Origin of the sequence: Isoptericola sp. NPDC019693 (assembly GCF_044389085.1) — a bacterium.
GTDB lineage: Bacteria > Actinomycetota > Actinomycetes > Actinomycetales > Cellulomonadaceae > Isoptericola.
Genome location: NZ_JBIRXP010000002.1, coordinates 392,219 through 448,575, shown reverse-complemented (window position 1 = coordinate 448,575; position 56,357 = coordinate 392,219). Strand labels below are relative to the sequence as shown.

The 56,357-nt window shown below is 71.9% G+C and carries 51 protein-coding genes and 2 riboswitches (2 of these 53 running past the window's edge); of the genes, 20 read left to right on the top strand and 31 right to left on the bottom strand.

Annotation, left to right across the window (positions count from 1 at the left end; translation table 11 throughout):
* From ACH436_RS07475 to ACH436_RS07455, 5 genes are all read right to left on the bottom strand, one after another.
* Positions 1-1,057, bottom strand: partial view of an extracellular solute-binding protein gene (locus ACH436_RS07475; protein WP_430559564.1) — the 5' portion only. The gene continues 458 nt to the left of window position 1, outside the view; 1,057 of the gene's 1,515 nt are visible here — the first part of the coding sequence; the start codon lies at positions 1,055-1,057; its stop codon lies off the left edge, out of view.
* Between the two features lie 14 nt (positions 1,058-1,071).
* Positions 1,072-1,746, bottom strand: a complete 675-nt coding sequence (locus tag ACH436_RS07470; protein WP_430559563.1) for a YesL family protein — start codon at positions 1,744-1,746, stop codon at positions 1,072-1,074.
* On the bottom strand, positions 1,746-2,732 hold the full coding sequence (locus ACH436_RS07465) for an ABC transporter permease (RefSeq protein WP_430559562.1): 987 nt from the start codon (positions 2,730-2,732) through the stop codon (positions 1,746-1,748). The genes ACH436_RS07470 and ACH436_RS07465 overlap by 1 nt, the downstream gene beginning before the upstream one ends.
* A gap of 371 nt (positions 2,733-3,103) precedes the next feature.
* Positions 3,104-3,628, bottom strand: coding sequence for a dihydrofolate reductase (locus tag ACH436_RS07460; RefSeq protein WP_430559561.1), 525 nt, complete (start codon positions 3,626-3,628; stop codon positions 3,104-3,106).
* 16 nt (positions 3,629-3,644) lie between these two features.
* Positions 3,645-4,448 carry a thymidylate synthase gene (locus ACH436_RS07455; RefSeq protein WP_430559560.1) on the bottom strand — a complete coding sequence of 268 codons (804 nt, stop codon included), beginning with the start codon at positions 4,446-4,448 and terminating at the stop codon, positions 3,645-3,647.
* Positions 4,449-4,698: 250 nt separating this feature from the next.
* Between ACH436_RS07455 and ACH436_RS07450 the strand changes: the two genes are divergently transcribed.
* Complete coding sequence (locus tag ACH436_RS07450; protein ID WP_430559559.1) at positions 4,699-6,090, top strand: NAD(P)/FAD-dependent oxidoreductase; 1,392 nt, start codon at positions 4,699-4,701, stop codon at positions 6,088-6,090.
* Here ACH436_RS07450 and ACH436_RS07445 read toward each other — a convergent pair.
* Complete coding sequence (locus tag ACH436_RS07445; RefSeq protein WP_430559558.1) at positions 6,072-6,989, bottom strand: RNA polymerase sigma-70 factor; 918 nt, start codon at positions 6,987-6,989, stop codon at positions 6,072-6,074. The two genes, ACH436_RS07450 and ACH436_RS07445, sit on opposite strands and share 19 nt — an antisense overlap.
* A 60-nt stretch (positions 6,990-7,049) precedes the next feature.
* A complete protein-coding gene (locus ACH436_RS07440) occupies positions 7,050-7,796 on the bottom strand; it encodes an SDR family oxidoreductase (protein ID WP_430559557.1) in 747 nt (248 codons plus the stop codon).
* Positions 7,797-8,000: 204 nt separating this feature from the next.
* Here ACH436_RS07440 and ACH436_RS07435 point away from each other — a divergent pair, with 204 nt between their 5' ends.
* From ACH436_RS07435 to ACH436_RS07415, 5 genes are all read left to right on the top strand, one after another.
* The gene (locus ACH436_RS07435) at positions 8,001-8,516 is read left to right on the top strand and encodes an OsmC family protein (RefSeq protein WP_430559556.1); all 516 of its coding nucleotides are present in this window, start codon (positions 8,001-8,003) and stop codon (positions 8,514-8,516) included.
* Positions 8,513-9,436: a hypothetical protein gene (locus ACH436_RS07430; RefSeq protein WP_430559555.1), complete on the top strand. Its 924-nt coding sequence runs from the start codon at positions 8,513-8,515 to the stop codon at positions 9,434-9,436. The genes ACH436_RS07435 and ACH436_RS07430 overlap by 4 nt, the downstream gene beginning before the upstream one ends.
* Positions 9,433-9,948, top strand: coding sequence for an SRPBCC family protein (locus ACH436_RS07425; RefSeq protein ID WP_430559554.1), 516 nt, complete (start codon positions 9,433-9,435; stop codon positions 9,946-9,948). The genes ACH436_RS07430 and ACH436_RS07425 overlap by 4 nt, the downstream gene beginning before the upstream one ends.
* Before the next feature lie 64 nt (positions 9,949-10,012).
* Positions 10,013-11,308 (top strand): aminotransferase class I/II-fold pyridoxal phosphate-dependent enzyme, encoded by a 1,296-nt coding sequence (locus tag ACH436_RS07420; RefSeq protein ID WP_430559553.1) that lies wholly within the window; start codon positions 10,013-10,015, stop codon positions 11,306-11,308.
* Between the two features lie 279 nt (positions 11,309-11,587).
* Positions 11,588-12,835, top strand: a complete 1,248-nt coding sequence (locus tag ACH436_RS07415; RefSeq protein WP_430559552.1) for a hypothetical protein — start codon at positions 11,588-11,590, stop codon at positions 12,833-12,835.
* A gap of 115 nt (positions 12,836-12,950) precedes the next feature.
* Here ACH436_RS07415 and ehuA read toward each other — a convergent pair whose 3' ends face one another.
* Genes ehuA through ACH436_RS07395 form a run of 4 tightly spaced genes read right to left on the bottom strand, consistent with a single transcriptional unit; the run spans position 12,951 to position 16,029 of the window.
* The gene (gene ehuA, locus ACH436_RS07410) at positions 12,951-13,739 is read right to left on the bottom strand and encodes an ectoine/hydroxyectoine ABC transporter ATP-binding protein EhuA (protein ID WP_430559551.1); all 789 of its coding nucleotides are present in this window, start codon (positions 13,737-13,739) and stop codon (positions 12,951-12,953) included.
* A gap of 28 nt (positions 13,740-13,767) precedes the next feature.
* Positions 13,768-14,415 (bottom strand): ectoine/hydroxyectoine ABC transporter permease subunit EhuD, encoded by a 648-nt coding sequence (ehuD, locus tag ACH436_RS07405; protein ID WP_430559550.1) that lies wholly within the window; start codon positions 14,413-14,415, stop codon positions 13,768-13,770.
* Positions 14,412-15,158, bottom strand: coding sequence for an ectoine/hydroxyectoine ABC transporter permease subunit EhuC (gene ehuC, locus ACH436_RS07400; RefSeq protein WP_430559549.1), 747 nt, complete (start codon positions 15,156-15,158; stop codon positions 14,412-14,414). The genes ehuD and ehuC overlap by 4 nt, the downstream gene beginning before the upstream one ends.
* 4 nt (positions 15,159-15,162) lie before the next feature.
* Positions 15,163-16,029: a transporter substrate-binding domain-containing protein gene (locus ACH436_RS07395; RefSeq protein WP_430559548.1), complete on the bottom strand. Its 867-nt coding sequence runs from the start codon at positions 16,027-16,029 to the stop codon at positions 15,163-15,165.
* A 386-nt stretch (positions 16,030-16,415) separates the two neighbouring features.
* On the opposite strand from ACH436_RS07395, the gene ACH436_RS07390 reads away from it, so the two are divergent.
* Positions 16,416-17,186: a GntR family transcriptional regulator gene (locus ACH436_RS07390; RefSeq protein ID WP_430559547.1), complete on the top strand. Its 771-nt coding sequence runs from the start codon at positions 16,416-16,418 to the stop codon at positions 17,184-17,186.
* Here ACH436_RS07390 and ACH436_RS07385 read toward each other — a convergent pair.
* Positions 17,161-18,570 (bottom strand): serine hydrolase domain-containing protein, encoded by a 1,410-nt coding sequence (locus ACH436_RS07385; RefSeq protein WP_430559546.1) that lies wholly within the window; start codon positions 18,568-18,570, stop codon positions 17,161-17,163. The genes ACH436_RS07390 and ACH436_RS07385 overlap by 26 nt on opposite strands.
* A gap of 110 nt (positions 18,571-18,680) precedes the next feature.
* Between ACH436_RS07385 and ACH436_RS07380 the strand changes: the two genes are divergently transcribed.
* Both ACH436_RS07380 and ACH436_RS07375 read left to right on the top strand, forming a co-directional pair.
* Complete coding sequence (locus ACH436_RS07380) at positions 18,681-19,712, top strand: ATP-binding cassette domain-containing protein (RefSeq protein WP_430559545.1); 1,032 nt, start codon at positions 18,681-18,683, stop codon at positions 19,710-19,712.
* Positions 19,709-20,557: an ABC transporter permease gene (locus ACH436_RS07375; RefSeq protein WP_430559544.1), complete on the top strand. Its 849-nt coding sequence runs from the start codon at positions 19,709-19,711 to the stop codon at positions 20,555-20,557. The genes ACH436_RS07380 and ACH436_RS07375 overlap by 4 nt, the downstream gene beginning before the upstream one ends.
* A 79-nt stretch (positions 20,558-20,636) precedes the next feature.
* Here ACH436_RS07375 and ACH436_RS07370 read toward each other — a convergent pair whose 3' ends face one another.
* The 5 genes from ACH436_RS07370 to ACH436_RS07350 form a co-directional block, all read right to left on the bottom strand.
* On the bottom strand, positions 20,637-21,389 hold the full coding sequence (locus ACH436_RS07370; protein WP_430559543.1) for a hypothetical protein: 753 nt from the start codon (positions 21,387-21,389) through the stop codon (positions 20,637-20,639).
* 307 nt (positions 21,390-21,696) lie between these two features.
* Positions 21,697-22,656, bottom strand: coding sequence for a universal stress protein (locus ACH436_RS07365; protein WP_430559542.1), 960 nt, complete (start codon positions 22,654-22,656; stop codon positions 21,697-21,699).
* 175 nt (positions 22,657-22,831) lie between these two features.
* On the bottom strand, positions 22,832-23,647 hold the full coding sequence (locus ACH436_RS07360; RefSeq protein ID WP_430559541.1) for a C40 family peptidase: 816 nt from the start codon (positions 23,645-23,647) through the stop codon (positions 22,832-22,834).
* Positions 23,648-23,649: 2 nt separating this feature from the next.
* Positions 23,650-23,836, bottom strand: a riboswitch (cyclic di-AMP (ydaO/yuaA leader).
* Between the two features lie 191 nt (positions 23,837-24,027).
* A complete protein-coding gene (locus ACH436_RS07355; protein WP_430559540.1) occupies positions 24,028-24,822 on the bottom strand; it encodes a C40 family peptidase in 795 nt (264 codons plus the stop codon).
* Between the two features lie 3 nt (positions 24,823-24,825).
* Positions 24,826-25,003: riboswitch (cyclic di-AMP (ydaO/yuaA leader) on the bottom strand.
* A gap of 132 nt (positions 25,004-25,135) precedes the next feature.
* A complete protein-coding gene (locus tag ACH436_RS07350; RefSeq protein WP_430559539.1) occupies positions 25,136-25,855 on the bottom strand; it encodes a metal-dependent transcriptional regulator in 720 nt (239 codons plus the stop codon).
* A gap of 147 nt (positions 25,856-26,002) precedes the next feature.
* On the opposite strand from ACH436_RS07350, the gene serC reads away from it, so the two are divergent.
* Both serC and ACH436_RS07340 read left to right on the top strand, forming a co-directional pair.
* On the top strand, positions 26,003-27,178 hold the full coding sequence (gene serC / locus ACH436_RS07345; RefSeq protein ID WP_430559538.1) for a phosphoserine transaminase: 1,176 nt from the start codon (positions 26,003-26,005) through the stop codon (positions 27,176-27,178).
* Positions 27,179-27,311: 133 nt separating this feature from the next.
* A complete protein-coding gene (locus tag ACH436_RS07340; RefSeq protein ID WP_430559537.1) occupies positions 27,312-28,148 on the top strand; it encodes an MHYT domain-containing protein in 837 nt (278 codons plus the stop codon).
* A 39-nt stretch (positions 28,149-28,187) separates the two neighbouring features.
* Here the strand turns inward: ACH436_RS07340 and ACH436_RS07335 are convergent, their stop codons facing one another.
* Positions 28,188-29,534 (bottom strand): MFS transporter, encoded by a 1,347-nt coding sequence (locus tag ACH436_RS07335; RefSeq protein ID WP_430559536.1) that lies wholly within the window; start codon positions 29,532-29,534, stop codon positions 28,188-28,190.
* A 159-nt stretch (positions 29,535-29,693) separates the two neighbouring features.
* On the opposite strand from ACH436_RS07335, the gene ACH436_RS07330 reads away from it, so the two are divergent.
* Positions 29,694-30,161: a hypothetical protein gene (locus ACH436_RS07330; RefSeq protein WP_430559535.1), complete on the top strand. Its 468-nt coding sequence runs from the start codon at positions 29,694-29,696 to the stop codon at positions 30,159-30,161.
* A 28-nt stretch (positions 30,162-30,189) separates the two neighbouring features.
* Here ACH436_RS07330 and ACH436_RS07325 read toward each other — a convergent pair whose 3' ends face one another.
* The 3 genes from ACH436_RS07325 to ACH436_RS07315 are packed head-to-tail and all read right to left on the bottom strand — an operon-like array spanning position 30,190 to position 32,684.
* A complete protein-coding gene (locus ACH436_RS07325; RefSeq protein ID WP_430559534.1) occupies positions 30,190-30,390 on the bottom strand; it encodes a hypothetical protein in 201 nt (66 codons plus the stop codon).
* Between the two features lie 50 nt (positions 30,391-30,440).
* Positions 30,441-31,634, bottom strand: coding sequence for a hypothetical protein (locus ACH436_RS07320; RefSeq protein ID WP_430559533.1), 1,194 nt, complete (start codon positions 31,632-31,634; stop codon positions 30,441-30,443).
* A gap of 3 nt (positions 31,635-31,637) precedes the next feature.
* Positions 31,638-32,684, bottom strand: coding sequence for an LCP family protein (locus ACH436_RS07315; RefSeq protein ID WP_430559532.1), 1,047 nt, complete (start codon positions 32,682-32,684; stop codon positions 31,638-31,640).
* A 126-nt stretch (positions 32,685-32,810) separates the two neighbouring features.
* On the opposite strand from ACH436_RS07315, the gene ACH436_RS07310 reads away from it, so the two are divergent.
* The 3 genes from ACH436_RS07310 to rfbA are packed head-to-tail and all read left to right on the top strand — an operon-like array spanning position 32,811 to position 36,672.
* Complete coding sequence (locus ACH436_RS07310) at positions 32,811-34,127, top strand: glycosyltransferase family 4 protein (RefSeq protein WP_430559531.1); 1,317 nt, start codon at positions 32,811-32,813, stop codon at positions 34,125-34,127.
* Entirely contained in the window at positions 34,124-35,779 is a 1,656-nt protein-coding gene (locus tag ACH436_RS07305) for a glycosyltransferase family 4 protein (protein ID WP_430559530.1), read from the top strand. Before ACH436_RS07310 ends, ACH436_RS07305 begins: the two co-directional genes overlap by 4 nt.
* 29 nt (positions 35,780-35,808) lie before the next feature.
* Positions 35,809-36,672: a glucose-1-phosphate thymidylyltransferase RfbA gene (rfbA, locus tag ACH436_RS07300; protein ID WP_430559529.1), complete on the top strand. Its 864-nt coding sequence runs from the start codon at positions 35,809-35,811 to the stop codon at positions 36,670-36,672.
* A gap of 22 nt (positions 36,673-36,694) precedes the next feature.
* On the opposite strand, the gene rfbD is transcribed toward rfbA, so the two are convergent.
* A complete protein-coding gene (gene rfbD, locus ACH436_RS07295; protein ID WP_430559528.1) occupies positions 36,695-37,591 on the bottom strand; it encodes a dTDP-4-dehydrorhamnose reductase in 897 nt (298 codons plus the stop codon).
* A 66-nt stretch (positions 37,592-37,657) separates the two neighbouring features.
* Between rfbD and ACH436_RS07290 the strand changes: the two genes are divergently transcribed.
* Complete coding sequence (locus tag ACH436_RS07290; protein ID WP_430559527.1) at positions 37,658-38,275, top strand: dTDP-4-dehydrorhamnose 3,5-epimerase family protein; 618 nt, start codon at positions 37,658-37,660, stop codon at positions 38,273-38,275.
* Between the two features lie 7 nt (positions 38,276-38,282).
* On the opposite strand, the gene rfbB is transcribed toward ACH436_RS07290, so the two are convergent.
* Together rfbB and ACH436_RS07280 are read right to left on the bottom strand one after the other, a co-directional pair.
* Positions 38,283-39,278: a dTDP-glucose 4,6-dehydratase gene (rfbB, locus tag ACH436_RS07285; protein WP_430559526.1), complete on the bottom strand. Its 996-nt coding sequence runs from the start codon at positions 39,276-39,278 to the stop codon at positions 38,283-38,285.
* A 33-nt stretch (positions 39,279-39,311) separates the two neighbouring features.
* Complete coding sequence (locus ACH436_RS07280) at positions 39,312-40,625, bottom strand: UDP-glucose dehydrogenase family protein (RefSeq protein WP_430559525.1); 1,314 nt, start codon at positions 40,623-40,625, stop codon at positions 39,312-39,314.
* A gap of 80 nt (positions 40,626-40,705) precedes the next feature.
* Between ACH436_RS07280 and ACH436_RS07275 the strand changes: the two genes are divergently transcribed.
* From ACH436_RS07275 to ACH436_RS07260, 4 genes are read left to right on the top strand one after another with little or no spacing between them, the layout of a single operon-like run.
* Positions 40,706-41,635 (top strand): ABC transporter permease, encoded by a 930-nt coding sequence (locus tag ACH436_RS07275; protein WP_430559524.1) that lies wholly within the window; start codon positions 40,706-40,708, stop codon positions 41,633-41,635.
* Positions 41,622-42,575: an ABC transporter ATP-binding protein gene (locus tag ACH436_RS07270; RefSeq protein ID WP_430559523.1), complete on the top strand. Its 954-nt coding sequence runs from the start codon at positions 41,622-41,624 to the stop codon at positions 42,573-42,575. Before ACH436_RS07275 ends, ACH436_RS07270 begins: the two co-directional genes overlap by 14 nt.
* Before the next feature lie 18 nt (positions 42,576-42,593).
* Entirely contained in the window at positions 42,594-43,736 is a 1,143-nt protein-coding gene (gene wecB, locus ACH436_RS07265; RefSeq protein ID WP_430559522.1) for a non-hydrolyzing UDP-N-acetylglucosamine 2-epimerase, read from the top strand.
* Positions 43,733-45,400 carry a DUF6270 domain-containing protein gene (locus ACH436_RS07260; RefSeq protein WP_430559521.1) on the top strand — a complete coding sequence of 556 codons (1,668 nt, stop codon included), beginning with the start codon at positions 43,733-43,735 and terminating at the stop codon, positions 45,398-45,400. Before wecB ends, ACH436_RS07260 begins: the two co-directional genes overlap by 4 nt.
* Before the next feature lie 42 nt (positions 45,401-45,442).
* On the opposite strand, the gene ACH436_RS07255 is transcribed toward ACH436_RS07260, so the two are convergent.
* From ACH436_RS07255 to ACH436_RS07225, 7 genes are all read right to left on the bottom strand, one after another.
* Positions 45,443-46,378, bottom strand: a complete 936-nt coding sequence (locus ACH436_RS07255; RefSeq protein WP_430559520.1) for an acyltransferase — start codon at positions 46,376-46,378, stop codon at positions 45,443-45,445.
* The gene (locus ACH436_RS07250; RefSeq protein ID WP_430559519.1) at positions 46,375-48,246 is read right to left on the bottom strand and encodes a hypothetical protein; all 1,872 of its coding nucleotides are present in this window, start codon (positions 48,244-48,246) and stop codon (positions 46,375-46,377) included. The genes ACH436_RS07255 and ACH436_RS07250 overlap by 4 nt, the downstream gene beginning before the upstream one ends.
* Positions 48,246-50,270, bottom strand: a complete 2,025-nt coding sequence (locus ACH436_RS07245; RefSeq protein ID WP_430559518.1) for a CDP-glycerol glycerophosphotransferase family protein — start codon at positions 50,268-50,270, stop codon at positions 48,246-48,248. The genes ACH436_RS07250 and ACH436_RS07245 overlap by 1 nt, the downstream gene beginning before the upstream one ends.
* Before the next feature lie 16 nt (positions 50,271-50,286).
* Positions 50,287-51,579: a UDP-N-acetyl-D-mannosamine dehydrogenase gene (gene wecC / locus ACH436_RS07240; RefSeq protein WP_430559517.1), complete on the bottom strand. Its 1,293-nt coding sequence runs from the start codon at positions 51,577-51,579 to the stop codon at positions 50,287-50,289.
* A 14-nt stretch (positions 51,580-51,593) separates the two neighbouring features.
* Positions 51,594-53,273: a glycosyltransferase gene (locus ACH436_RS07235; protein WP_430559516.1), complete on the bottom strand. Its 1,680-nt coding sequence runs from the start codon at positions 53,271-53,273 to the stop codon at positions 51,594-51,596.
* Positions 53,274-53,708: 435 nt separating this feature from the next.
* Positions 53,709-55,184, bottom strand: coding sequence for an NCS2 family permease (locus ACH436_RS07230; RefSeq protein ID WP_430559515.1), 1,476 nt, complete (start codon positions 55,182-55,184; stop codon positions 53,709-53,711).
* Between the two features lie 97 nt (positions 55,185-55,281).
* Positions 55,282-56,357: the 3' portion of a sugar transferase gene (locus tag ACH436_RS07225; RefSeq protein WP_430559514.1), read on the bottom strand. 433 nt of this gene lie beyond the right edge of the window; the window shows 1,076 of its 1,509 coding nt (coding positions 434-1,509); its start codon lies off the right edge, out of view — the gene reads right to left on this strand; its stop codon occupies positions 55,282-55,284.

Genomic DNA, 56,357 nt, shown 5'->3' with positions numbered 1-56,357 from the left:
TCTTGACCTCGGCCTCGTCCTTCACCTCGGACTTCGGCAGGGCGAGCCAGCCGCCCATGCCGCCGCCGGTGTCGGTGATGATGTGGTGCGGCTGGCCGTCGTGCGTGATGTCGTTGACGAGCGCCCACTTCATGGGCGTCTTCGGGTCGGCGCTCTCCGCCAGTGCCATGTAGTTCTTCGCCTCGAACAGGCCCGTGACGACGATGCCGCCCTTGCCGCGCGCGATCGCGTCCTGCTGGTTCGTCTTCTGGACGGTGACGAACTCCTGGTTCACGGCGCCCTGCTCGTACACGCCGCGGTACCACTCCATCGCCTGCTTGAACTCGTCGCTGGCGAACGCGGCCTGCACCTGGCCCGAGTCGTCCACGGAGAACTTGTCGCCGGCACCGAAGTAGCCGGTCAGGGACCGGAAGCCGACGAGGAAGCTCTCCTCGCGGTCGATGAAGCCGGTGGTGTCGTCCTTGCCGTTGCCGTCCGGGTCGTCCTTGGCGAACGCGACCGCGACCTTCTCCAGGTCCTCGATCGTGTGCGGCACCTCCAGGCCCAGGTTGTCCAGCCAGTCCTGGCGGATCACCACGCCGTAGCGGGTCTTGATCTTCTGGAACGGCACGCCGTAGAGCGTGCCGTCCAGGCGGGCCGCGTCCAGCGTCTGCGGGTCGATCTTCGCGAGGTTCGGGAACTCCTTGAGGAACGGCTCGACGTCCCAGAACTGCCCGGCCTTGAGGGCCTGGCGCACGGTGGTGCTGTCGGTGACCGTCAGCGACACGATGTCGGCGAGCTGGCCGGACGCGAGGGCGGAGTTGATCTTCTCCTCCTTCGACGCGTCCGGGACCCACTGCATCTTGAACTCCTGGCCGGTGTACTCCTCCAGGGCGGTCTGGATCGGGCCGTCCTCGTCGGGCGTCACGGGGGTGTGCAGCATCGACATCCACGTGATCGGGCTGTCGTCGGCCTCGCCGCCGTCGGCGTCGCCCGAACCGTTGCTGCCGCAGGCAGTGAGCGCGAGAGCGGTCACCGCCGCCGCGGCCGCGCCCTTGGCGAACAGGGTCTTGCGCATGGGTACTGCTCCTCTCATGACACCTGCTCCGTCGCAGGCGCGATCATCTGGTGGTGCAAGGAACGGTGGGTCTGCCCCGGGGCCTCGGCGGGCTCCTCCAGCGGGCGGAAGACGATGCGGGTGACCAGACCGACGACGAACGCCGGCAGGCCGGCCCCGAACAGCAGGAGCAGCGGGGTGGCGAACGTCCACAGCAGCCACCAGGCGACGCCGACGGCGGCCGCTCCGATGATGGTCCAGTGCAGCGAGCCGAAGCCGAGCAGCAGCGCCGCGGCGAACCGGCGCCGCGTGGTGGGGATCTCGGTGGCGGCCATGACGGGGAAGACGTAGGCGGTGGCGACGCCCAGCACCAGGAGCGCCAGCACGTTGACCGCCTGCAGGATCCACGTCGGGGCGAGGAAGACGTTGGTGACGATCACGGCCCCCGCGGCGAGGACCACCCAGCCGGCGAGCATCGCCTCGCGCGTCCGCTCGCGGACGTCGGCCAGGAACGTGCGGGCGATCGGCGGCGTCTCGCCGTGCCGCAGCCACCGGTCCATGGACTTCGCCGTCGCGTACGACGCCGGGCCGAACCCGAGCACGACGAGCCCGAGGACCGTCGTCGCCAGCCACAGCACGCCCAGGTACGCGACGCGGAAGATCCCGCGACAGATCGCGTCGATCCGGACGAAGCCCTCGAAGGAGAACATCAGTAGACGCCCTCCTCGCCGAACCGCTTGGCGAGGCGGTTGGCGAAGACCACGAGGATCAGGCCGACGAGACCCTTGAACAGGCCGACGGCGGCCGCGTAGCTGAGCTGCCCGTTCTCGATGCCCGCCGTGTAGACGTAGGTGTCGAAGATGTCGGCGACGTCGCGGTTCAGCGAGTTCATCACGAGGAACATGTGCTCGAAGCCGAGCTCGAGGAAGTCGCCGATGGCGAGGATGAACATCACGATGATGGTGGGGCGGATGGCCGGCAGCGTGATGTGCCAGGCCTGGCGCAGCCGGCCCGCGCCGTCCAGCTCGGATGCCTCGTAGAGCTGGACGTCGACCGCGGTCATCGCGGCGAGGTAGACGATGGTTCCCCAGCCGGCGCCCTTCCAGATCTCCTGGAAGATGTACATCGGCCGGAGCCAGTCGGGATCGGTGAGGAACGGGATCGGGTCGAAGCCCCACGACACCAGCAGGTTGTTGACGGACCCGCCGTCGGTCGTGAGCAGCACGTAGAAGATCGAGACGACGATGACCCACGACAGGAAGTGCGGCAGGTAGATCACCGACTGGATGCTGCGCTGGAACCACTTCGTGCGGACCTCGTTGAGCAGCAGCGCCAGGATCACCGGCACGGGGAACGAGAAGATCAGCATCCCCAGCGAGATCATCAGGGTGTTGCGCAGCAGGACGTAGAACGTGTCCTCGGAGAAGAAGCGCACGAAGTGGTCGAAGCCGACCCACGGGCTGCCCCCGATGCCGAGGAACGGCAGGTAGTCCTGGAAGGCGATGACGAGCCCGCCCATGGGCGCGTACTTGAAGAGGATGAAGTACAGGATCCCCGGCACGGCCATGAGGTAGAGCGCCTTGTGCTTCCACAGCACCGGCACCCGCTTGCGGCGTGCGTGCGGGTGCGCGGGTGCGCCACCGCCGGACGTCGGCGTCGTCGGCGCCGCGGTCTTCGCGGCGGTGACCGCGCTCATCGCGCCGTCCCCTCGTTCGTCACAACCACCATTGGCGTGCCCCTCTGCTCTTCCTCGAGCTGTTCGCGCTCCCGGTGAAACGCGCCGGTAACCGGTTTCTCGGAAACGTACAGGACGGGTGCCGGAAACGGCAAGCGCCTTCCACCGATCGGTGACGAGATCGTGATGCAACAGTCGGCCGGGGGCCGGCATGACTCCGCCGGAGGCGCAGGATCCCGCGCCCGAGCACGCCGAGGTAGTTCGAAGCTCGCCGAGGTAGTTCTCCCCGCGCCGAAGTAGTTCCACCGGCGGCGAGGTAGTCCGATCTGCGCCGAGGTAGTGGCCTGGTCCACTACCTCGCGGTCGTCCGGACCACCGCGGCGCGGCTGGAGCTAGCTCGCGGTGCGGGTGCGGCGGGCGTAGGTGCGCACGCGGTGGCGCAGCGCGCCGGGGCCGGACGACGTCGCCCACGCGCCGTCGTGGACGACCTCCCAGGTCAGCGCCTCGACGACGGGCGCGAACGCGTCGCCCGCCACCTCGAGGTCGACCTCGGTGACGACGAGCCGGTCCGCGAGCGCCAGCGTCGCCGCGTAGACCTCGCCGCCGCCCATGACCCAGACCTCGTCCCCGCCGGGGGCCGCGGCGCCGAGCGCCAGGGCCGCGTCGACCGAGCCCACCGCCACCGCGCCGTCGTCGGCCCAGCCCTCCTGCCGCGTCACGACGACGTTGGTGCGCCCGGGCAGGGGGCGGCGCGGCAGCGACTCCCAGGTGCGCCGGCCCATGACGACCGGGTGGCCGGCCGTCGTCGCCTTGAAGTGCGCGAAGTCCTCGGGGACGCGCCAGGGGATGTCGCCGGACGCCCCGATGACGGGCCGGCCCGCGGCGTCGCGCGCCTGGGCCCAGATCAGACCGATCACGTCGTGCCCGCCGGCGTCAGACGGCGACCGGGGCCTTGATGCCCGGGTGGTGCTGGTAGCCGAGCACCTCGATGTCCTCGTACGTGTACTCGAAGATCGAGTCGCGCGGCGCGAGGCGGAGCGTCGGGTACGGGTAGGGCTCACGCGAGAGCTGGGTGCGCACCTGCTCGACGTGGTTGTCGTAGACGTGGCAGTCGCCGCCCGTCCAGACGAACTCGCCCACCTCGAGGCCGGTCTGCGCGGCCACCATGTGGGTGAGCAGGGCGTAGGACGCGATGTTGAACGGCACGCCGAGGAACAGGTCGGCGGAGCGCTGGTACAGCTGGCAGCTGAGCTTCCCGTCGGCGACGTAGAACTGGAACAGCAGGTGGCAGGGCGGCAGCGCCATGTCGGCGAGCTCGGCCACGTTCCACGCGCTGACGATGAGGCGGCGCGAGTCCGGGTTGACCTTGATCTGGTCGATCACGCCCGCGATCTGGTCCACGTGCTGCCCGTCCGGCGTCGGCCACGACCGCCACTGCACGCCGTAGACCGGGCCCAGCTCGCCCTCCGGGGAGGCCCACTCGTCCCAGATCGTCACACCGTGGTCCTGCAGCCAGCGCACGTTGGAGTCGCCGCGCAGGAACCACAGCAGCTCGTAGGCCACCGACTTGAGGTGCACCCGCTTCGTGGTGATCAGCGGGAAGCCCTGCTGCAGGTCGTACCGCAGCTGCCGTCCGAACACGCTGCGCGTGCCCGTCCCGGTGCGGTCCTCCTTGTGGGTGCCGGTCTCCAGCACCTCGCGCAGGAGGTCCTCGTACGGGGTGGGGATCGCAGCCATGCGGCAACCCTACGACCCTCCCGGCACCCCCGGCGGCCCTGCCGCGGCGCGTCGTCGCGCCGCCCGGACCGGTGTCCGGACCGGTGTTCGCGGCGGCAGTTCGGGCTCGGATCGGCAGTTCGAACTGCCGCGCCGAACCGAAACTGCCGCGCCGACGTCTCCGACGTCACACCCGGCAGCTGTCACGGTGCGTCCCGCCGCGCGGTCGACATGGTGAGAGCGCCCGACGGGCGCGGCACAGGAGGCAGTGATGCGACGCATCGTGATCGTCGGTGGCGGCTACGCGGGCTTCACGGCGGCCCGGGAGCTGGAGAAGGGCCTGCGGCGGGAGCTGCGGCACGGGGACGTCGAGATGGTGCTGGTCGACCCCCGCCCGTACATGACGTACCAGCCGTTCCTGCCGGAGGTGGTGGCCGGGTCGGTCGAGGCGCGGCACGCGGCGGTGGCCCACCGCAGCCACCTGCGCCGCACGCGGCTGGTCGACGGGGCGGTGGTGCGCGTCGACCACGCGGACCGCGTCGTCGTCGTGCGGCCGCGCTCGGGCGAGCCGTACCGGCTGCCCTACGACACGGTCGTGGTGACGGCGGGCGCGGTGACGCGCGTCTTCCCCGTGCCGGGCGTCGCGGAGCACGCGATCGGGATGAAGCACGTGGAGGAGGCGGTCGCCATCCGCGACCGGCTGCTGACCTCGTTCGACCGGGCGGCGAGCCTGCCGCGCGGGCCGGAGCGGGAGCAGCTGCTCACGGTGACGTTCGTCGGCGGCGGGTTCTCCGGCGTCGAGGGCTTCGCCGAGCTGCTGTCGCTCGCGCACGACCTGCTCCCCCGCTACCCCGAGATCGACGCCGACGAGCTGCGGTTCCACCTCGTCGAGCTGAGCGACCGGATCCTGCCGGAGGTGACCGACCGCCCGGGGCGGTGGGTCGTCGAGCAGCTCGAGCGGCGCGGGGCGCACGTGCACCTCGGCACGGGACTGGAGTCGGCGACCGGCGGCGTCGTGCGCCTCTCGAGCGGCGAGTCGTTCGCGTCGGGCCTGCTGGTGTGGACGGCGGGCAACGCCGCGAACCCGGTGGTCGCGACGCACACCGACCTGCCGGTGGACCGCCGCGGGTTCGTCGTCGTGCGCCCCGACCTGCGCGTCGGCACCGACGACGCCCCCGTCGACGACGCGTGGGCCGCGGGCGACGGCGCCGCCGTGCCCGACCTCGCCGTCGCGCGGCCCGGGGCGCTCGCCGTGCCCAACGCGCAGCACGCGGTCCGGCAGGGGCGCCGGCTGGCGCGCAACCTCGTCGCGAGCCTGCACGGCCGCCCGACGCGGCCCTACGTGCACGGCAGCCTCGGCGTGATCGCGACCCTGGGGCTCGGTTCCGGCATCTTCCAGTCCGGCCGGCTCGTGGTCCGCGGCCGCCTCGCGTGGCTGATGCACCGCGGCTACCACGTGCTCGCCATCCCGACGTGGGAGCGCAAGGTCCGCGTGCTCGCGGTCTGGCTCACCGCCGCGGTCTTCGGGCGCGACGTCGTCTCCCTCGCGTCGGTGCAGACGCCCCGCGCCGCGTTCGCCGCGGCGACCGCACCGGACGACGACGCGGCCGCCGACATCGACGCCGACGCCGACGCCGAGGAACGTCAGGACGCGGCGGCGTAGCCCGCCAGCTTGTCGGGGTTGACCTGGACGTACACGTGCTCGACCCGCCCGTCGACGACGTCGAGGGCGAGGAGCGCGAACGGCGCGCCGTCCAGGTCGACCACGACGGCCGGCAGGCCGTTCGCCTCGACGACGCGCACCGTGCCGGCGTTCCAGAACTTGCGCCACACGTTGTCGAGGAACAGCGACACCCGTGCCAGGCCCACGAGGTCGACGCGCGACGCGTGCACCCGCCCGCCCCCGTCGGGGCGCGCCACGACGTCGTCGGCCAGGTAGCGCTCGAAGCGCGCGAGGTCCCCCTCGTGCGCGGCGGCCACGAGCTCGTCGAGCAGGCGCCGGTGCTCGCCCGGGTCGACCGGCACCGCCTCGCGCGTGCCCAGCCGGTCGCGGGCCCGCCGGGCGAGCTGGCGCGCGTTCGCCTCGGTGAGGTCGAGGATCTCCGCGATCCGCCCGTACGGGTAGCCGAACGCCTCCCGCAGCACGTACACGGCCCGCTCCACGGGGGTGAGCCGCTCCATGAGCAGCAGCGTGGCCAGCTCGAGGGCCTCGGCGCGCTCGGCGCCGAGCGCCGGGTCCTCGGACGTGTCCACCGGCTCGGGCAGCCACGGCCCGACGTACGTCTCGCGCCGCGCGCGGGCCGAGGTCGCCGCGTTGATCGCGAGGCGCGTCGTGACGGTCGTGAGGAACGCCGCCGGGTTCCGGACCGTCGCCCGGTCCGTGCCCTGCCAGCGGACCCACGCGTCCTGCACGACGTCCTCCGCCTCGGCGACGCTCCCGAGCATCCGGTAGGCGATGCCGAACAGCTGGGGCCGCACCGCGAGGAACGCGTCGAGCGCCCCGGCCTCCTCGGTCGCGACGAGGGGGCCGGGGCGCTCCGGCGCGGGCGGGTGCGTCGTCATGCGGTCAACGTACGCCCGCGCCGGCAGGAGGGGCAGTGCGGGGCGGGCGGACGACGGCGGTCATGCCGTGGCGTGCGCCGCGGTGAAGTCCGCGTACGTCACGGCTCCGAGCCGGGCGTCGCCCTGCGGCACGATCGAGTCGTCCGCCAGCACCGCACCGAAGTACGGGGCGGCGGGGTCGGCCACCACCTCGCGGCCGTCGCCGGCGATCGCGGCGCGGATGAACTCGTCGAAGCGGACGCGCTCCGGGCCGGCGACGTCGTCGACCTCCCCGGACGGCTCCGCCGCGGCCGCCTCGGCCACGAACCTCGCGACGTCCGCCGACGCGATCGGCTGGAACGCGACGGGCGGGATGCGTACGGCGCCGTCGACCACGGCGCCGTCCGCGATCCGCGGGGCGAACTCGAAGAACTGCGTGGCACGGACGACCGTCCACGGGACGCCGCCGTCACGGACCAGCTCCTCCTGCGCCACCTTGGCCCGCAGGTACCCCGAGTCGGGGTTGCGGTCGGCGCCCACGATCGACAGCGCGACATGGTGCCGCACGCCCGCCCGCTTCTCGGCGTCGAGCAGGGTGCGCGTCGACGTCGTGAAGAAGCGCAGCACGTCGTCGTCCGCGAACGACGGCGAGTTCGACACGTCCACGACGACGTCGGCGCCCGCGAGCGCCTCGTCCACGCCCCGGCCGGTCAGGGTGTCCACGCCCGTGCTGGGCGCGGCGGCGACCGCCTCGTGCCCGGCCTGCTGGAGCTGTGCGATGACCTGCGTCCCGATGAGTCCCGTACCACCGACGACCACGATCTTCATGAGCCTGTCCTCTCCCCGTGCTTCCGGAGCGGGCGGCCCGGTGACCGCCCGACACCCTCTCGACCGGGCACGACGACGGTCCGTGACAGGCGGGCCCCGGTGATCCCGGTCACACCGGAATCTCGCGCCGCCCCCGCACGTTCTCCTCCGGACCGCCCGGACACCCCCGGGCGACCATCGCGAGACCAGTGGGAGGATCGCCTCATGACGGACCAGAGCACCGCGCCCGACACCGCCGCCGGCCCCGAGGCCGATGCCGCGGCCCCCGTGACGCCGTCGCCCACCGACCCGCTGTGGGTGGAGCGCACCGGCACCCGCACCTACCGGGGGCACACCGCCCGCGGCGCCAGCGTGGAGATCGGTCCCGTGGAGGCGGGCGCCGTCTTCACCCCGGGCGAGCTGCTCAAGGTCGCGCTGGCCGCGTGCGCGGGCATGAGCAGCGACACCAAGTTCGCCCGGGTGCTCGGCGAGGCGTACGAGGCCGTGATCCGGGTCGAGGACGCGAAGGACATGGACGAGGACCGGTACCCGGTGCTCACCGAGCGCTTCGAGATCGACCTGTCGGGCCTCGACGAGGCCACCCGCAACAAGACCCTGCTGCTGGCGCAGCGCTCCATCGACCGGGCCTGCACCGTGGGGCGCACCCTCAAGGCGGGCGCCCTGGTGCCGCCGGCGGTCTTCGAGCAGCCGGCGGGCGACGCGGAGGACCGCGCGTCGTGACCGCGCGCGGCGGAAGCGGCGAGGGCCCGACGGCGGGCGGCGAGGTCGTGCGCCCGGACGGGCCGGGCGGCGGCCCCGGCGACGCGGTCGCCGAGGCCGGGGACCCGGCCACGCGTCGCGAGGAGTGGGCCCGGTACCGGCCGACGCCGGTGCTGGACGCGCTCCTCGACAAGGCCGTGACCATCCCGTCGGCCGCGATCCACAAGCACGTGGACCGGCTGCGGGCACGCAACCCCGAGGCCGACCCGGCCGGGATCGTGCGCATCCTGGAGAAGGAGTACCTGGCCCTCCTGACGACGGCGGGCGGCGCCGTGGGGGCGGCGGCCGCGGCCCCGACGGTCGGGACGGCGGCGGCGACGGCCCTCACGACGGGCGACGTCGCGACGTTCTTCGGGGCCTCGGCGGCGTTCGCGCTGGCCGTCGCGGACGTGCACGGCATCGAGATCGACGACGTGCCGCGCCGTCGTGCCCTGCTCCTCGCGACCGTGCTGGGCGACCGGGGCGCGAAGGACGTGGAGAACGCGATCGGCGGGTCGAGCGTCGCGTGGGGCAAGGTGCTGCTCACGTCCATGCCGCAGACCACGATCAAGCGCGTCAACAAGACCCTGGCGCGCCAGTTCCTCAAACGGCAGGTGGCCAAGCAGGGGTCGCTCGCCCTCGGGCGGCTGCTGCCGTTCGGCGTCGGGTTCGTGGTGGGTGTCACGGGCGGTCGGGCGCTCGGGCACGGCGTCGTGACGCAGTCGCGACGCGCGTTCGGCCCGCCGCCCGAGCACTTCCCCCGGGTCGTGGAGGCGGTGCTCGAGCCGGGCGCCGGCGTCCCCGCGCGCCGCGCCCTCGGCGCGGCCCGCCGGACGTCGCCGAGCCGGTGGCTGCCGCACCGCAAGGGGCGCGGGGGCGGGCCGGAGGACGCGGGCTCGTGACCTCCGCCGCCGGGACCCCGGTCCGTCGTGTCGAGGTGGCGCGGGTGCTCCCCGTGGAGGCCTCCGTGGCGTTCGCCTGGGTGGCGGACCTGCGCACCCACCCCCGCTGGATGGTCGCGACCCGGCTCGACGGCCCCGCCGGCCACGGCCCCGAGCTGGGCGACCGCTGCACGATGGCGAGCGGCCCGGGGGCGCGGCGCGACCCCGCCAGCGCCCTCGGTCGCCTGGTGGTCCTCGACCGGATGGTCGTGGAACAGCTGGAACGCCCCTCCACGGCGGCGTCGCGGGTGGGGCGCACCCGCCTGCGCAAGCTCGGGCCGGTGCTGCACGGCGAGGCCGGCTTCGACGTCGTCCCCGTGGACGTCGGACGGTGCCGCGTCGTGTGGTGGGAGGAGGCCTGGCTCGCCGGCCCGCTCCCCCGCGCCGTCACCGCCCTGCCGGTCGGGCTCGCGCTGCGGGTGTTCATGCACCTGTCGCTGGGCCGCCTCGCCCGGGCGCTCGACCGCCGCTGAGCGGACGCGGCACCGCCGTGGGACGCCCTGCCGCCGCCGACCCGCGGCCGGTAAGGTCCGTGGGGTGAGCACCGAGGGTTCCACCGCGCCGTCGTCCACCACCCCGTCCGCCGGCCTCGCCGAGAGGCTCGAGGACCTGCGCCGCCAGTACGCCGAGCTGCAGGCCCGCGGCCTGAAGCTCGACCTCACGCGGGGCAAGCCGTCCGCCGAGCAGCTCGACCTCTCCGAGCCGCTGCTGGCCCTGCCCGGCGAGGGCAGCCACACGGCCGCGGACGGCACGGACACCCGCAACTACGGCGGCCTCGCCGGCCTGCCCGAGCTGCGCGCCATCTTCGCCGAGCTGCTCGGCGTGCCGGTCGACCAGCTGCTGGCGCAGGGCAACGCCTCGCTCACCCTGATGTACGACACGGTGGTGCAGGCGCTGTTGTTCGGCGTGCCGGGCTCCGAGCGGCCGTGGTCGCGCGAGGAGCAGATCACGTTCGTGTGCCCCGTGCCCGGGTACGACCGGCACTTCGCCATCTGCGAGGAGCTGGGCATCCGCATGGTCACCGTGCCGATGACGCCGGACGGGCCTGACGCGGAGGCGGTCGCCGCGCTCGTCGCCGACGACCCGACGATCAAGGGCCTGTGGGTCGTCCCGACGTACGCCAACCCGGACGGCTCGGTCGTCTCGGAGGCCGTCGCCCGCCGTCTGGTGTCGATGCCCGCGGCGGCGCCCGACTTCCGCATCTTCTGGGACAACGCCTACGCCGTGCACCACCTCACGGAGCACGAGGCGAAGTCCGCGAACGCCATCGAGCTGGCGGCCGAGGCCGGCAACCCCGACCGCGTGCTGCTGTACGCGTCGACGTCGAAGATCACGTTCGCCGGGTCCGGGGTCGCGTTCTTCGCCTCGTCGCCGGCCAACGTCGCCTGGTTCACGAAGCACCTGGGCATCCGCTCCATCGGCCCGGACAAGATCAACCACCTGCGGCACGCCCAGTTCTTCGGCGACGCCGCGGGCGTGCGCGCCCACATGCGCCGGCACCGGGAGATCCTCGCCCCCAAGTTCCGCGCCGTCGTCGACATCCTCGACGAGCGCCTCGGCGACGCCGGCGTCGCGACCTGGACGCGCCCGGACGGCGGGTACTTCGTGTCCGTGGACGTGCTCCCCGGCACGGCATCGCGCGTCGTGCAGCTCGCGAAGGAGGCCGGCATCGCGCTCACGCCCGCCGGCGCCACGTTCCCGTACCACCGCGACCCCGACGACCGGAACCTGCGCCTCGCGCCGACCATGCCGCCGCTGGAGGAGGTGCGCGTCGCGATGGACGGCGTCGCCACCTGCATCCTGCTCGCCGCGGCGGAGGCCGCCACGTCCTGAGCTCGCCCCCATCCGACGTGTTGTGAGCGCGATTTCGGGGACTATCCGCAGTCGGATAGTCCCCGAAATCGCGCTCACAACACGTCCGGGCCTGCGGGGTCACAGGATCTTCGCGCTTCCTCTCGGGGCAGGTCACGACGGCCCGCTGCGACCTGCACACGCCCGGCCTAGGCTGCTGGGGACGCCCGCGGCAGACGCCGGAGCCCGCGGCGCGCGGCCCTCGTGCCGGCGGGTGCGGCGGGCGTCGGACCGACGACCCCCGACCTGGACCCACGTTCCGTGACCTCTTCCCCCCGCCCCTCCACCCCCGGCGACCCCGCCGACGACACGCCCGACGACGAGAAGGGCGCCCCCGCCCCGACCCGGCTCTCGCTCACCCAGGTGGTGGCGAGCGCCCTCGCCGCGGTCAGCGCCACCGTGCTGATGTCCTTCTTCGGCGTCGCCGGGACCATCATCGGCGCGGGGCTGGCGAGCGTCGTCACGGTCATCGGCAACTTCCTGTACACCCGGTCGATCGAGAAGACGCACGAGCAGCTCAAGCCCGTGGTCACCAAGGTCGTCGCGCGCACCGGACCCGGCACGGTGCGGTCGCGCACCACCGCCGTGCGCGTCTCCGGCACGACGACGACGGCACACGGCACGGTCGTCAGCACCTCGGACGCCGCGGACGCGCCGACCGTCGAGCGCCGATCCGTCACCGAGACCCTCGCCGACGGCACCGTCCCGCTCGACGCCACCGCGCCGCTCGGGGAGACCCGACCGCTGGGCCCGGTCGGCGCCGAGGACACCGCGCTCGCGCCGGCGGACGGCGAGAGCCCGGCGGGGGGACCCGCCGACGGCGCCGTGCCCGAGGGCGACGAGCCCGAGCCCCGCAACGCCTGGCTGCGCTTCGTGGAGAAGCACGGCACCAAGAAGGTGCTGGCGCTGTCGGCGGCGGCGCTGTTCGTCGTCGTCATGGGCGTGGTGCTGGTCGTCGAGCTGGTCATCGGCAAGCCCCTGTCCGACGCCGTGCGCGGCCAGGAGGGCTCCGGCACGAGCATCAGCCGCACGTCCACCGACTCCGACGGCTCGACCACCGTGCCCACGCCCACCAGCCCCGCCGAGGACCCGGCGAACGTCCCCGGGGACGACACGGGCACCGGCGACCGGGGCACGGACGAGTCCACGACCGGCACCACGGACGGGACGACCGACGAGCCGACCGACGGCTCCACCCCGGACAGCACCACCGGCACCGACACGCCCACGGACGGCTCGACCGGCGGGACCACCGACGGCGGCACGGGTGGCGGCACCGACACGGGAACCGACACCGACACGGGCACCGGCACCGACGGCTCGGGCGACGGCACCACCGGCGACGGCACCGGCTCCTCCGACGGCAGCGACGGCACCGACGAGGGCACGGACACCGGGTCCGACGCCGGGACCGGCACCACCGTGCCCGACGCCGAGCAGGGCGCCGGGTCGACGCCGGGCTCCGCCCAGGACGGTGCCGCCACGCCGGCACCCACCCCGGCGTCCTGACCCTCGAGCCCCGAACGCCGGCACCCGAACGCCGAACAGGCGGTTGCTCCCGTTCTGGCACGCCGTGACGCGTGAGAACGGGAGCAACCGCCTGTTCGGCACCCTGGGTCGAGGGTCAGCCCCCGAGCACGGCCTTGAGGAACTCCTGCGTGCGCTCGTGCTCGGGGTTGGTGAACATCGTCTCGGGGTCTGCCTCCTCGATGATCCTGCCGTGGTCGAACATCAGCACCCGGTTGGAGACGTCGCGGGCGAACTGCATCTCGTGGGTCACGAGCAGCATCGTGATGTCCGTGGTGCGGGCGATCTCCCGGAGCACGCCGAGCACGTCGGCCACGATCTCCGGGTCGAGCGCCGACGTGACCTCGTCGAGCAGCAGGATCTCCGGGTCCATGGCGAGCGCCCGCGCGATGGCGACACGCTGCTGCTGACCGCCCGAGAGCTGGTTCGTCTTGAAGTCCCGCTTCTCGGTCATGCCGACCTGCTCGAGCAGCTCCTCCGCCCGCTGGACGGCCTCGGCCTTGCTCTTGCCGAGCACGTGGACCGGTGCCTCGATGATGTTCTCCAGCACGGTCATGTTGGGGAACAGGTTGAACTGCTGGAACACCATCCCCACCCGCTTGCGCACCTGACGGCGACGCTTCTCCGGGATCTCGACCCACTTGGTGCCCTTGTACTCGTGCGTGTACGGGTCGCCGTCGATGAGGATGAGCCCGCCGTTCGCCTCCTCGAGGGTCATGAGCAGGCGCAGGATCGTCGTCTTGCCCGATCCGGACGGGCCGATCAGCGTCACGCGGTCGCCCTTCGCGACGCTGAAGTTCAGCTTGTCCAGCACGACGTTGTCGCCGAAGCGCTTGACGACGTCCTTGAACTCGATGGCGGGCGTGCCGTTCGAGGTGGTGGTCATGGTCTGGCTCCCTGCGGAGGTCGTCGGGTCAGGCAAGGCGGGTCTCCATCCGGCGCACGAGCAGCGAGGTCGGGTAGCTCACCAGCAGGAAGAGCAGGCCCACCATCGTCAACGCCTCGATGTACGAGAACGTGTTGGCGCCGAAGTTCAGCGCGGCCGAGTACATCTCGACCACGGTGATCGCGAACAGGAACGGCGTCTCCTTGAACATCGAGACCGCGTAGTTCCCCAGGCCCGGCAGCGTCTTGCGGATCGCCTGCGGCAGGATGATCGCGAACCAGGTGCGCCCCTTGGGCAGGTTGAGGGCCGTGGCGGCCTCCCACTGCCCCGGCGGGACGGCCTCGATGCCCGCGCGGTACACCTCGGACATGTAAGTCGCGTAGTGCACGCCGAGCACGCCGAACCCGATGACGAGCGGCGGCACGTCGACCAGCAGCAACCACGCGAAGACGAGCTGCACCAGCAGCGGCGTCATCCGGATGAAGTCGACGACGAGCCGCAGCGGCCCGCGGACCCACCGGCTGGGCGTGCGCATCGCCAGGGCGATGAAGAGCCCCAGGATCGAGGCGATCACCATGCCGACGACGGTCGCCTCGATGGTGATCACCAGGCCGCGCAGCAGGCTCGGCAGGACCTCCCAGGCCTTCTCCCAGCTCCAGATGCCTTCCTCGTTCATGCCACACCCCCCTTCACGCGGGCGATCTCGGTCGGGACGCCGGGCTTGAGGCCGAACACGTCACGCAGCCGCGGCTTCGTGCCGCGACCGAGCCGACGCTTGGCCCGCTCCTCCAGCCAGTTCATTCCCCACGTGAGGATGTAGGCGATGACGAAGTAGATGATCAGCCCGATGCCGTAGCTGAAGATCGTGTCGCGGGTGTCCCGCTGCAGGTTGTCGATCCACCAGAACACGTCGTGCAGCGTGATGTAGAACGCCAGCGCCGAGCCCTTGAGCAGCTGGATCAGCAGGTTCGCCAGCTGCGGGATCATCAGCGCCCACGCCTGGGGGAAGACCACGCGGCGCACCTTGTGGAACCAGCCGAGGTTGAGGGCGGTCGCCGCCTCCCACTGCCCGGTCGGGACCGAGTCGACGGAGCCGCGCACCACCTCGGCGGCGTAGGCGCCGTAGTTGAGCCCGAGCGCCACGATGGCGACGGCGAGGGCCTCCATCTTGAAGCCGAACTGCGGCAGCACGTAGAAGATCCAGAAGATCTGGACCACGAGCGACGTGCCGCGGAAGAACTCGATGACGACCCGGGACGGCCCGCGCACCCAGAGGGACCGGGTGCGCGCGCCGAAGCCCAGCACGAGCGCGACGACCATCGCGAGGACGGCGCCGCCGAGGGTCATCTCGAGGGTGACGAGGACCGCGTCGCCGAGGCTGGGGAGGCGGTCGACCAGTGCCTGGAGATCATCTGACATGCGGTCAGGAATCCAGCCCCAGCTCGTCCGTGATGGCCGCGAGGTCGCCCTCGCAGAGCATCTCGGCCGTCAGCCCCTCGGGCGGGAACTCCGCCTCGGTGAAGCCGAACGGCTCCATGATCTCGAGCCACTTCTCCTGGTCGCCGTTGATCTTGGCGAGCTCGGTGTTGTAAGCCTCGAGCAGCTCCGTGTCGCCCTTGCGGAACACCTCGGAGCCGGCGCCGATCTGCGCCACGCCGTCGATGTTCGCGACGAACGCCTCCGTGGCCTCGACCGGCTCGTCGGTGCTGTCCGCCAGCGCGCGGATCGAGATGCCGGTGAGCGCGAACGCGTCGGCGCGGCCGGTCACGACGGCGTTGAGGCCGTCGGTCGAGTCGCCGACCGTGATCGTCTTGACCCCGGTGTCCTTGGCGTAGCCGTCCTCGATCGCGCCGCTGGTGACGGCGATCGTGAGGTCGGAGCCCTCCACGGACTGCCAGTCGGTCAGGTTGTCGGGGTTGCCCTCCGGCACGAGGAACGCCGTGGTGTACATGATGGTGGGCTCGGCGAACGCGGCCTGCTCGCACCGCTCCGGGAGGATCGACATGCCCGCCGACACCGTGTCGTAGCGGTCGGCGTTCAGACCCGGGATCAGCGAGTCCCACTGCGTCTCGGTGCCCTCGACGTTGTCGACCCCCAGGGCGCCGAAGATCTCCTTGTCGAGGGCGATCGTCGCGCCGGTGAGCTCGTCGCCGTCCATGTAGCTGTACGGCTTCTCGCCGTTGAACGCGACGTTGACGGTACCGGCGTCCTGGAGGTTCTGGAGGGTCGAGCCCGCGCCGTCCCCCGATCCACCCTCGTCGACGCTCGAGCAGGCGGTCAGTGCGGTCATGGTGAGCACGGAACCGGCAGCGAGGATCGCCCGGCGGCGCTTCGTGGTCCTGGTGGACGACACGGTGTCTCCCTTCGTCGCCCGGCGGGAGTCCGCGCCGAGCCGTTGGTCTGGACGGTGCGACACCGTAGCCGCGATGCCGACGCTACGACAATCTATGTATCCACATGTCGGATTGTCTACAATCGGCGTGGGCGCGCCGCTCCGACGCACCCGACCCGACGTCGTCGCAGGTCAGAGCAGTGTTGTCGGGACGAACGACCGTCTCGGGCGGCCCCGGATCGTGGTCATGCCGTGGTCACAAGAGGGTCACGATCTGGCCGGAGGGCGCCGCGCGGGATGATATGACCTGTCGGGCGGCCCCCGACCACCTGGAAGGAGAGCAGATGACCCAGCCCTCGCCGGCCCCCGTCGGCAGCGCGCCGTTCCTGTCGCCGGTGACCCGGCCGTCGACGGTCGACCTCATCACCGTCGAGCTGCGCAACGCCGTCTACTCGGGCGCGCTGCCGGTGGGTTCGCCCATCCGCGAGGTCGAGATGTCCGGCCAGCTCGGCGTCAGCCGCGGCCCCTTCCGCGAGGCCGCGCAGCGCCTGGTCCAGGAGGGGCTGCTGCGCTCGACCCCCGGCCGCGGCCTGAGCGTCGTGCGCATCGGCGCCGACCGGGTGCGGGCGCTCTACGACGCCCGCGCGACCGTGGAGACCTCGGCCGCGCTCCTCGCCGTCGAGCGCGCCACGCCCGCCCAGGTCGCCGCCGTCCGCGCCGCGCACGACGCGCTCGTCGCCGCGGAGCGCAGCGAGGACGCCCGCCGCGTGGGCGACGCCGACCTCAACGTGCACTGGTCCCTGGTCGCCGCCGGCGGCAACCCCTGGCTGCTGCGCTGGATGACCACGCTCATCGTGGAGGTCCGGATCGCGAGCTTCACGGTCAGCGAGGACTACGCCGTCCGCAAGGACGCCGCCGAGTCGCACGTCGAGCTCGTCGAGCGCCTCGAGGCCCGCGACGCCGACGGCCTCGTCGCCGCGATCCGCACCAACCTCGACGACGCCGTCGCCCGGCTCCTCGAGCCCGAGACCGTCGAGGTCGAGACGTTCGACGAGCCCCGCCCGTCCCCCGCCCCCCGCCTGGACCCCATCACCCCGACGTTCCCCGAGCCCTGACCGCGGCGAGCTGGGCGCGGCGCTCGCGCTCGTAGTCGTCCGCGCGCCACGACGTCAGCCCGCCGACGACGATCCCGGCGGGCCGCCCGTCGGCGCCGGGCAGCACCTCGACGGGCTCGCCCGGCGCCCCGAACCCGGGCTCGACCGGCAGCCGCAGGGCGTCGCCGTCGACGACGAGCCGCTCCGCGCCGGCCAACGGGTCCTCGCGTCGCGGGTCCACCAGCCACAGGTCGCGACCGAGACGGACGACGTCGGTCAGCCCCCACAGGTTGGCGAACCGTCCGGTGCGGCGTGCCAGGGCCGCGGCCTCCTCGGCCGAGGGTGCACCCGCGTCGAGCGCCGTGGCGACGAGCGCGAACAGGCCGGTCGCGATCGCGTCGGCAGGGCCGTCGACGGCGTTCGTCAGCACCGACACGACGACGCCCCCGGCAGGGTCGGCCCAGGTGCGGGACAGCTGGCCGGGAAACGCGCCCCCGTGCCCGACGACGCGGCGCCCCTCGATCTCCCGCGTCTCGAAGCCCAGCCCGTAGCGCCGCCGGCGGGCGTGCGGCCGGTCGATCACCGACTCGTCGCGCCGCAGCAGCCGGCGCGTCTCCGGACGCAGCAGGTCGGAGCCGTCGGCGTGCGCCGCGAACCACCGGGTCAGGTCGGACGCCGTCGAGCAGAATCCCGTCGCGGCGGCCAGCGCACCCGTGCGCACGGCGGCGACGGGCAGCCGGCCGTCGTCGGCGACGCCCAGGGCGGAGTGCCCGACGACGGCGGGCGCGCCGTCGTCCAGCTCCGGCGTCGTGCGGTCCAGCCCCAGGGGGGCGAGGAGGTCGTCGCGCACGTGCCGCTCGAACGGGGCGCCGGTGACCGCCTCGACGACGAGGCCCAGGAGCCCGTAGGCGAGGTTGGAGTACTTGAAGGTCTCGCCGCGCCCGAGGACCGGGCCGCCGGCCCGCACCGCCTCGACCAGGGCGTCCCGGTCCGGGAACGGCCCGCCGAGCTGCCAGAAGTCGGCGTCCGTGCCGTCGCGCCGGACCCCGCCCGTGTGGCCGAGCGCCTCGCGCAGGGTGACCCGCCCGACGGCGGTGCCGGCGAGCCGGGGCAGGTGCGCGTCGAACGGGTCGTCCAGGCGCAGCGCTCCCCGGTCGGCAAGACGGGCGACCGCCGTCGCCGTGAACGTCTTGGAGTGCGACGCGACGCGGAACACGTGGTCGGGGCGCAGCGGCTCGCCCGTGGTGGCGTCGGCGACGCCCCAGGCGCCGTCGAGCACCAGCTCCGCGCCCACGCGCACGGCGTACTGCACCCCCGGCACGCGCGCGAATCCGGCCTGCGTGCCGACCCACGCGGCCAGGTGGTCGGCGTCGAACAGGTCGCGGGTCGCGGGCTCTGAGTCCATGGCGTCACCCTGCCACGACGGCGACGCCGATCCGCCCGATGAGTTCCGCGTCTGCGGGCCGTCCTAGCCTGGTACGTGACGCACGTCACCGACGCTCCCCGGGAGATCACATGTCCGCGTCAGACACCGACCCGCCGTACGACGACCTCGCCGTCGACGCCCGCGGCCTCGTCAAGCACTTCACCACCCGCAAGCAGGTCACCAAGGCCGTCGACGGCGTCGACCTGCAGATCCCGACCGGCAGCGTCTTCGGGCTGCTGGGGCCCAACGGGGCCGGCAAGACCACGGTCGTGCGCATGCTCGCCACGCTGCTGCGCCCCGACGCGGGCACCGCCCGCGTGCTCGGGCACGACGTCGTCACGGACGCCGACGCCGTCCGCAGCGCCGTCGGCCTCACCGGCCAGTACGCCTCCGTCGACGAGGACCTCACCGGCACCGAGAACCTGCTGATGCTGGCCCGCCTCTACGGCTTCTCGGGGCCGGGAGCCCGCCGGCGCGTGGAGGGGCTCCTGGACGCGTTCAGCCTGTCGGACGCGGGCGGCCGCCAGGTCAAGACGTACTCCGGCGGCATGCGGCGGCGCATCGACCTCGCGGCGTCCCTCGTGCTGGCTCCGCGGGTGCTCTTCCTCGACGAGCCCACCACCGGGCTCGACCCTCGCAGCCGCAACCAGGTGTGGGACATCGTGCGCGTGCTCGTCGCCGACGGCGCCACCGTGCTGCTCACCACCCAGTACCTCGAGGAGGCCGACCAGCTGGCCGACCGGATCGCCGTCATCGACCACGGCACCGTCATCGCAGAGGGCACGTCCACCGAGCTCAAGCGCTCCGTGGGCGAGGGCGCGGTGTCGCTGCGCCTGGCCGACGCCGGCCAGCGGGGGGCCGCGGCGAGCGTCGTCGAGAAGGTGCTCGGCACCGAGCCCACGCTGCCCACCGACCCGTACGCCCTGTCCGCCCGCGTGCCCGACGACGGCGCCGACTCGGTGGCGCAGCTGCTGCCCGCGCTCGGCGAGGCGGGCATCGCCGTGCCGGAGTTCACGCTCGGCCAGCCGAGCCTCGACGAGGTGTTCCTGACCCTGACGGGCAAGCCCCTGCCGGCCGACGACGCGGCCGAACCCGCCGACGCCCAGGAGGTGGCCCGATGACCGCGTCCGCCGACGCCTCGTCCGACCGGGTCGAGATCACGACCACCACCCTGCGCCAGGCCGTGGCGCTCACCGAGCGGCCCGCCCGGCCCTCGGCGCTCTCGATGACCCTCACCTTCGGGTGGCGCGCCCTGCTGAAGATCAAGCACGTGCCCGAGCAGCTGTTCGACGTGCTGGTCTCCCCCGTGATCTTCACGCTGATGTTCACGTACCTGTTCGGGGGCGCGCTGGCGGGCTCGACGTCCGCCTACATCCAGTTCCTGCTGCCCGGCATCCTGGTGCAGACGATCGTCATCGTCACCGTGTACACGGGCTACACGCTCAACACGGACATCACGAAGGGCGTCTTCGACCGGTTCCGTTCGCTGCCGATCTGGCGCCCGGCTCCGATCGTCGGCGCCCTGCTCGGCGACACGGTGCGCTACTCCATCGCCTCGGTCATGACGATCGGCCTGGGACTGATCATCGGGTTCCGCCCCGCCGGCGGGGTCGTCGGCGTCGTGCTCGGTGTGCTGCTGCTGCTCGTGTTCGCGTTCTCGCTGAGCTGGATCTTCACGATCCTGGGGCTGCTGCTGCGCACCCCGAACGCCGTCATGGGCGTGTCGATGATGGTGCTGATGCCGCTGACGTTCGCGTCGAACATCTTCGTCGACCCGTCGACCATGCCCGCCGCGCTCCAGCGGTTCGTCGAGATCAACCCGGTCTCCCACCTGGTCACCGCCGTCCGCGGGCTGATGGCGGGCACGCCCGACGGCGGCGAGATCGTCTGGGTCCTCGTCGCCTCCGTCGTCCTCACCGCCGTCTTCGGCCCGATCACCATGCACCTGTACCGCACCCGCCACTGACCCCTGCCACGACAACCGCCACACGTTGTGAGCGCGATTTCGGGGACAATCCGGGTGGCGTTTGTCCCCGAAATCGCGCTCACAACGCGGTTCCCGTCCTGGAGCGGATGGCGGCCCGGACCCGGGCGACCAAGGAACGGGGTTCGCGCACGTCATCGGCGACCACGACGATCACGATCCACCCCAGCTCCTCGAGCCGGCGCCGTGCCCTGACGTCCTCACGCCACTGAGCCCTGTCGGTGCGATGCTGGTCCCCGTCGTACTCGATGGCGATCTTCAGGTCGGGGTACAGCAGGTCGACCCGCTTGACGTACTCACCGCCAGGGGCACGCACGACCTGGTTCACGTGCGGACACGGGAGGTGTGCGTCCACGAGGGCGAGCCGCGTCCGCGATTCCGGCGAGGAGTCCGTCCCGGGTCGCATCCGCTCGATCTGTTCTCGGACCCGCACGATCCCCTTCACCTTGAAGGTGCGTTCGGCGGCGTCGACCAACCGGGCGGGCGTCGTCAGCATCGCCTGGCGCCGCATCATGGCGTCGCCCAGCACGACCACGTCGTCCGGCATGCGAAGGCCCGTGGCGACATGGACGAAGGTCTGCTCGGGCGACGTGACGGCCAGCTCCCCGACGGCGGCCGTCCCCAGCAGTGCCTGACGCGACCAGTGCGCCACCACCCCGCCCCGCGTCCGGCGCGGACGGTCCTGGGGATGCCGGGCGACCACGTGCAACCTGTCGTCTCCCGCGAGAGTCCACGGGACCTCGACCTCGAGCAACCGCAGCGCCGTGACATGCCCGAACACCACGCCGTCGCCCAGCGCCTGGGCGAGCGCCACGCATCGGTCGTACAAAGAGCCGATGCTGCCTCGCGTCGCGCGGATCCCGTGGAACGGCGCCTCGAACGTCGTCGTCCGCAGACGGTCGGGCGTGACGCCTGAAGCCACGGCAGTCGCGACGTCGAACGGTCCGGGAGGGAGCCGTGAATCTCGTGGTGGGGCTGAGCGAGCCATGCCCCGACTGTGCCGTCCCACCAGCCGGCCCGTGACGGTTCTCCACAGGCTCGGACCGGCAAGGCGTTGTGAGCGCGATTTCGGGGACAATTCGGTCGCGAATTGTCCCCGAAATCGCGCTCACAACGCTTGATCAGGCCGCGGAGGCGTCGTCCTGGTCGAGCTCCTCGTCGCACTTGCGGGTCACGACCAGCACCGGGCAGGCGGAGTGGTGCAGCACCGCCTGGCTGGTGGACCCGAGCAGCAGACCGCGGAAGCCGCCGCGGCCGCGGGAGCCGACGACGAGGAGGTCGGCCCCGGTGGAGAACTCGGTGAGCAGCTCCGCCCCGGTGCCGTCGAGGACGTGCCGCTTGATCGTCACGCCGGGGTTGGCGGCCTGGGCGCGGTCGACGGTCACGTCGAGGCCCGCCTTGACGTCGGCCAGCACGGTCTCGTGGTCGATCTGCGACGGCAGCCACGCCAGGATCCCGGCCCCGCCGCCGAGCGGGACCCCCGCGACGGCGACGAGCTCGGCGCCCCAGGCCCTCGCCTGCGCGACGGCGTGCTTCAGCGCGACCTCGGCCGACGGCGAGCCGTCGACGCCCACGACGATGCGGCGCACCTCGTGCACGGCGTCGCCGTCGCGCCGGTCCGTCGTGTCGGTGCTGCCCCCGCCCTCCCCGCGGTAGGGCACCACGACCGTGGGGCAGTGCGCGTGCGCCGGCAGGGCGGACGAGACGGTGCCGAGCAGCCGCTCGGTGAACCCTCCCTTGCCACGGGTCCCCACGACGGCGAGCGCGTGCTCGCGCGACATCTCGACGAGCACGCCGGCCGCGTCCCCAGTCGCGACGGTCCCCGTCACCGGGACGCCGCTGCCGGCGACGCGTTCCTCCGCCTCGGCGAGGACGGCCTTGGCGCCCTCCTGGATCGCCGTGTCGTCCAGGGCGGCGTACCCGCCGTCGAGGGACGCGGCCGTGAACGACGGCAACGAGTAGGAGCACACGACGTGCAGCCCCCACCCCACGCGCCGCGCGTACGCGGCGGCCCAGTCGAGGGCGTGCAGGCTGGCTGCAGACCCGTCGACACCTACCAGGACGACCTCAGGCCGTGTCATCTCGCGCCTCCTGTCCGCTGGCGAGGACCGCACCCTCGTCCTCGAGGGCGCCTGGTTCAAGCCTAGCGAAAGGATGGCGCAAGGCACAGCAAAGCGGGTGACAGACGCGTCGACCCCCGGGCTGGGGAGCCCGGGGGTCGAGGCGAGGGGTACGCGGCCCGGTGGCCGCGGCCGATCAGAAGACCCGGAGCGCGACGGCGTCCGACGCGGACTGCCACATCTTGTGGTAGCCCGTCTCCCAGTTGATCGGGCGGGAGGCCTCGACGACCATCCCGTCGCCCGCGTAGATGGCGATGTGGCCGGGGCTCCAGATGAGGTCGCCCGGCTGCAGCTCCGAGAAGGGGATCTGCGTGCCCGCGTAGCGCTGGTCCGACGAGGTGCGCGGCAGGTCGATGCCGAGCTGCCCGTACACGTAGGACGTGAGGCCCGAGCAGTCGAAGCCGGACGGGCTGCCGCCGCCGACGACGTAGGGCGTCCCGATGTAGCGCATCGCGATCGAGACGGCCTGCTGGCCCAGCGACGAGCTGGACGACGTCTCGGCGGCGGCCGGCGCCTCGGTGCGCTCGGCGGAGCGGGAGGCGGTGTCGGTGGAGCGCTCGGTGGCCTCCTCGACGACGGGCTCCGGCTCCGGCTCGGGCTCAGGCTCGGGCGCCGGGGTGATCTCCGCCTTCGCGGCGATCTTCGCGTTGATGGTCTCCATGTCGACCTTGGCCTTGGCCTCGACCTCGACGACCGGAGCCGCCTCGAGAGCCTCGCGGGCCTGGTCGCTCAGGGCGCCGAGGTCGACGGTGCTGAGCTTCTTCGCCGAGTCGGTGTCCACCGGGGCCGCCTGGGCGGCGCTCGCGCTGGCGAAGGTCGAGACGAGCAGGCCGCCGGCTGCAGCGGCGACGACGGCCCGACGGCCGGTCACCGAGGAGCCGACGCTCTGGACCAGCCCGCCGAGCGGACGGCGCGCGGCACGGTGCCGGGCGCGCGTGGTACGTGCGTTCACGTGTGTTCCCTCTCCTGTCGCCTACGAGGTCAGCTGTCGGGTTCGGGTGGGAGAAACACCCGGCCGCACGGACCAGGTCCGTGCGACTTCACCCCAAGGACGCCATGGATCAGCGCCCGAAATTGGGTCCCCCGCCCCTGCGTGCGGTTAAGGTCCCCGACCGGCTGCAGGGCTCGGCGTTCCGGTCGAGACCCGGCGGATCACCGCCGAGTGGTTGACACCGTAGCGGACGCGCCAGGCGATGTCACGTTTCGATCACGACGCCTGTGGACGACGTGCTCCACGTCACATCTGCGCAGGTCGAACCGGTTACCCGCGCACGACGAAGCCCCGCCGTGCGGAGGGCACGGCGGGGCTTCGCGGGAGCGTCGGGGACGGACTCAGCCGACGCGGATGAACGTGGGGTTCGACTGCCAGATCGACCGGTACTTCACGACGTCGCCCGGCTTCGGGGCGTCGATCTGCATGCCGCCGCCGGCGTAGATCGCGACGTGGCCCGGGGTCCAGATGAGGTCGCCCGGCTGCGCCTCGGCGGCCGACACCACGGTGCCGGCGTTGCGCTGCGCGGACGAGGTGCGCGGCAGGTTGATGCCGACCTGCGCGTACACGTACTGCGTCAGGCCGGAGCAGTCGAACCCGGAGGGGCTGCTGCCGCCGGAGACGTACGGGACGCCCACGTAGCGCATCGCGATGGAGACGATCGACGAGCCGTTGGCCGAGGCGGGCGCCTCGACGGCCGTGCGCTCCTCGGAGCGGGAGGCGGTGTCGGTGGAGCGCGACGTGGCGTCGGACGCGCTGGAGGCGACCTCCTCGACCACGGGCTCCGGCTCGGGCTCGGGCTCGGGCGCCGGGGTGATCTCGGCCTTGGACGCGATCTTCGCGGTGACCTTCTCGACGTCGACCTTCGCCTTGGCGTCGACGGTGACGACCGGGGCGGCCTCGAGGGCCTGGCGGGCCTGGTCGGTCAGCGCACCGAGGTCGACGGTGCTGAGCTTCTTGGCGGCGTCGGTGTCGACCGGGGCGGCCTGCGCGGCGCCGGCGCTGGCGAAGGTCGAGACCAGGAGGCCACCGGCGGCGGCGGCGACGGCCACACGGCGGCCGGCGGTACCGGACGGGGCGAGGGCGATCGGACGACGGGCGGCGCGGTGCCGGCCGTGGTTCGTGCGTGCGCTCACGTGTCTACCTCTCCTGTCGCCTGCGAGGTCAGCTGTCGGGTTCGGGTGGGAGAAACACCCGGCCGTCCGTGCCCGAGACCGGGCCCGTCCGGCTTCACCCCGAGGACGTCGTCACCGACGCCCGAAGTGGGTCCCCCGCTCCTGCCGTGCGGATGTCCGTGGAGCTCGGCCGGTGGCAGGGTTCGGCGTCCGGTCGAGCGCCCGCAGGATGAGCTCCGGCGAGCGCCCCCGACCGTACCGGACAACCCCGGGCGATGTCACGCTGCGGTCACGATGCGGCGTGCCGGCCCCCCGCCCGGGGCAGCGGTGCAGGTCAGCGGCCCGCGACGAACAGGTGCTTGGCGAGCTCCTCGGGGAGGTCGAGCACGATGCCGGACCCCTCCACCTCCACCGCGACGTCGTCACCGGCGGCACGCGCCGTGATCTGCGCGCCCGGCAGGAGGCCGGACTCGGCCAGCCGGGCCAGCAGCTCGATGTCCACCTGGAGCGGCTCGGCGATCCGCTGCAGCACCAGCTCGACGCCGTCCCCGTCCGCCAGGCCCTTCGCCCGGCGCGCCTCCAGCACGCCCGGCAGGGACTGCACGCCCTCGAGGAACGGCACGTCCTGGTACTGCTCCCCCAGCTCCGACAGCCCCGGGATGGGGTTGCCGTAGGGGTCGGCGTGGGGATGGTCGAGCAGGGTGACGAGCCGCCTCTCGACGAGGTCGCTCATCACGTGCTCCCAGCGGCACGCCTCGGTGTGCACCTGCTCCCAGTCGAGCTTGATGACGTCGGTGAGGAGGCGCTCGGCGAGGCGGTGCTTGCGCATCACCCGGGTCGCCTTCGCCTGCCCGTCCTCGGTGAGCTCCAGGTGCCGGTCGCCCGTCACGACGACGAGACCGTCGCGCTCCATGCGCGCCACCGTCTGCGACACCGTCGGCCCGGAGTGCCCCAGGCGTTCGGCGATGCGGGCGCGGAGCGGCGGGATGCCCTCCTCACCGAGCTCGTAGATCGTCTTGAGGTACATCTCGGTGGTGTCGATCAGGTCGGTCACGTCCACTCCCGTCTTTCGGCGCGGCCTAGTCTATTCGCACGCGTGGGCGCAGGCCGGGTCGCGCGGCGCCGTCGTGCGCGCTCCGGCGTGACATCCTGCCCTGCCCCACCGACGCCCCGCTCCCCCTCGCCCGGAACCGGAGACACCATGCCCGCTGCGTCGAGCCACCCGAACCACCCGAGCGTCGTCATCCCGGCGTCGCTCCTGCCGGCCGACGGCCGGTTCGGCTCCGGCCCGTCCAAGGTGCGCCCCGCCCAGGTCGCCGCGCTCGCCGCGGCGGGCGACCCCGCGGCCCCGGTGCTGGGGACGTCGCACCGGCAGCCCCCGGTGAAGGACCTCGTGCGGCGGGTCCGGACCGGCCTGGGCGAGCTGTTCGCCCTGCCCGAGGGGTACGAGGTGGCGCTCGGCAACGGCGGCTCGTCGGCGTTCTGGGAGATCGCCGCCGCGTGCCTCGTCGAGCGTCGCGCGCAGCACGCCGTTTTCGGGGAGTTCGGCGGCAAGTTCGCCGCGGCGACCACCCGCGCGCCCTTCCTCGCCGACCCGGACGTGGTGTCGGCCGAGCCGGGCACCGTGGCCCACCTCGCGCCGGTCCAGGGGGTCGACGTGTACGCGACGCCGCACAACGAGACCTCGACGGGCGCGATGGCGCCGGTGCGCCAGGTGCAGGAGGCGCGCGCCGACGGGGCCCTGCTCCTCGTCGACGCGACGTCCGGGGCGGGCGCGCTACCCGTCGACGTCGCCGACACCGACGTCTACTACTTCGGGCCGCAGAAGGTCCTCGCGGCCGACGGGGGCCTGTGGCTCGCCGTCTGCTCCCCTGCCGCCGTCGACCGCGCGGAGCGGGTCGAGGCCACGGCCGGGACGTCGACCGGCCGGTGGGTGCCGGAGTTCCTCTCGCTCACCACCGCGCTGGCCAACTCGCGCCTCGACCAGACGCTCAACACGCCCGCCGTCGCGACGCTGGTGCTGCTCGCCGAGCAGGTCGAGTGGCTCCTGGAGCAGGGCGGCCTCGCCTGGTCCACCGCCCGCACCGCGGAGTCCGCCGGCGTGCTCTACGACTGGGCGGACGCGCGCGAGTGGGCGACGCCGTTCGTCACCGACCCGGTCGAGCGGTCCACCGTCGTGGCGACGATCGACCTGGACGACGCGATCGACGCCGCGGCCGTCGTCCGCGTCCTGCGCGAGAACGGCGTCGTCGACGTGTTCCCGTACCGCAAGCTCGGCCGCAACCAGCTGCGCGTGGGCGTCTTCCCGGCCGTCGAGCCGGACGACGTGCGCGCCCTCACGGCGTGCGTCGACCACGTGGTGGCGCACCTCGGCTGAGGCACGCACCACAGGCCACCTCGCAAATCCCCCGCGCATCTCCCCAGGTCAGCGGACACTTTTCACCCGCCAGGTCACGGGCTGATAACGTGCCGCCTCGTCACAGACGGGCGAAGTTGCCGGGAGGCCCCGCATGCCGGAGATGCACCATTTCACCTACGGGCTGATCACCCCGCTGCTCGCGTACGTCGCGTCGTGCCTCGGGGCGGCCACCGGCCTGTCCGCGACGTCGCGCGCCCGCGCCGCGACGGACCCGAAGACCCGGGCGGCGTGGCTGCTCGTGGGCGCCGTCGCCATCGGCGGCACGGGCGTCTGGGTGATGCACTTCATCGGGATGCTCGGCTTCACGGTCAGCGGCATGCCGATCAACTACGACGTGCCGCAGACGATCCTCAGCGCGGTCGTCGCCGTCGTCGTCGTCGCGATCGGGCTGTTCCTCGTCGGCTTCGCCGGCAACCGGCCCCTGTGGCTGGTCTCCGGCGGCATCGTGGCGGGGCTGGGCGTCGCCGCGATGCACTACATGGGGATCGGGGCCATGCGCATGTCGGGCGGCATGGAGTTCTCGCTGCCCGTGGTCGGCCTCTCCGTGCTCATCGCGATCGTCGCGGCGACGGCGGCGCTCTGGCTCAGCGCGAACGTGCGCGGTCGTGCCGCGACCTTCGGCGCGGCGCTCATCATGGGCGCCGCGGTCAGCGGCATGCACTACACGGGCATGGCCGCGCTGACCATCACCGGGACGCCGGGCCCCGCGACGAGCGGCACCACCGCCGTCGACCTGCTCGGGCCGCTCATCCTCGGCATCGCGGCGCTGACCGTCGCGCTCATCTTCGTCGTCCTCATGTGGCCCAACGAGGCGGAGATGCGCGACCAGCAGGAGTTCGAGGCGCGGATGCGACGGCGCGCGGACGACGCCGCCTCGCGGGCGGGGCGGCGCCCGGCCGGGCGCGAGCCGGCCGGTCACCGGCACTGAGCGCCGCGGGCCCCTCGGTCTCCCGCGGGGCCCGCGCCGTCAGGCCGTCGTCGGGACGCGCTCGGCGTCGGCGCGGCTGAGCTCCCGGCGCACGCCGTCGCGAGTGGCGACGCCCTCCAGCACCTCGCGGTCGAGATAGACGACCTCGAGGTGGGGGCGGGAAAGCACCCGGTAGCGCACCCGCAGGTGCCAGCGACGCACCGCCCAGACCGTCGCGCCGGCGGCGACGAGGAACGTGGCGATCGACCCGACGAGGATCGACCAGCGCGGGCCCCACGCCTCGCCGATCCAGCCGACGATCGGCGACCCGATCGGCGTCGCGCCCTGGAAGATCATCACGTAGAGCGCCATGACGCGGCCCCGCATCACCGGGTCGGTCGAGACCTGCAGCGCGCTGTTGGCCGCCGTCATCATCGTGAGCGACGCCAGCCCCACGGGGATGCACGCCAGCACGAACGACTCGTAGGTGGGCATGAGCCCGAGCACCGCCGTCGTGACCGCGAAGGCGAACGCCGAGCCGATCACCAGGCGCACGCGCGGGCGGTCCCGGCGGGCGGCGAGCAGCGCACCGGCGAGGGAGCCGATCGCGAGCACCGAGCCGAGGATGCCGTACTCGCTCGCGCCGCGCCCGAACTCGACCCGCGCCATCAGCGCGGAGGTGAGCTGGAAGTTCAGCCCGAAGGTCGAGACCACGAACATCACGACCATGATCACGACGATGTCGGAGCGCCGGCGCACGTAGCGCACGCCCTCGCGGATCTGCCCCTTGGCGCGCGGCGCCGCCGGCTGCGGCCGCAGCTCGCGCACCCGCATGAGGGCCAGGGCGGCGATCGTCGCCCCGAAGGTCACGCCGTTGATCATGAACACCCAGCCGGCCCCGACAGCGGCGATGAGCAGCCCCGCGACGCCGGGCCCGATGAGGCGCGCGGCGTTGAACGACGCGCTGTTCAGCCCGACGGCGTTGGGCAGCTTGTCGGAGGGCACCATGTCGGCGACGAAGGTCTGGCGGGCGGGGTTGTCCAGCGCGGACACCACGCCGAGCAGGAGGGCGAAGACGTAGACGTGCCACAGCTCCGCCCGGCCGGAGAGCACGAGGGCGCCGAGGGCGAGGGCCAGCACGCCCATCCCGCCCTGGGTGGCCATGAGGAGCCGGCGGCGCGGCAGCCGGTCGGCGAGCACGCCCGCCCACGGCGACAGCAGGAGGAACGGCACGAACTGGAGGGCTGTGGTGAGCCCGACGGCGATGCCGGAGTCGTCGCTGAGGTCGGTGAGGACGATCCAGTCCTGGGCGATGCGCTGCATCCACGTGCCGACGTTGGCGACGAGGGCTGCCGCGAACCAGATGCGGTAGTTCGTGTACTTCAGGGAGGAGAAGGTGGCGCTCATCGGTCGAGCTCCCGGGCTGGTTCGTCGCTCGCGGGGGCCACGGATCTCCTTCTCCTCGGGGTGTCGTCGACCGTGGCAACAGGTTATCGAATCGTTCTATTCCTCGCCCGAGGAGTGACGCGCCCCACGCGTCCCGCGGAGTCCAGTACGGTATGCGCCGTGCGTACCGAGATGTCTCTCGCGGAGACCCTGAACGAGCTCGGCCTCCTGGGAGGCCGGACCCTGCCCCGCTTCGTCACGTCCGTCGGCGGCGCCGGCGACGAGCTCGAGGTCGTGGCCGACGCCCGGGCGGTGAAGAACCTGCCCGGACCGCTCAAGCTCGCCACCCGGATCGTGCCCGCCGTCCGCTCCCGGCTGCGCGTCGAGAGCTTCGACGGCGGCGTCGCCGTGCTGTCCGTCGACGCCAGCGCCGGCGGCCTCCCCGCCCACAAGCTGCTCGGTCTCGCCAAGAACCGCATCGAGTCCGTCCTGTCGTCGAAGGGGCTGCCCGCCGGGTCGGTCCAGATCCGTCCGGACGCCCGGATCGCGCTCGACGTGCAGCGCCTCCTCGCCGCCCGCTACCCGGGCACCGTCGTGCAGGGCATGACGTTCACGGACGGTCGCGTCGCCGTCGACACCGCGGCCTGACCCCGCACTTTCTTGTGGGCGAGTCGGGTCAGCTGCGCGCGGCGATATCGGCGGCGAGGCCGGAGACGTCGAGGTAGCCGTCCCACCGGTAGCCGAGGACCTTGGCCACGTGCGGGCGCGCGAGCGCGACCTGCCGGTCGAGGGTCGCGAGGTCGGTCGGGGCGCGGTCGCCGACCGTGCCCGGGGGCCGGAACGCCTCGACGTTGGCCCACAGGGTCACGCCGCGCACGCGGGCGGCCTCGGCATAGAGCCGGGCGGTGGAGCCCGCGTACGCCTCGCCTATTTCGTGTCGCCGACGACGGCGCGCAGGTCCGCGCGCACCCGGCGGTCGCGCTCGCCGGGCCGGAAGGCGCCCACCCGCCCCGTGCCCCCGCCGTCCTGCGGGGCGAGCACCATCCGGGTCCCGGCCGCGGTGTCCGCGATGCGCTGCAGCGCGGGCCGGACGGCGGACACCGGCGTGGCGCCGCGACGCAGGTCGGCGTATGGGCTCACCAGGACCCGCTGCTTGTCGCGCGGGAGGCGGAACCCGACGATGCGATGCTGCAGCTCGTACACCCGCAGGTTCGGCGCCCAGGTGGCCTCGTCGGTGAAGACGGCGGTCTCGAGCGACTGGTAGACCCCGGCGAACGCCGACCGCTGCCCGTGCCGGGCGTCCCATCCGGCGAGGACGCGCGACGTGAAGCCGCCGAGCGTCTGCGTGTACGAGCCGTCCGCGACGTACGGCGTCCGCGGGTCGGGCGCGGGCTTCGGCAGGCCGAGGAAGACCGCGACCCCGAAGCGCTCGGCATCGTCGATCAGGAGGGTGTCGGCGTCCGTCGTCGGACTGGAGGCGACGACGAGGTCGTACCGGCGGCTCGGCGAGTCGCACTCGCTGTAGCCGCCCTCGACCGGCAGCAGCCACCACGTGAACGTGCCCTGCGCGGTCGTGGACCTCCCGTCGCGGCCGGGACAGAACAGCGTGGCGTCGTCGAACGTCGCCTTCGCCGCGTAGGTGTACACGTGGCGGACCTTCCCGCCGCCGGTCCGGGCGACGGCATGGTCGTAGCCGTCCTCGCCGTCGACGGTGAAGCCGCTGAACCGGTCGTCGTCGCCACCCGGCCGCAGGTCGGCGGGCGACGCCGGGACCAGGGGCGCGCCGAACGTGACGAGCGTGTCGGCGCCGATCGCGTGCGCACCCTGCACGGTGGCGCGGGTCGCGCAGCGGTCCGGGCTGGTGAGCACGAACCAGCCGGTCACCGCGTAGGCCGTCGAGACCGCGCGGTCCGGGCGGTCCAGCGCGACGCCACCGGGGCAGGTCGGGGCCGGGTCGGGCGACGGGGCCGGCGCGGGGCCGGTCGCGGCCGGTGCGGTCGCCGACGACTCCGGTCCGCCCGTCGGGTCAGGGGTCGGGTCGCACGCGGCGAGGCCCAGCAGGAGCGCTGCCGCCACCATGGCCCCCGCGTACCGGGCGGAGGTGCGGACCGGGGACGCCATCCGCTACTTGACGGTGGCCGGGAGCACCTCGAGGTCGTCGGCGTGCTCCTTGACGTAGCTGCCCGCCTGGTCCTTCGCGATCGCGTCCATCAGCGGGTCGAACCGCTGGCGGTCGAGGACGACGATCGACTGGCCGTCGTCGCTGCGGCCGGTCCCGGAGTAGGGCGCGGTCATGAAGTCGACGTCGTTGGTGCTGAGGCCGCGCGCGCTCATGTAGAGGTTGCGCATCCGGTCGATCGTGAAGCCGTCGTCGGCGGCCACCGACCGGCTCACCGTCGTGAAGAAGTCCGTCATCATGCCGACGTCGTTCCGGTTGTTGTTGACCTTGGCGAGGATGGCGCGCATCCAGTTCTGCTGCCGCTGGACCCGCCCGAAGTCGCCGTTCGACAGCCCATGGCGCTGGCGCGTGTACGTCAGCGCCTCCTCCCCTGACATCATGTGCACGCCCTTGGAGAAGAAGACCTGCTTGCCGTCGCCGATGTCCTCCGGCACGCGGATGCGCACGCCGTCGAGCGCGTCCGTCATCGACGTGAACGACTCGAAGTCGGTGACCACGAAGTGGTCGATCTTCACTCCGGTGAGGTCCTGGACCGTCTGGATCATCAGCGACGGGCCGCCGTAGGAGAAGGCTGCGTTGATCTTGGCCTCGCCGTGCCCGGGGATCGGCACCCATGAGTCGCGCGGGATCGACACCACCTGCGCGCTCTTCCGGTTCGCCGGGAGGTGCACCAGCATGATCGCGTCGGTGCGCTGCGCGCCCGCCTCCCACTGCGACGGGTCGCCCGCGGAGATCCGGCTGTCCGAGCCCAGCACGAGCAGGTTGACCGCCTCGGTCTCCTCCTCGACCTCGGGGGCGCTGTCGGCCGGGATCTCGGCGAACGGGTCGCCGATGCGCTCGATGTTCCTGTCCAGGCTCTGCTGGAACCACCAGGCGGCGCCGAAGCCCCCGGCCGCCAGGAGCAGCACGACCACCCCGACGACGGCGACCACGCGGCGGCTGCGCCGTGGCTCGGTACGGGCGTGGCGGTGCGGGGCGTCGGCTCGGCTCACAGGGCGGGATCCTACGGCCCGGGCGGCGGAGATCCTGTGTTCCGCCCGTGAGGTTTCCGGCCGTACCATTCGCCGGGTGCGCCGCCGGACGGCTGCGGGCACCGCGAGCGAGCGAAGGGCACGACCATGCACGGCAACGGGGCGACGTCGGCGTCGGAGCGCTCCCGCGTGCTGCTCGTCACCCACCACTACCCGCCCGAGCACGGTGCGCCGCAGCGCCGCTGGGACACGCTGACCCCGCGGCTGATGGACGCCGGCGTGGACGTCGCGGTGCTCACCCCTCCCCCGCACTACCCGAGCGGACGGCTGCAGGACGCCTCCGCCGACCACCTGCCGGGCTCGGTCTCGCGGGGCCGGCACGGCGAACGGGTGGTCCGCACGAGGTTCCGCCCGCACGCCGCCGACCTGCTGTCGCGCACGGCCGACCAGGCGGTCGCGGCGGCGAGCGCGGTCTCGCTCGGTCTGCGGCACTTCCGGCACCCGGGCCGGCGGCCCCACGTCGTGGTCGGCACCGTGCCCGGCATTCCGTCGATGTTCGCCGCGTGGCTGCTGGCACGGCTGCTGCGTGCCCGGCTCGTGATCGAGATGCGCGACGCCTGGCCGGACCTCATCGAGCCGTCCGGCGTGCTCGACGCACGGCGCTCCGCCACCTCCCGGACGCTGGCCGGTGCCCGCGCCCTGGTGCACCGCGCGGTGACGCGGCTGCAGTCCCGGGCGGACGCCGTCGTCACGACGACCGAGGCGTTCGCCCAGGTGTTGCTCGAGCGTGGCGTGCAGAGGGTCGCGGTGGTGCGCAACGGCACATCGTTCCAGCCGCTGACCAGCGCCGACGACGCCGGGCTGCCGGAGGACGCCGGCCGGCCCCCGGAGCGACCGCTGCGCGTCGTGTACGCGGGCACCGTGGGCCGCGCCCAGGACCTGCAGACCGTGGTGCGCGCGGCCGCGCAGGCGGCCCGGCGCGGGCTGCGGCTCGACGTCCGCATCGTGGGGGCGGGCGCGCGCGTGCCCTTCCTCGAGGGCCTGGTGACCGAGCTGGACGCCCCCGTGACGTTCGTGGGAGCGGTGCCACACGACGAGGTCCGCCGCTACTACGCCTGGGCGGACACCGTGGTCGTGTCGCTGCGCGACTGGAAGCCGCTGGAGTGGACCGTGCCGTCGAAGCTGTACGAGGTGATGGCGTCGGGGGCGTACGCCACCGCGTGCGTGGCCGGCGAGGCCGCCGCGCTGGTGCAGCGCTCCGGCGCCGGGTCGGTGGTGCCGCCCGGCGACGTCGACGCGCTCACGGAGCTGTGGTCCGGCTGGGCGTCGTCCGGCGACGTGCCTGCCGCCGACCCGCGCGCCGCGCAGTGGGTGGCCCGGAACGCCGACGACGACACGCTCGCCGAGCGGTACCTCGACCTGCTGCGCGAGCTCACCGACCACCCGGGCACGGAAGCCCGATGACGCGGTTGCGCGAGCTGGCTCGCAACGCCCGGTTCACCGCGTCCTTCGTCGGTGGCGCGCTGCGCACCGACCCGGCGTGGCTGGTGCTCCAGGCGGCGCGGCGCACCCCGGCCCGGGTGAGCGCCGTCGTCGTGCCGTGGGTGGAGCGGGTGCTGGGCGACGGGACCTCCGGGGAGGCCGGTCGGTTGCGCACGGCGTGGCAGGAGGGCGACGTCGCGAGCCTGCGCGCGGCGGCCCCCACGACACGCGCCGGACGCCGCGTGCGGGCGTCGCTGCTGAGCCAGGTCGCCGTGCTGGAGGACGACCGGCGCCCCGAAATGTCTCACGATGCGGACGGTTTCCCGGGGCGGGCGGGTGAAAAAACGCCGCGAACCGGACCGGGTGAAATTTCGCCGTCCGCCGGCCCCGCGGCGGTGCACCACCACCTCACGAACTCGCTGCCGCACACGCAGAGCGGGTACACGCTGCGCACCCACGCGATCCTCACGGCACAGCGCGCCGCGGGCCACCGCGTCACCGCCACCACCCGCGCGGGCTACCCCCTGATGGTCGGGGCGCTCGCCGCCCGCGGCGCGGACGTCGTCGACGGCGTGACGTACCGGCGCCTGGTGCCGCGGTCGCTGCCCGCCGACCACCGGCGCCGCGCCGCGGACGGCTCCGCCCTCCTGGCCCGCGCGCTCGACGACGCCCGCCCCGACGTCGTGCACGCCACCACCCCGTGGACCACCGGCGAGGCCGCCCGGGCCGCGGCCACGCGGGCCGGCCTGCCCTGGGTCTACGAGGTCCGCGGGCTGCCGGAGGAGACCTGGGCCGCGGCGCACCCGACGCCCGAGGGCCGCGAGCGCGCCGCCGCCTCGGAGCGGTTCGCACTGCTGCGCGCTCGCGAGACCGACCTCGCCCTCACCGCCGACCACGTCGTCACCCTCAGCGGCACGATGCGCGACGAGCTCGTGGGCCGTGGCGTGCCCCGCGAGCGCATCACAGTGGTGCCGAACGCCGTGGACGCCGCCCTCCTCGCCCCCGCGCCCACGCCCGCCGAGGCGCGCGCCGCGCTGGGCCTGCGCACCGCGAGGTTCGTCGTCGGCACGGTGAGCAGCGTGGTCGGGTACGAGGGCCTGGACACCGTGCTGCGCACCGTCGCGCTGCTGAGGTCGCGCGGCGTCGACGTGTCGGCCCTGATCGTGGGCGACGGCGTCGACCGGCCGCGGCTGCTGCGCCTCGCCGCCGAGCTGGGGCTGGGCGAGCACGCCCTGCTGCCCGGGCGGGTGCCGCGCGACGTGGCACGCACCTACCTCGCCGCGCTCGACGTCGTCCTCGTGCCGCGCCGCCCGGACCGCGTGACGCGCCTCGTCACGCCGCTCAAGCCCGTCGAGGCGATGGCCCTCGGCCGGCCCGTCGTCGCCAGCGACCTGCCCGCGCTCGCGGAGGTGCTCTCGCCCCTGGAGCTCGGCACGGGCGGCTCGCCCGCCGGCGTGCTCGTGGACCCCGACGACACCGAGGCGTGGGCCGACGCCGTCGCGCGCGTGCTCGACGACGACGCCCACCGTGCGGCGCTCGTCGAGGCCGGACGGCGCGTCGCCGCCGAGCGCACGTGGGAGCGGCTCGTGGGCCGGTACGCCGACGTCTACGCCCGTCTCACGGCACACTCGTAGGGACCGAAGCGACGGAGGGACTGGCAACGATGCGCGGAATCATCCTGGCCGGCGGCAGCGGCACCCGGCTGCACCCGATCACGCTCGGCGTGAGCAAGCAGCTGGTGCCGGTCTACGACAAGCCGATGGTCTACTACCCGCTGTCGACGCTGATGCTCGCGGGCATCAGGGACGTGCTGGTGATCACGACGCCGCACGACGCCGAGCAGTTCCGGCGGCTGCTGGGCGACGGGTCGCAGTTCGGCATCTCGATCAGCTACACGGTGCAGCAGGAGCCGAACGGGCTGGCGCAGGCGTTCGTGCTGGGCGAGGAGTTCGTCGGCTCCGACGCCGCGGCCCTGGTGCTGGGCGACAACATCTTCTACGGGCAGGGGCTGGGCGACCAGCTGCAGAAGTTCACGTCGATCGACGGGGGCGCCGTGTTCGCCTACCGGGTCGCGGACCCGACGGCGTACGGGGTGGTCGAGTTCGACGCGGGCGGGCGCGCCGTGTCGCTGGAGGAGAAGCCCGCGCGGCCGAAGTCGAGCTACGCCGTGCCGGGCCTGTATTTCTACGACAACGACGTCGTCGAGATCGCCAAGGGCCTGCGGCCCTCGGCCCGCGGCGAGTACGAGATCACGGACGTCAACCGCGCCTACCTGGAGCGGGGCGACCTGCACGTGGAGGTGCTGCCCCGCGGCACGGCCTGGCTCGACACCGGCACGTTCGACTCGCTGCTGGAGGCCACGGACTTCGTCCGCACGATCGAGAGCCGCCAGGGGCTCAAGGTGGGCGCTCCGGAGGAGGTCGCGTGGCGGCGCGGCTTCCTGTCCGACGACGAGCTGCGCGCCCGTGCCGAGAAGCTCACCAAGTCCGGCTACGGCACCTACCTGCTGGGCCTGCTCGAGCAGTAGCCCGGCCAGCAGCCCGGCCCGCTCAGGCGAGCACCTCGGCCGCGGCGGCGTCCCAGCGTTCGGCCCAGTCGCCGATGGGTGCGACCCCGGCGGCACGCAGGGCGTCGTGCCCCAGCACCGAGTAGGCGGGCCGGGGCGCGGGGCGCACGAACGCGTCGGACGTCGTGGGCTCCAGCGGGGTCGTCAGGCCCGCTGACGCGAGGATGCGGCCGGTAAACCCGAACCACGACGTCCGGCCCGAGGCCGTGCCGTGGTACGTGCCCGCCGGGGCGCCGGCCTCGACGAGGCGGACGATCAGGTCGGCGAGGTCGCGCGTCCAGGTGGGCTGGCCGACCTGGTCGTCCACGACCGCGAGGCGGTCCTTCTCGGCCCCGAGGCGGGCCATCGTCTTCGGGAAGCAGCCCCCGCGCGCCCCGTACAGCCAGGCCGTGCGCACGATCAGGTGGTCCCGCGCCTCCGCGCGCACGGCCCACTCCCCCGCGGCCTTGGTGCGCCCGTACGCCGACACCGGCGCCAGCGGCGCGTCCTCCGCGTACGGCACGGTCGCGGCGCCGTCGAACACGTAGTCCGTGGACACCTGCACCAGGCGCGCGCCCGCCGCGTGCGCGGCCCGCGCGAGGTTCGCCGCTCCCGTCGCGTTCACCGCGAACGCCGCGCCCTCCTGGGCCTCGGCGTCGTCCACCGCCGTCCACGCCGCGCAGTTGACCACGACGTCGAACCCGCGCACCGCGGCGAGGGCGGCGTCGGCGTCCGTGACGTCCAGGTCGGCCCGGCCGAGCCCGACGACGCTGTCGCGGGGTACGGCTGCGGCCTCGTGGAGGCGGGCGAGCAGGTCGGTGCCGAGCATCCCCGTCGCGCCCACGACCAGCCAGCGGCGGGGTCGGACGGCTTCGTCCCGAGCGTTCGTCGACGAGGTCACCGTAGGATCCTACGGGCCCACCATCGGGCTCTGCCGACCTGCGGCCGACCCTGCGAAGGAGCACCCGTGCAGATCCGCGAGCTGAGCGTCCCCGGCGCCTACGAGATCACCCCGCGGCAGCACGGCGACCCCCGCGGCGTCTTCCTCGAGTGGTTCAAGGCCGGGCCGTTCGCCGAGGCGGTCGGCCACCCCCTGGACCTGCAGCAGGCCAACGCCTCGGTGTCCACGGCCGGCGTGCTGCGCGGCATCCACTTCGCCGACGTCCCGCCCGGCCAGGCCAAGTACGTCACCTGCGCCAAGGGCGCCGTCCTCGACGTCGTCGTCGACATCCGCGTCGGCTCACCCACCTTCGGGCAGTGGGACTCCGTGCTGCTCGACGACGTCGACCGGCGCGCCATCTACCTCGGCGAGGGCCTGGGCCACGCCTTCATGTCGCTCGAGGACGACTCCACCGTGCTCTACCTGTGCTCCGCCGGCTACAACCCCGGCCACGAGCACGGCATCCACCCCCTGGACCCCGAGGTCGGCATCCAGTGGCCCACCACCGCCCGCGACGGCTCGCCGCTGGTCGCCCAGCTCTCCGACAAGGACACCGCCGCCCCCAGCCTCGCCGAGGCGAAGGCCCAGGGCCTGCTGCCCACCCACGACGCCGTCCAGGACTACCTCGCGTCGCTGCGCGGCTGACGCCGGTCTACTGCCCGGTGCGGGCGTACTTCGCCTCCACGGCCGCCTTGGCCGGACGCCACCAGTCCTCGTTCTCCCGGTACCAGTCCACGGTCGCGGCGAGCCCGGAACGGAAGTCGGTGAACTGCGGGGCCCAGCCCAGCTCCTCACGCAGCTTCGTGGCGTCGATCGCGTAGCGCAGATCGTGCCCGGGGCGGTCGGCGACGTGGTCGAAGTCGTCCGCGTCCCGCCCGAACAGCTCGTTCAGCGTGCGCACCACCTGCAGGTTGTTCGCCTCGCCGTCGGCGCCGATGAGGTACGTCTCCCCCACCCGTCCGCGGTCGATGATCGCCCACACGGCGGCGTTGTGGTCGTGCACGTGGATCCAGTCGCGCACGTTCAGCCCCGCCCCGTACAGGCGCGGCCGCACCCCGTCGATGAGGTTGGTGACCTGCCGCGGGATGAACTTCTCCACGTGCTGGTAGGGCCCGTAGTTGTTCGAGCAGTTCGAGATCGTCGCCTCGATGCCGAACGAGCGCACCCACGCGCGCACCAGCAGGTCCGAGCCGGCCTTCGTCGACGAGTACGGGCTGGACGGGTTGTACGGCGTGGTGGGGGTGAACCTCTCGTCGCCCTCCAGCGGCAGGTCGCCGTACACCTCGTCCGTCGAGATGTGGTGGTACCGCACCCCGTGGCGGCGCACCGCCTCCAGCAGGGTGAACGTGCCCACCACGTTGGTCTGCACGAACGGCGACGGGTCCGTCAGCGAGTTGTCGTTGTGCGACTCCGCGGCGAAGTGCACCACCACGTCCGCGACCGCGACCAGGCCGTCCACCAGCTCCGCGTCGGTGATCGACCCCTGCACGAACGTCACCCGGTCCGCGACCGGGTCCAACGACGACCGGTCCCCGGCGTACGTCAGGGCGTCCAGCACCGTCACCTCGGCGTCCGGCCGCTCCGCCACCGTCTGCTGGACGAAGTTCGCCCCGATAAAACCGGCGCCACCGGTGACGAGTACCCGCATGGAGACCTGACCCAATCTGTCGGGGCGGCCGGCTCAGCGCCGGCCGAGAGCACGATAGTGCCAGCCGCTGCCGGTCCACGCCGCACGGTCGAGGGCGTTGCGGCCGTCGAGGATGGTGCGCTGGGCCACCAGGGCGCCCGCGTGCTCCGGGTCGAGGTCGCGGTACTGCTTCCACTCGGTGAGGAGCAGGACGGCGTCCGCGCCGGCGAGCGCGGCCTCCAGGTCCCGCTCGTAGCGCAGGTGCGGCTGCTTCGCGCGGGCGTTGTCGATGGCCTGCGGGTCGTGCACCGTCACGACCGCGCCCAGCTCGGACAGGCGGGCCGCGACGTCGAGGGCGGGCGAGTCGCGCACGTCGTCGCTGTCGGGCTTGAACGCGGCGCCGAGCACCGTGACCTCGGCGCCCTCGACCATCCCGCCCAGCACCTCGGAGGCGAGGTCCACCATGCGGGTACGACGTCGCGCGTTGATGGCGTCCACCTCGCCGAGGAAGGCGACGGCGTCTCCCGCCCCCAGCTCGTCGGCACGAGCGCGGAAGGCACGGATGTCCTTGGGGAGACAGCCGCCGCCGAAGCCCAGGCCGGCGTTGAGGAAGCGGCGCCCGATGCGCTCGTCGTGGCCGATCGCGTCCGCGAGGCGGGCGACGTCGCCCCCCGCCACCTCGCACAGCTCCGCCATCGCGTTGATGAAGGAGATCTTCGTGGCGAGGAACGAGTTCGCCGCCACCTTGACGAGCTCTGCCGTCGGGTAGTCCGTGACGATGCGGGGCACACCCTCGGCGAGCGGGGCCCCGTAGACGGCGTCGAGGGCCGCCGTCGCCCGCTGCGCGGCGGCGCCGTCGGGCACGCCGTAGACGAGACGGTCCGGGTGCAGGGTGTCCTGGACCGCGAACCCCTCGCGCAGGAACTCCGGGTTCCACGCGAGGACCGCGTCGGGCTGCGCGGCTGCGACGACCGCCGCGAGGCGCTGCGCGGTGCCCACCGGGACCGTGGACTTGCCGACCACGATTTCACCCGCTCCGAGGTGTTCGACCAGCTCGCCCACCGCGGCGTCGACGTAGGAGAGGTCGGCCGCGTGAGCGTCCGGTCGCTGCGGCGTCCCGACGCACACGAAGTGCACCTGTGACCCGGCGACCGCGGCCATGTCGGTCGAGACGGTCAGCCTCCCGGTGCCCATGACCTGCGACAACAGGTCGTCCAGCCCGGGCTCGAAGAACGGCGCCTTGCCGGCGGCGAGCGCGTCCACCCGCTCGGCGTCGACGTCGACGCCCACCACGTCGTGCCCGAGATGAGCCAGGCTGGCGGCGTGGACCGCGCCGAGGTAGCCGAGTCCGATCACCGAGATCCGCATACGACTGCTGCCCTTCGCCGGGAGTCCACAGGGACGGGGGCGCGCGAGACTGCGCCGGGCTCACTCTAGGATGCGGGTCGATGACGTACGAGGCTGAGGTTCGGCAGGGCGCAGAGGTGCGCCCCGCCGACCTGTACGCCGAGCTCTTCGGCACGCAGGCCTCCACGCTCGAGGTCGTCTCCACCGGACGGCTGTCCCAGGTGGGCGCGCGCCCCCCGATCCGCACCTACCTCGCACAGCTGTGGAAGCGGCGGCACTTCCTGTGGGCGGAGGCGCGGGCCAAGGTCACCAGCGGCACGCGCGAGACGCTGCTCGGTCAGGCGTGGCTGGTCATCAACCCGGTGCTCAACGGGCTGGCGTACTACCTGATCTTCGGCCTGGTGCTCGGCGCCAAGGGCGGGATCCCGAACTTCCTCGGCTACCTCATCATCGGCGTCTTCCTCTTCCAGTTCACGACCCAGTGCGTGACCGGCGGCGCGAAGTCCATCGCGAGCGGGCGCAACCTCATCAGGGCGTTCAGCTTCCCGCGGGCGTCGCTGCCGATCTCCGTCGTGCTGCGCGGCATCCTCAACCTGGCCCCGACCCTCGGCGCGATGCTCGTGCTGATCCTGGTGCTCCCCGAGAAGGAGCACTGGACGGCGGCCGCGGTGCTGTTCCCCGCCGTCCTGGTGCTGCAGGTCCTGTTCACCACAGGGTTGGCACTGCTGCTCGCGCGGGCCGCGTCAGCCCTGCCCGACCTCAACCAGCTCATCAGCGTGCTGATGCGGTTCTGGCTCTACGGGTCGGCGGTGTTCTTCTCGATCGAACGCTTCGAGAACTACCCGTGGATCGTCGGGATCATGGAGGCCAACCCGATGTACATGGTGCTGGACGCCTCCCGCGACACCCTGCTGTACGGCGCTGTGCCGGCGCTCTCCACCTGGATCGGGCTGAGCGCCTGGGCGGTGGGCACGCTCGTGGTCGGCTTCCTCGTGTTCTGGCGGGCGGAGGAGTCCTATGGCCGTGTCTGACCTCGCGGTGGCCGATCCCTTCGCCCAGGCCACGGTGGCCGTGCAGGACGTCAGCGTCCGCTACCGCGTGCCGTCCACGGACGCCGCCGAGCGCCGCCGTCGGGCCAATCCCCTCGTCAAGGCGGCGCGGACCGTGCTGGGCAACGATCCCAAGGTGCTCGTGCGCGCACTGTCGGGCATCTCGTTCGTGGCGAAGTCGGGCGAGCAGATCGGCCTCGTGGGGCAGAACGGCTCCGGCAAGAGCACCCTGCTGCGCATCATCGCCGGGCTCGAGAACCCCGCCAAGGGCCGGGTGCTCGCCGAGAGCACGCCCGTGCTCATCGGCGTCAACGCGGCCCTGGTGCCGGACCTGTCGGGCGAGGAGAACATCCGGCTGGGCTGCCTCGCCATGGGGCTCACGCCGGCGCAGGCTGAGGCCGCCGTCCCGGAGGTCAAGGAGCTCGCGGGGCTCGGCAAGTCGATCTACCTGCCCATGAAGACGTACTCGTCCGGCATGGGTGCCCGGCTGCGGTTCGCCATCGCGACGGCGTCCAACCCGCACATCCTCCTCATCGACGAGGCCCTCGCCACCGGTGATGCCGCGTTCAAGGAACGCAGCGAGGCCCGCATGCAGGGGCTGCGCAAGAGCGCCGGCACCGTCTTCCTGGTGTCCCACGCCGCGCAGACCATCGAGGAGACGTGCACCCGAGCCATCTGGCTCAATCACGGGCGGCTCGTTCTCGACGGGCCCGCAGAGGACGTCGCCCTGCGCTACCGCAAGTGGGCCTGGGCAGTGGCGAAGGACAAGCCTGACGAGGCGAAGGCGATCATCGAGACCGCGTTCGCCGAGCGGGAGCAGACCACTGTCCAAGTGGAGGAGGCGCGGTCGACGCGCCGCTACACTTCCCGGCACGTGAGGCCCTCGAGCGCCTCCTTGAAGCGCAGCAAGGGAGGTCGGTAGCCGATGCGGCCACGCGTCATGACCGTGTACGGCACCCGCCCCGAGGCGATCAAGGCGGCGCCGGTGATCAAGGCTCTCGAGGCGAGCGACGCCCTCGACTCGATCACCGTGGTCACCGGCCAGCACCGCGAGATGCTCGACCAGGTGAGCGAGATCTTCGAGATCTCCCCGGACCGTGATCTCGACATCTTCGAGCACGGCGCTTCCCTCTCGACCATCGTCGCGCGCGTGCTCGAGCGCCTCGACCCGGTGCTGGAGGCAGAGAAGCCCGCCGCCGTGATCGTCCAGGGCGACACCTCGACGTCGACTGCTGCCGCTCTTGCCGCGTTCCACCGCGGGATCCCGGTGGTCCATGTCGAGGCGGGGCTTCGCTCGGGGAACATCCTGTCCCCCTTCCCTGAAGAGGCGAACCGCAAGATCACCTCGCAGATCGCGGCGCTGCATCTTGCCCCCACGTCGACGAGCAAGGCCAACCTCCTACGCGAGTCGGTCCACGCTGACGACATCGTCGTCACCGGGAACACGGTGATCGACGCGCTCCTGATGACGATGGAGATGAAGACCCCGTTCACCGATCCGGCGTTGGAGGACCTCGCGGACTCCGGTAGCCGCATCCTCCTCGTCACCACTCATCGCCGGGAAAACTGGGGCGGTGCGATGGAAGGCGTCGGGCGGGCCCTCACACGCCTCGCGAAATCGTTCCCCGACGTGCAGGTCGTCCTGCCTGCCCACCGCAACCCCGTGGTCCGAGAGGCGGTGCTGCCGCACCTCGAGGGCCTCGACAACGTCACCGTGACCGAGCCGCTCGCCTACGGCGAATTCACCCGCCTGCTCTCGCTCGCCACCGTGGTGCTGACCGACTCCGGCGGTGTACAGGAGGAGGCGCCGAGCCTCGGCAAACCGGTCCTTGTCATGCGGGACAACACCGAGCGGCCAGAGGCAGTGACCGCCGGCACGGTGCGCCTGATCGGGACGGACGAGCAGCGCATCGTCGACGAGGTCACCTCGCTGCTCACCGACGAGGCTGCCTATCGTGCGATGGCCCACGCGACCAACCCGTACGGTGACGGCCGAAGCGCCGACCGATCAGTCGCCGCCATCAGTCACCTCCTCTCTCTCGGTCCGCGCCCCGCGGACTGGGGAACCGAAGGAAACCCATGAGCAAGAACCGCGTCTTCATCTACGGCTCGTGCGTCTCGCGCGACACGTTTGAGCACCTGGACCCTGAGCAGTTCGAGCTCGTCCAGTACGTCGCCCGGCAGTCGGCGCTCAGCGCGTACACGCGACCCGTCAGCCTGGTCGAGCCGCCCGCGATGGAGTCGCCGTTCCAGCAGCGCATGGTCGCCGGCGACTACGCGTCGAGCCTGCAGACCCAGATCCCCGAGGCCGCGCCCCAGACCGACCTCGTCCTCGTCGACCTGGTCGACGAGCGCCTCGGTGCCTACGTGCTCCCCGACGGCTCTGTCGTCACGCGGTCGACCGAGCTTGTCCAGTCCGGCGCGGAGCAGCACCTGCCTGCAGGATCCCAGCACCTGCCCTTCGGCAGCGATCAGCACTTCCAGTACTGGTCGCAGGGGATCGCCGCCGTGGGCGAGCTCATCCGGCATCACATGCCGCGCGCCGCCGTCGTGCTGATCGACCTCCCGTGGGCGGAGCGCTCCGAGACCGGCATCGCGACCCCGGACAGTTTCGGCGTCACCGCTGCCGAGGCGAACCCCGTCTTTCGCGCGTACGCACAGGTCGCCGCCCAGGCGCTCGAGGCCGAGGTGATCTCGCTCCGTCCAGAAGAGGTCGTGTCCAGCCCCGACCACCCCTGGGGAGAAGCACCCTTCCATTACGCCGAGGACGTGTACCTCCGCGTGGTCAAGGAGCTCACCGGCTCTCCCGGGCGCCCGGTGTGGCGGCCGGCGGCCACGGCCCAGCCGACCGGCAGCGTGCAGCGACAGAGCGCGCAGACCTCCGCATCGACGACCGACGCGCCGGCGCGTCGCGCCGCTGGCAGCTCCCGCCCCCAGAAGCTCGAGGGCGGGCCCAACTTCCTGGTGCTGGGGGCCCAGCGCGCGGGCAGCACCTGGCTCGAGCAGCACCTGGGTGCGCAGCCCGACATCTTCATGGCCCCAATGTCGCAGGGGCCTGTGTTGTCCGGGCGCAAGCGCATCGAGAACCCGAAGACCCGGGCGGCTTACCTCAAGTTGTTCGCGGATGCCGGCCCCCATCGGTGGCGTGGGCAGCGGTCGTTCCTCTACTTCTGGACGAGCGAGGGCGACCGGTTCGATCCTCGCCGCGAAGACGCCGCCGCTATCGTGCGCGACTATCTCCCCGGGGATGCGCCGCTGCTCGTGTCCCTCCGCGACCCCGTGTCGCGCGCAATCTCGGCCTACTGGCACGCCGTCGTCCTCGGAAAGGTCGCCGCCGGGACTTCGATCTTCGAGGCCGCGACCACCCGCGGCATCCTCGGCATCGGTGCCTACCAACGGCACTATCGGCATTGGGCGAGCACGGTCGGGGCCGACCGGCTCCACGTCCTCCTCCACGACGATCTCGTGTCCGCGCCCCGCACGTTCCTCGCGCGCGCTCTCGACGCGATCGGGGCACCTGCCCCGCCGCCTGGCGCGAGCGACAAAGCCCTCACCACACCCGTCAACCGGAACGCGACCGCGGTCGCGATGCGGGCGGCGAGCCCACTCTCTGTGGCAGAGATCCGAGTACTGGTCGAGCTTTACCGTTCCGACATCGACTTCGTGCGGGAGCTCACCGGCCGCGATCTGCCCGGGTGGACAGACGTCGACCTGCTGGCCCACGCCGCGGCCGACCCCAAGCGCTGAGACTGGGCCGCGACCTCCGGGACGGAGACCGTCCGCCCGTCCTCAATGCGCGATGGTGAACCGGTTCTTTGCCTTCAAAGCATCGAGCTGCTCGCACCACTGTGCCCGTTCCGCGCCGGTCGCCGTCTGATCGAGTCTTTTCTCGAGCTCTTCCAGGTCGACCGTGTCGCCGTCCACCGAGAAGATGTGCTCGTCCCCGGGGTACGACGCCGCGCGGTCGGACTGCTCCTGGGTCCAGCCGTGCACCGAAGGTCGGGTCCAGAAGACATCCTTGCCGATCACCCTGGCAGGGACACCACCGGCGGACGCGTTGGACGGCACCGATCTCGTGACCACCGCCCGGGCGCCCAGGATGCTCCCCGACCCCACGCGGGCTCCCTTGAGGAACAGCGAGTCCTCGCCCAGCCACACGTGATCGCCCACCCACACCGACCGGCTGTCGTTGACGCGCCGGTGGTCATGCGCCGAGTAGACGAGATGCGGGTCGGCCGTACGGAACGCGACACGCGAAGCGAACATTGCGTCTGACCCGATGATGACGTGACGGCGTTCGGACGGGACGATTCGGGCCGCCGAGGTGAACGAACTGCCAGGGCCGAGGTAGAGGACCGACTCGTGGAAGAGAGACGCGACGATCTCGATGTAGCGCGTCGAGCGCCGGAGGTAGATCACCGAGTCGTTCCCGAGGAAACGCAAGCGAGTATTGCGGAGGCGGGCCCCGTCCTCGATGACGAGCACGTTCCCGGTACCGGTGAACTCGATCGACGACGACACAAATTCGCCGCCGGACCCGGGATTCAGATGGACGTCGTTGTGCCGGATCTTCGGCACGTCGTCGTAGCTCTTGACGACCTGTCGCGCACCTGCCATGACGGTTCCCCCTTGAACGCCGACGTCGTCGACCTGAGGCCGGAGTTCCGGGCAGGTCACATGCAGCGTATTAGGGCCTATTTCGTCCTTGACAGTTGTCTCGCTCATGGGCGCCAGAGTGCCTCGGGCTCAATCTCGACGTCGTCCCAGCCGATCCCCTGGAGTGCTTCCAGCGTCTCCTGCTGGTCGGGGCCTTCTTCGACCACGACCCGCAGGCGCGGCACACCGGCAGCGACCACCAGCCGAAGGGCGAACAGGTGGACAAGTGGCTCGGAGCCCTGCTGCGCGACGCGTACGACGTACCGGACCCGATCTCCGCCGGCCAAGATCGACGAGTCGTCAGCCAGGTCAGCGCCCCGATGGCCCGCCACCCGCACCTCGAGAGTGTCGCCCTTCGGATCGAACTCTGCGCTGCGGTACCGGAAGCGTCCGAGCCGCCTGTCGTCGAGCAATGCGTAGTTCCGCACGGCGGACGTCTCCAGCGTGAGCGGCGCCGTCGTGAGCTCCAGATCCGCAGGCTCCACCCCGTCCGCCACGATCTTCTCAGGCAGAAGGCCGCTGTACCTGTCGCCGGACGAGTCCAGCACCGTGACCCGGTCGATGTCGACCAGCCGGTCGAAGGCCGGGTAGAGGCGCTGCGACTCGTCCATGAACTTGACGAACGAGTACTTGTGGTCCGCCACCATCTGCAGGAAGCGGGTTCTGCCCAAGCTGCCTTCGACGAAGCAGTTCGCCGTCGACGGCAGGTTCTCGCTCGACTCATCCAGCCGCAGCTGGAGCCGGACGGAGTCCTCCTCGACGAACGTGCGCACCACGTCGCATCCGAGCGGGTGCTCGGAGCGCGGGGCGATGAACCGGCGCATCACACCCAGGATCGCGGGCAGCGCAGCCTTGGCCACCGCGCCATGTACCCCGCCCACCCGGTACTTCGTGAGGTTCTCCACGTCCTGAACGAGCTCGATGAGCGAGTGATTGCTCAGCTCGTCGTCGTTCGTGTAGAAGTAATCGACCTTCCGCCCCTCGGCGAAGTAGCGACGCAGCAGGTCCTGCGGCTGCTCCGCTTCCCGGAACGCAGGGTGCCGAAACAGGCTGTCCTTGAAGAATGGCTTGTTGAAGTAGTACGGCAAGTTCATCTGCGGGACGGCCAGCAGCAGGTGTGCCTGGGGGAACTCGCGGGCGTAGCTGATTGCGATGCTGCCCCCCTTGGAAGCCCCGAAGAACATTACGTCGTGCGGCGCGATCCCGTGTCGCCGCACCAAGTCCTCGATCACCCGATGGACGCGCTCGTAGAGTGGCCTACCCCCATTGTCGACGAGCATGTACGAGCCAGACACCAGGTATCGGTCCTGGAAAGACACCATCAGGGTGTTCGCCAGGTCTTCTTCGTCGAGGTCCTTCAGGTAGGAGACCGCGTACGAGATCCTCGACGTCGACGGACCGAACCCCGGAAAGGTGATCAAGAGCTTGGATGGGTTCGTGGTGTTGCCGCGCACGGAGTAGAAGACGTCGCCATGCTGCTCGACGCCGTACCGCTCGTCGTACGCAACCTGCTGCGGGGTCGTGAACGCGCCGTGCCCGATCTTCAGGCTGAAGGGTGCCTCGATGTCGAGGTGGAAGTCCTTTGGATCCTTCGACGAGACGACGATGTTGCGGTATTCGAGGGCCGACCCACGTGCCGGGGGCTCGATCTCGTTGCCGTAGGCCACGGTCGAGCCATGCAGCAGGCGAAACGACCGGCCGCGGTAGTTCTGCCAGTCGTGAATGGTGAGCTTTGCGAAGTACATACCCGCCGGAAGCTGCTCCGACATGAGCCGCCGGGCCGCCCCTTCGAGCCCCTTCGACTCCACGACACGCCGTACCGGCGTCCACGCCGGAGAGAACATCACCTTGCGGACGACGCTCCGCACCGGAGCGGTGTAGGCGAGCGAAGCCGCGCGTGCACGAAGCGACGACGCCCTGATGTCAGGCTTCCCCATCACAGGCTCAGCATCCTTTCCACGATGGTCTCGTTGATCCGTGCAGGATCGACGCCCTCGAAGAACCGCGCCTTGCGGCGCTCCGTCTCGTCGTCGGGCACGGTGAAGCGCTCCGTCACCACGTGGTCGACGAGCTCCTCGTGCCCGTAGAAGACGGGCCCCAATCCTTCGCTCCGGTAGTCCAGACGGCTCTCGTACGGCTGGTCGGCGAAGAAGCCCTCGGCATCCCACTGGTAGTACGCGATTGGGGTGCCGATGAACGACGCGTCGATGACCGCCGAGCTGTAGTCGGTGAAGACCATCTCCGCCGTGGAGATCGCCTCGCGGTAGCTCAGGCCTGTCCGCACCACCCGGTCGGAGAAATGGAACGCCGATGCCCGCTTCTCCACGTTCGGATGCAGCTTGACGTGCAGGTGGCGCCCCGTGCGCTCGAGGAAGTCGAGCAGCCTGCGATCTGTGAGGATGGCGTCGACCGCCCGGTAGTAGCTCGACTGCTTGAAGCTTTCCGTCGACACCTGGTGAAGGTTGAACCGCCAGGTCGGCATGAACAGCAGATGACGAGCCTCAGAGGGCACGCGTGCGAGGGACTCCAGCCGTGGGAGGCCCGAATTCAGCGTCTCGAAGGGAGCCACCGACCGGAGATAGTCGGCCTCGATCTCACCGGTGGCGACGAACACATCAAAGTGCTTCGCGACCACCCAGTCGGTCATGTCGTTGAGCTGCACGCCGTGCTGGAGGTAAACGAATCGCGAGTTCGCCAACGTCTTCCCGCGGTACTGCAGGTTGTATATCTGGGACGAGACGACGAGGTCGGAGAGGAGAAAGAGTTCGTAGAACTCCGGGGTGAAGATCGGGACCAGGTTGAACCCACGCCTCTCGAGGCGCTCCCAGTCTCTCGACTTGCGCCCGAGCGCGAAGTACACGTTGCGGTACTCGGGATGCTTCGCGGTGAAGTAGGCGTAGAGGTGCTCGGCGTTGTCGTCCGCCTGCCCGGGCCGGTCGAAGAAGAGGATCGTCGACCCCGGACCGATCGGACGGCTGTAGAAGTCGTAGGTGCCGGGGTCTTCGTAGCCTGCCCGTTCAGTCACCGGTCGATAGGACTTCCCGATCGAGACGCTGTCCTCGCCGAGTCGCAGGCGATACAACGGGACGTGCTCGTCGTCGAGCTCTCCGAGCCGGAACTCGAGGTAAGCGTCTCGGCCCGTGAGCTGCTTGTACAGATGACGGTCGGCCGAGGGGTCGTCCAGCCACCGGATCGCGGCCGCCTCGAGCGGCTCTCTTGCCGCGGCGACCTCGACGAGCCGGATCAGGTCGTATTCACGGATCAGGTCACGCAGGTGGTCCAGGCCGACGTCGGTCTCCTTGTACACCCGAGTGCCGCGCAGGAACAGGACCAGATAGCGAAGCAGGTACAGGCGCAGCTCTCGCGACGCCGAGGGGATCAGCGGAACGAGTCGTGAAAGACCTGGGCCGGGGCACACGCCACTGACCGCCTTCGTGTCGGACGCGACCGAGTAGCCGACCGAGAGCGGGGCGATCTTCGCGATCGACCAGTAGAGGCGGTACGCGATGTACAGGGCTGTACGGTCGACGTCGCCCGCGGCATCCAGAAGATCGACCAGGCGGCGGGTGTGGAAGACGACACCGTAGATGTCTGCGTCCCTGCCGTAGACGGCGGTGTCGTCGGTCTTGACCGTCGTCACGTCCCGCGGGATCGGACCCGTGAAGATCCGAGGCTCGGCGAGGTAGACATTGCGCTTGCGCAGGTGTTCGACCAAGGTCGGCACATAGGCGCTGGGGACATGGTGCGACTCCCGTACGAACACGACATACGTGGTGTCCAGCCGCGCGCACAGGTCCGCGACCTCCGCCGTCGTCAATGGGCGTTCGAGGACCTCGACAGCGAAATACTTCTCGTAGCGGAGGCGCGCCGCGACGATCCGGCGGTAGGTCTCCGACTCGCGGTCGACGGGTCCGTCGGACTCGATGACGACGGTGAGGAGGGTGGGGCGGGCGTCTGTCATTCCAGTCCTTGCCATGTCATGCGGTGAGAGTGATCGGTCGTCGTTCGGCGGTCGCCGCACCAGCCCCGGTGAAGTCCAGCACCACCTTGTTCGCAGTCGCCTGGGTACTGCCCTGGTCCCGGTACTCGCGGAAGACACCGTGAGCGACGAGATCGACGAGGACGTCGCCCTTGTGGGCCGCGGCATCCGTGGTCACCAACGTGACGTTCCGCCTGTTGGCCAGCTCGGGGGGCAGCTCGTCCACGTGCGGCTCGGCCACCAGGACGTGCACATCAGGCAGCCGGTCGGCCACCGCTGCCACGATCTGCCGGGCAGGAGACTCGCGCAGGTCGTCGATGTTCGGCTTGAATGCCAGGCCGAACAGGGACACGCTCCTCGCTCCGGCCTGCCGCACCGCGGCCACCACCTGATCGACGACCCAGCGCGGCTTGTCGTCGTTCACCTCGCGCGCCGTCCGGATGAGGCGCGCGTGGTCAGGGTCAGCGTCCACGATGAACCACGGGTCCACCGCGATGCAGTGCCCGCCCACCCCGGGGCCGGGCTGCAGGATGTTGACGCGCGGGTGATGGTTCGCCAGGCGGATCAGCTCCCAGACGTCGATGTCGAGCTTGTCGGCGATGAGGGAGAGCTCGTTGGCGAAGGCGATGTTGACGTCGCGGAACGAGTTCTCGACCAGCTTCGCCATCTCGGCGGTCACTGCGTCGGTGAGCAGGATCTCGCCCTGGCAGAAAACGGCGTACAGGTCCTTCGCCCTCGTCGCGGCCTCGGGTGTGAGGCCGCCGACGATGCGGTCGTTGGTGACGAGCTCGATCATCACGCGGCCGGGCAGCACGCGCTCCGGGCAGTGCGCGACATGGATCCGCGGGCGGCCGCCCGAGCCGTCGAGGCTGAGGTCGGGACGCGCTGCGAGGATCGCCTCCGCCATCCGGCGGGTGGCGCCGGGCGGCGAGGTGGACTCGAGGATGACGAGCTCGCCGCCGTTGAGCACCGGCGCGACCGCGGCCGCGGCTGCCTCGATGAACGACTCGTCGGGTTCGTGGTCGCCCCGGAAGGGTGTGGGGACGGCGACGATGAACGCGTCCGCCGGCTCCGGCGCAGCAGACGCCCGCAGCATGCCGTGCTGCACCGCCCCCGACACGTACGCTGCCAGGTCCGGCTCGACGAACGGGACGTCGCCCCGGTTGATCGCCTCGACGGTCGAGGGGTTCACGTCGACCCCCACGACCTTGACCCCCTTGGCCGCCAGGACTGCGGCGGTGGGGAGGCCGATGTAGCCAAGCCCGATCACCCCGACGGTTCCGATCCGCACGTGCACCCCCTTGATCACAGGAAGACGTGCTGCTCAGCACGCCCGTAGAACTGCACCTCGCCGGTCGCCAGCACCTCGGCGTCGGTGATCCGCCAGGTGTGCGACCCCTCGCCCGCGCCCGCCCGCACCTGGACGAAGCCGAAACGGTCGGCCGAATAGATCCGCGCCCCGGCGTCCACCGCGCCCCGCAGGAACGCCGTGTCCTCACCTCGCGCCCGTTCGGCGAACCGGACCGCGGCAGCGGTGTCCCGGCGTGCGACGATCGTCGGCCCCATGACGAAGTCGGTGAACCGGTGCTCCCGCTCCGCGAACCGCAGCACAGTTGCGTCGTGGCCCTCGAGGTACATGTAGTGCGCCTGCTTGCCCACGACGTCGGCACCGCTGTAGGCCATCGCGTACAGCTGGTCGGAGAGGTACTGCGGGCCGTACAGGTCGTCGTCGTCCAGCTTGGCGACGACATCCCCGTCCGCGGCGTCGAGCAACAGGTTCAGGCAGCCGCCCAGCGGCACGTCGGTGCCCTCGTGCAGCAGCACCAGGTCCTCGACGCCGGCGTCCTTGGCGCGCACGCGCAGGTCGGCCTCGTCCACCTCGAAGCCGTGCGTGAGCAGCGCGAGCTGCACCTGCACACCGGCCTGCGCACCGACCGTGCGCAGCACGTCGTCGAGCCGGTGCGGGCGGTTCGTGGACACGAGCGCGGTGACCCTCGGCCGCGGCACCTCCGCCGACGGCGCGAGGCCGACGTCGTGCAGCACCCGCTGCACGCGCGAACCGTAGGTGTGCTCGCGCCAGATGCGCCGCTGCCCGAGGTGGACGGCGCGGTCGCGCAGCTCGGGCGACCGCACGAGCGCGCGCACCGTGTCCGCGGCCTCGGCGCGCGTCGTCACGGCGAACACCTCGTCGGCCGGGAAGAACTCCCCCGTCGCGGCGCTGGGCGCCGTCACGACCGGCGTGCCGCACGCCGTGATCTCGAAGATCCGCCGCGCGCACATGCTCGGCGAGTCCACCACCGAGTTCACGTTGAGGAACGCCTTGTAGTCGCGGTACGCGGTGAGCATCTGCGCGTAGTCGAGCGAGCCGACGACCCGCGACGCGAACGGCTCCGGGAACTCGTACTGGTCCCCCTGCCCGCGGAACCGCGAGAAGATCTCCAGCCCGGTGGCCATGCGCGGCGACACGTCCAGCGCGCCGCCCAGCAGCATCTCCGCCTGCTCCCGACGCTCCGGGTACTTGTGCGCGAACCACGTGCCGGCAAACGCGACGTCGCGCCCCGGGCCGCCCCCGTTCGTGCGCACCGGGTTGTGGATCGCGGGCTGCGCACCGAACTCGAGGACGCCGACGCGGTCGTGGCCCAGCCGCTCGCGGTACGCGTCGAGACGCCCGACGTCGGTCGTGTAGACGTGGTCGAACAGGGCCGCCGTGTCCACGAAGTCCTCGAAGTGGACCGGGTCCTCCTTGTTCCAGAAGACCGTCGGGATACCCCGCTCGCGAGCGGTCTCTACGAGTTCGACCAACGAACGACTCGGAGCAGAGGGACCGGTGAGCTGAAACTGCCACGCTCCGTCATTCCCGCGCCATGCCGACTCGACGAACACGATGTCGAGACCGCCGAGCTCGGTGAGCCAGGTGTCGGGAGTGAGGCGGACCTGCTCCCACTCGTACCCCAGCGCGAGGGACGAGAAGTCGTCCAGGATCACGCCGGCGCGAATCGTGCGGGCAGGCTCCCTGCGAGGCAGCGGCCAGGGATCGTAAGCGACAAGGTCGTCGGCAACGCGTGCACGCAGCGCAGGCTGCCGACTTGTCGACCGCGAACGCCGTATGTACGCGCGAAACTGCGACAATCCGCCCTGCCGCAGGTGCCATACCGCCTTGCGCGCCCTGGTGAGCGCGGAAGTCACAGCGGCTGGCATGGGAACTGTCGGTCCTCGGTCGGCGAGGGCCCGTGACCCTCTCAGGAGAGGCCAGGCCCGACCGGATGCGAGACCGGCCGCCGCGATGCTACCGGGTACGTTCACCCAGGCGACAGCCTCCGTTCATCCTGGCGGCCGGGTTGGGCGAATTTCACCCGCTCACGACGACGGCCCCGCACCGGTCGCGAGGACCGGTCCGGGGCCGTGCGGTGAGCGCAGCCGTCAGGCGCCGAGGCCGAGCGCGGTCTGGATGGGCTCGAGCGTGAAGTACAGGAGGAACATCGCGGCGGCGACCCACATCAGCGCGTGGATCTGGCGCACCTTGCCCAGCGCGAGCTTGATGATCACGAACGCGATGAAGCCCGCACCGATGCCGTCGGCGATGGAGTACGTGAACGGCATGATCACGATGGTCAGGAAGGCGGGGATCGCGATCTCCACGTTCTTCCACGAGATGCCCGCGACCTGCGCCATCATCAGGTAGCCCACGAACACCAGCGCCGGCGCCGCCGCCTCGTACGGCACGAGCGCGACGATCGGCGCAAGGAAGGTCGCGAGGACGAACGCGACGCCGGTGACGACCGACGCGAACCCGGTGCGCGCGCCCGCGCCGACGCCCGTCGTCGACTCGACGAACGAGGTGTTCGACGACACGCTGCCCACACCGCCGGCCACCGCGGCCACGGAGTCGACGGCGAGGATGGCGCGGGTGCGGGGCGGGTTGCCCTGCGCGTCGAGGAGCTTGCCCTCCGACCCGACGGCGACCATCGTGCCCATCGTGTCGAAGAAGTCGGCGATGAGCAGCGAGAAGACGAGGAGCACGACGGTCACGACCGCCAGGTTGTCGAACGAGCCCAGCAGCGAGAACTGGCCGAGCAGGCCGAGGTCAGGCACGTCGACGACGCCCGTGAACTCGGGGGCGTTGAGGTTGAAGCCGTTCTCGTTCCCGCCCGCCTTGGTGCCGATGTTCAGCGTGTTCTCGAGCACCACGGCGAGGGCCGTCGCGGTGATGATCGCGACGAGCATCGCGCCCTTGACCTTGCGGACGAACAGCACGATGGTCAGCACGAGGCCGACGACGAACACGAGGATCGGCCAGGTGCCGAGGTTGCCCAGCTCCAGGGGCGTCCCGGCCCCGGGGACCACGAACCCGGCGTTGACGAGCCCGACGAGCGCGATGAACAGGCCGATGCCGACGCTGATCGCCGTCTTGAGCTCGACGGGGACCGCGTTGAAGACCGCCTGCCGGAACCCGGTGAACACCAGGATGAGGATGATGATGCCCTCGATCACCACGATGCCCATCGCGTCCGCCCAGGTCATCCCCGGCAGGCCCGCGATGGAGAACGCGACGACGGCGTTGAGCCCGAGCCCTGCTGCCAGCGCCATCGGATAGTTGGCGAACACGCCCATCGCGATGGTGAGCACACCGGCGACGAGCGCGGTGGCCGACGCGATCATGGCGAGCGTGTCCGGCGTCGCCTCCGCGCCGCCGCCGAGCACCTGGCCGGTGCCGTCCTGCACCGTGCCGATGATCAGCGGGTTGAGCACGATGATGTAGCTCATCGCGAAGAAGGTCACCAGACCGCCGCGGATCTCCGCGCCGATGGTGGAGCCTCGCTCGGTGATCTTGAAGAAGCGGTCGATCGCGCTCAGCTCGCCCTGCGGCGGCGGCGCGGTGGTGGTCTGGTTCGCCATGGGCAGAATCGTGCCAGATCCTGTGAAGGACTCCCGCACGGAAACCGCATGGTGACGCGGATTTCACACCCGCGACGCCGGCCGCCGGGACGGTGCGTCAGTACGCGCCCCGCCCCGTGACCACGGCCTTCGCGGTGCGGGCGAGGATGAGCAGGTCGCCGAAGACGGTCCAGTTCTCCGCGTAGAAGACGTCGAGCCGCACGCCCTCCTCCCACGACAGGTCGGACCGCCCGCCCACCTGCCACAGCCCGGTGAGCCCCGGCTTGACGCGCAGCCGGCGCCGCACGCGAGCCTCGTACTTCGACACCTCGGCGGGCAGCGGCGGCCGGGGCCCGACGAGCGACATCTGCCCGGCGAGCACGTTGAACAGCTGCGGCAGCTCGTCGAGGGACAGGCGGCGCAGCACCCGCCCGACCGGGGTCACCCGGGGGTCGTCGTGCAGCTTGAACAGCGCGCCGGAGCCGTCGCTGGGCCCGGCCAGCACCGTGTGCTCCCGGTCCGCGCCCTGGCGCATGCTGCGGAACTTCAGCATCTCGAAGGTGTGGCCGTCGCGGCCGACGCGGTCCTGGCGGAACAGCACGGGCCCGCGGCTCGTCACCCGGACGGCGACGGCGACCACCGCCATGACGGGCAGCAGGAGCAGCGTGATGAGGGCGGCGCCCGTCCAGTCGACGACGGACTTGAGCACGTAGCGCGGCCCGGTGAAGCGCGGGGCGTCGACGTGCAGCAGGGACACCGACTGCTCGGGGGTGATGGTGATGCGCGGGCCCGCGACGTCGGCGAGCTCCGCGGTGAGCATGAGGTCCACGCCGGCGGGCTCGAGCTCCCACCCCAGCCGGCGCACCACGTCCGCGGTGATCGCGTCGGACCCGCTGACCGCGACGCAGTCCGCCCCCACCTGCGCCGCCATCGTGCCCGCGGTGCGCAGGTCCCCGAGCACGGGGACGCCGAGGATCTCCTCGCCGGGCCGCACGTCGTCGGACGTCGGCACGCACACCCCGACGACGCGGTAGCCGGAGGCGCGGTCGTTGAGCTCGTGCACGAGCCGCTCCACCTGGTCGCGCAGCCCCACCGCGAGGACGAGGGTGACGCACGCCCCCTCGCGGCGACGCCGGTGCAGCCAGTTGCGGCAGACCCACCGCCCGAGCAGCAGCGCGACGACCCCGGTGGGCA

What these genes read in the sequence shown, in the direction of transcription:
- ACH436_RS07470 (WP_430559563.1), bottom strand. Translation starts at nt 1,746, where the DNA reads ATGTTCTCCTTCGAGGGCTTCGTCCGGATCGACGCGATCTGTCGCGGG.
- ACH436_RS07465 (WP_430559562.1), bottom strand. Translation starts at nt 2,732, where the DNA reads ATGAGCGCGGTCACCGCCGCGAAGACCGCGGCGCCGACGACGCCGACG.
- ACH436_RS07455 (WP_430559560.1), bottom strand. Translation starts at nt 4,448, where the DNA reads ATGGCTGCGATCCCCACCCCGTACGAGGACCTCCTGCGCGAGGTGCTG.
- ACH436_RS07450 (WP_430559559.1), top strand. Translation starts at nt 4,699, where the DNA reads ATGCGACGCATCGTGATCGTCGGTGGCGGCTACGCGGGCTTCACGGCG.
- ACH436_RS07445 (WP_430559558.1), bottom strand. Translation starts at nt 6,989, where the DNA reads ATGACGACGCACCCGCCCGCGCCGGAGCGCCCCGGCCCCCTCGTCGCG.
- ACH436_RS07440 (WP_430559557.1), bottom strand. Translation starts at nt 7,796, where the DNA reads ATGAAGATCGTGGTCGTCGGTGGTACGGGACTCATCGGGACGCAGGTC.
- ACH436_RS07435 (WP_430559556.1), top strand. Translation starts at nt 8,001, where the DNA reads ATGACGGACCAGAGCACCGCGCCCGACACCGCCGCCGGCCCCGAGGCC.
- ehuA (WP_430559551.1), bottom strand. Translation starts at nt 13,739, where the DNA reads ATGACCACCACCTCGAACGGCACGCCCGCCATCGAGTTCAAGGACGTC.
- ehuD (WP_430559550.1), bottom strand. Translation starts at nt 14,415, where the DNA reads ATGAACGAGGAAGGCATCTGGAGCTGGGAGAAGGCCTGGGAGGTCCTG.
- ehuC (WP_430559549.1), bottom strand. Translation starts at nt 15,158, where the DNA reads ATGTCAGATGATCTCCAGGCACTGGTCGACCGCCTCCCCAGCCTCGGC.
- ACH436_RS07395 (WP_430559548.1), bottom strand. Translation starts at nt 16,029, where the DNA reads ATGACCGCACTGACCGCCTGCTCGAGCGTCGACGAGGGTGGATCGGGG.
- ACH436_RS07390 (WP_430559547.1), top strand. Translation starts at nt 16,416, where the DNA reads ATGACCCAGCCCTCGCCGGCCCCCGTCGGCAGCGCGCCGTTCCTGTCG.
- ACH436_RS07385 (WP_430559546.1), bottom strand. Translation starts at nt 18,570, where the DNA reads ATGGACTCAGAGCCCGCGACCCGCGACCTGTTCGACGCCGACCACCTG.
- ACH436_RS07380 (WP_430559545.1), top strand. Translation starts at nt 18,681, where the DNA reads ATGTCCGCGTCAGACACCGACCCGCCGTACGACGACCTCGCCGTCGAC.
- ACH436_RS07375 (WP_430559544.1), top strand. Translation starts at nt 19,709, where the DNA reads ATGACCGCGTCCGCCGACGCCTCGTCCGACCGGGTCGAGATCACGACC.
- ACH436_RS07365 (WP_430559542.1), bottom strand. Translation starts at nt 22,656, where the DNA reads ATGACACGGCCTGAGGTCGTCCTGGTAGGTGTCGACGGGTCTGCAGCC.
- serC (WP_430559538.1), top strand. Translation starts at nt 26,003, where the DNA reads ATGCCCGCTGCGTCGAGCCACCCGAACCACCCGAGCGTCGTCATCCCG.
- ACH436_RS07340 (WP_430559537.1), top strand. Translation starts at nt 27,312, where the DNA reads ATGCCGGAGATGCACCATTTCACCTACGGGCTGATCACCCCGCTGCTC.
- ACH436_RS07335 (WP_430559536.1), bottom strand. Translation starts at nt 29,534, where the DNA reads ATGAGCGCCACCTTCTCCTCCCTGAAGTACACGAACTACCGCATCTGG.
- ACH436_RS07320 (WP_430559533.1), bottom strand. Translation starts at nt 31,634, where the DNA reads ATGGCGTCCCCGGTCCGCACCTCCGCCCGGTACGCGGGGGCCATGGTG.
- ACH436_RS07310 (WP_430559531.1), top strand. Translation starts at nt 32,811, where the DNA reads ATGCACGGCAACGGGGCGACGTCGGCGTCGGAGCGCTCCCGCGTGCTG.
- ACH436_RS07305 (WP_430559530.1), top strand. Translation starts at nt 34,124, where the DNA reads ATGACGCGGTTGCGCGAGCTGGCTCGCAACGCCCGGTTCACCGCGTCC.
- rfbA (WP_430559529.1), top strand. Translation starts at nt 35,809, where the DNA reads ATGCGCGGAATCATCCTGGCCGGCGGCAGCGGCACCCGGCTGCACCCG.
- rfbB (WP_430559526.1), bottom strand. Translation starts at nt 39,278, where the DNA reads ATGCGGGTACTCGTCACCGGTGGCGCCGGTTTTATCGGGGCGAACTTC.
- ACH436_RS07280 (WP_430559525.1), bottom strand. Translation starts at nt 40,625, where the DNA reads ATGCGGATCTCGGTGATCGGACTCGGCTACCTCGGCGCGGTCCACGCC.
- ACH436_RS07275 (WP_430559524.1), top strand. Translation starts at nt 40,706, where the DNA reads ATGACGTACGAGGCTGAGGTTCGGCAGGGCGCAGAGGTGCGCCCCGCC.
- ACH436_RS07270 (WP_430559523.1), top strand. Translation starts at nt 41,622, where the DNA reads ATGGCCGTGTCTGACCTCGCGGTGGCCGATCCCTTCGCCCAGGCCACG.
- wecB (WP_430559522.1), top strand. Translation starts at nt 42,594, where the DNA reads ATGACCGTGTACGGCACCCGCCCCGAGGCGATCAAGGCGGCGCCGGTG.
- ACH436_RS07260 (WP_430559521.1), top strand. Translation starts at nt 43,733, where the DNA reads ATGAGCAAGAACCGCGTCTTCATCTACGGCTCGTGCGTCTCGCGCGAC.
- ACH436_RS07255 (WP_430559520.1), bottom strand. Translation starts at nt 46,378, where the DNA reads ATGAGCGAGACAACTGTCAAGGACGAAATAGGCCCTAATACGCTGCAT.
- ACH436_RS07250 (WP_430559519.1), bottom strand. Translation starts at nt 48,246, where the DNA reads ATGGGGAAGCCTGACATCAGGGCGTCGTCGCTTCGTGCACGCGCGGCT.
- ACH436_RS07245 (WP_430559518.1), bottom strand. Translation starts at nt 50,270, where the DNA reads ATGACAGACGCCCGCCCCACCCTCCTCACCGTCGTCATCGAGTCCGAC.
- ACH436_RS07230 (WP_430559515.1), bottom strand. Translation starts at nt 55,184, where the DNA reads ATGGCGAACCAGACCACCACCGCGCCGCCGCCGCAGGGCGAGCTGAGC.